The sequence below is a fragment of the Streptomyces celluloflavus genome (assembly GCA_000720995.1).
GTDB lineage: Bacteria > Actinomycetota > Actinomycetes > Streptomycetales > Streptomycetaceae > Streptomyces > Streptomyces celluloflavus.
In genome coordinates, this window is the sequence record JOEL01000008.1 from 1 (window position 1) to 56,674 (window position 56,674).

The window sequence follows — 56,674 nt, forward strand, 5'->3', positions numbered from 1 at the left end:
GCACCGCATCAGCGTGCTGTTCGCGATGCTCCGCGACGGCACCTTCTACGAACACCGAGCACCCCGCCTCGCTTGACGAAGGACATAGAGGCACCCCCCCGCTCCCTCCTTCCGCCCCTCTCCCCTCTCTTCCAGGAGGTCCCGTTGACAGTCATCGCCGGTCCCGCCGAATCCGTACTCCGCTCGTACCGCATACCCGCCGACGGCCTGTACGAGGGCCCGCGCGTCCTGCGCCGGACCCCCGACGGCTGGGAGGACCGGCCGTACGAACTGTTCGAGGTCGTACCGCAGGCCGCCACCATCGGGGCCGAGATCCGCGGTCTCGACCTGTCCCGCCCGGTGTCGGCGGCCCTGCGGGCGGAGCTGAACCGGGCGCTGCTGGAGTGGAAGGTGCTGTTCTTCCGCGGCCAGCATCTGACGTCCGGCGCGCAGCGCGAATTCGCGCGCAATTGGGGTGAGCTGGAGACCAATCCGTTGCTGGCGGCCGCCGACGCGGACGATGTCGTGCGTTTCGACAAGGCGGCGGGCGGAGTGCCCACGTTCGAGAATGTCTGGCATACGGATGTGACGTTCCGCGAACGCCCGGCACTGGGCGCGGTGTTGCAGCTGCGCGAGGTGCCGCCGGCCGGCGGGGACACGATGTGGGCCGATATGGCGGCGGCATACGACAATCTGGCGCCGGAAATCAAGGAGCGCATCGACGGGGCTCGCGCCGTGCACGACTATCTGCCGGGCTTCGCGCGCTTCTACTCCACCGCTCAACTAGCGCCATTTCAGGGGGAGTTACCGCCGGTGGAACATCCGGTGGTGCGGCGTCACCCGGAGACCGGGCGCCGGATGCTGTTCGTCAATGCCTCGTTCACGACCCGGATCGTGGGGATGGCGGAGGCCGAGAGCGACCGGCTGTTGCGGCTGTTGTACCAGCAGGCACAGGTGCCGGAGTTCCAGGTGCGGTTCCGGTGGCGGGCCGGGGACATCGCGTTCTGGGACAACCGCGCCACCCAGCACTACGCGGTGAACGACTACGCACCGCACCGCCGCGTCGCCGAGCGGGTCGCCATCGCGGGCGACCGCCCGTACTGATCGCCGTGCCGGTCACCGTGCCGGTCCCCGTACTGGCCGCTGGCCGCCGATCCCCGCACTGGCCGGCCTGCGGCTCGCCACTGGACTGATCGGTGGCCGCCGGCCGCTGCGCCGATCGGTGGCCGGCGCGCCGATCACTGACCGCGCGTACCGCCCGATGCCCGTCCGTAACGGGGACGCCCCCTCTGCCGTCCGCGCCGATCGTGCCCGCCCAGCCGCCTGCCCTTGGGCGCGCCCCGTCACCCCAGCCGCTCGTACGCCGCCGCTCCCGCTCCCGCCTCGGCCTCCGCCGGGTGGGCGCCGCGCAGCAGGGCCCGGCCCAGCGGGGTGAGCGTGTGCAGCACGGCATTGCCCTGGCGGAGGGTGAGCAGCAGACCGGCGTCGCGCAGTACGGTCGCGTGCTGGCTGGCGGAGGCCAGGGAGACATCGACGCGGCGGGCGAGTTCGCTGGTGGTGCAGCCGACGCCGATGCCCTGGAGGATCGCGGAGCGGGTCTGGCCGACGAGCCGGCCCAGCGAGCGCTCCGGCGGGGCGGGCGGCACGGCTCTGAGGGCCTGATGCTCGACGGGGTAGACGAGGACGGGCGTCAGGTCGGGGTCACGGTAGGTGACCGGCGTGCGGCGGCAGAAGTACGAGGGCAGGAGCAGCAGCCCCCGGCCGCGCAGATGGAGGTCGCGCTCCACCGGATAGTCGGCCTCCAGGACCGGTGGCCGCCAGCGCATCATCGGCGGGAGCGAGGCGAGCAGCCGGTCCGCGCCACCGTCCAGGAGGGCCCGGCCGCGGGCGGCGCGGTCGGCCTCGATACGGCCCTGGACGCGCGGCCAGTACGGGCCGACGGCCGCCTCGTAGTAGTGCCGGAGCGTGCCCGCGAGCCGGCCGAGCGGGCGGGTGTCGCCGTCGCCCATGGCCCGTAGCCAGGACGGGAGCGGGCGGGCGAGCGAGAGCCGGGCGAGGTCGCCGTGGAGCCGGGCGGCGGGCGTCTCGCGCAGGGCGGACAACGCGTCGTCCAACCCGAGGTGACCTTCAGGTGGCGTCAAGAAATCGGGAAAATACCCGCGCGTGGGAACGAGGGGTGCCAGCAGTCGCGTTTCGCCATTCAACTTACCGCGTGTTTCCGAACGCCATTTTCCGAACGCCGTATCGTCACGCCGATCGCGTAGTCGGTGAAAACTTAGGACCGTCTCCCAGAGCACATCGGGGCGCGTGGCGATACGCACACGGGCCAGATCGAGTCCACTGAAATGGACGCGTAACACCGAACCCCCACCCATGTTTTCCTCGGTCGACCCCCGGCATGCCTGAGTATGCACGCCAACACGGGTGGTCACCACGCCCTTTTGGCCAGACTTGAAAAGGGTCGCGCCACCGGGTGGGCGGCAGGAATGCTGTACTCAATTCGACGGCGATGCGAACGGAACGGATTGCTCGATCCCGTGGGGGGTGATGAGCAAATAACCGACCGCTCAGCATTTCCGTGGAAGGCCGCCTTCCCTCGCCGACGGGGGTGGCGGCAGCTCCCGAGGGGGGAGTTCGGAGAAAAGCGAGGGCGGCACCTCCGCACGGGTGCCGCCCTCGCCCGCGTTCACCTGCGGGGCAGCCCGCCCGGCGGGCGCAGGGCCGTTCGGCCCACACGATCACACGACAGGGGCGCCACACGCCCCGGCCGATCCCGGCAGCACGGCGCCGCCCTGCCCCGCCGCACCCCGCCCCGATCCGGGCCTGCGCACCGATCGAGCACAGTCCGTCACCGAACGACGGCGCCCACCGCCCGCCCATCCGGCGATATGCCCCATACAACACTTTTGCTTTCTTTTAAGGTGATAGAGAATGGTATGCACAGCGCTGGAGCCCTGCGAATGAGGGCACGCTGCCTTCGATGAAGGTGGGTGTGATGACCGACTCCGACGACGATTTCTACTCCCGTGACCGGCCGGCTGACGCCCGGCTCCCCGAGGACCGGCCCCGCGGCGGCGGCACCGACAACCCCGAAGGCGGTTTCCGCTTCCTCTGGGTGACCGTCCTCGTCATCTTCATCCTCGTCGCCATCTTCGCGGTGTTCATGCTTCCGTGACCTGGGCGGCGGACGCCGACGCGCGGGTGGCGGGCGCCGACCCGGGCGGCGGACGAGGCCCATGGCGATCGGATGGCGGATACGGGCGGCTTCGGCATGCCCGGAGAAGGCTCCGAATGCCCACGCAGTCCCGACCGCGCCCGCGGCCCGTCCCCAGGCGAACGGCAAAACCGAGGGCGGCACCTCCGCACAGGTGCCGCCCTCGTGGGGTGCCGTAGCCGGCGGCGAGGCTGAGGGATGGGGGCCTGGCCGGCGGCTCCGGGGGTTTTCGGGGTGGTGCGGGCGCCGGGCGCGCCCGCGGGCCCCGCGGTGGGTCAGCGGCTGTCGCTCCCCTTGGACTCGGCGGCGGCGCGGCCCGCCTCCAGGCGGGCGACCGGGATGCGGAACGGCGAGCAGGAGACGTAGTCCAGGCCCACCTCGTGGAAGAAGTGCACCGACTCCGGGTCGCCGCCGTGCTCACCGCAGACGCCGAGCTTGAGGTCGGGGCGGGTGGCCCGGCCCGCGGCGGCGGCGCTGCGTACCAGTGAGCCCACGCCGTCCTTGTCGATGGTCTCGAACGGGCTGACGCCGAAGATGCCCTTCTCCAGGTACGCGGTGAAGAAGCTGGCCTCCACGTCGTCCCGGGAGAAGCCCCACACCGTCTGGGTGAGGTCGTTGGTGCCGAAGGAGAAGAAGTCGGCGGACTCGGCGATCTGACCGGCCGTCAGGGCGGCCCGGGGCAGTTCGATCATCGTGCCGAGGGTGAGCTTGAGGCTGATACCGCGGGACCTTTCGACCTCGGCGATGACCCGCTCGGCCTCGTCCCGGACGATCTCCAGCTCCTGGACGGTGCCCACCAGCGGAATCATGATCTCCGCGCGCGGGTCGCCCTTGGCGTTCTTGCGCTCGGCGGCGGCCTCGGCGATGGCCCGGACCTGCATCGCGAACAGGCCGGGGATGACCAGGCCGAGACGGACGCCGCGCAGTCCGAGCATCGGGTTCTGCTCGTGCAGCTTGTGCACGGCCTGGAGCAGCCGGAGATCGTTCTCGTTGGGGTCCTTGCGGGACTCGGCGAGCGCGACCCGTACCGACAACTCGGTGATGTCGGGCAGGAATTCGTGCAGCGGCGGGTCCAGCAGCCGTACCGTCACCGGCAGTCCGTCCATCGCCTCGAACAGCTCGATGAAGTCCGCCTTCTGGAGCGGCAGCAGATCGCCGAGGGCGGCCTCCCGGTCGGCGTCGGTGTGGGCCAGGATGAGCCGCTCGACCATCTCGCGGCGTTCGCCGAGGAACATGTGCTCGGTGCGGCACAGACCGATGCCCTGGGCACCGAACCGGCGGGCGCGCGCGGCGTCCTCGGCGTTGTCGGCGTTGGCCCGCACCCGCAGCCGGCGCACCCGGTCCGCGTACGCCATGATGCGGTGGACGGCCTTGACCAGTTCGTCCGCGTCGTCGGCGCCGGCGTGCATCCGGCCCTCGAAGTACTCGACGACGGGGGACGGCACGACCGGCACCTCACCGGCGTAGACCTTCCCGGAGGAGCCGTCGATGGAGACGACGTCGCCCTCCTCGATGACGGTCCCGTCCGATGTGGTCAGCCGGCGCCGCTTGGTGTCGACCTCCAGTTCCTCGGCGCCGCAGACGCAGGTCTTGCCCATGCCGCGGGCGACGACGGCGGCGTGCGAGGTCTTACCGCCGCGGGAGGTGAGGATGCCCTCGGCGGCGATCATGCCGTTCAGGTCGTCCGGGTTGGTCTCCCGGCGGATGAGGATGACCTTCTCGCCGGACCGGGACCATTTGACGGCGGTGTACGAGTCGAAGACGGCCTTGCCGACCGCCGCGCCCGGGGAGGCGGCGATGCCGCGCCCGATCATCTCGGCCTTCGCGTCCAGGTCGAAGCGGGGGAACATCAGCTGCGCCAACTGTGCGCCGTTGACCCGTTGCAGGGCCTCCGCCTCGTCGATCAGGCCCTGGTCGACGAGCTGGGTGGCGATCCGGAAGGCGGCGCCCGCGGTGCGCTTGCCAACCCGGGTCTGGAGCATCCAGAGCTTGCCGCGCTCGATGGTGAACTCGATGTCGCACAGGTCCCGGTAGTGCGTTTCGAGCGTCTCCATGATCCGCATCAGCTCGTCGTACGCCGGTTTGTCGATGCCTTCGAGATCGGCGAGCGGCACGGTGTTGCGGATGCCGGCGACGACGTCCTCGCCCTGCGCGTTCTGCAAGTAGTCGCCGTAGACGCCCTGCTGGCCGCTGGCCGGGTCGCGGGTGAAGGCGACACCGGTGCCGCCGCCCAGGGACGTCGCGGTGGGGCCGAGGTTGCCGAAGACCATCGAGCAGATGTTGACCGCGGTACCGAGGTCGCCGGGGATGCGCTCCTGGCGGCGGTAGAGCTTGGCGCGGTCGGTGTGCCACGAGTCGAAGACCGCGCGCACGGCGAGGTCCATCTGCACGCGCGGGTCCTGCGGGAAGTCCCGGCCGGTCTCCTTGGCGACGATGTCCTTGAACACACCGACCAGCGCCCGCAGATCGGCCGCGTCCAGTTCGACGTCGACGCTGACGCCCTTGGCCCGCTTGGCCTCCTCCAGCGCCTCCTCGAAGAGCTCGCCGTCCACGTCCAGCACGGTCTTGCCGAACATCTGGATGAGGCGGCGGTAGGAGTCCCAGGCGAACCGCTCGTCGCCGGCCTGCGCCGCGAGACCCACGACCGACGCGTCGGAGAGGCCGATGTTCAGGACGGTGTCCATCATGCCGGGCATCGAGAACTTCGCGCCCGAGCGGACCGATACGAGCAGCGGGTCGTCGGCCTGGCCGAGCTTCTTGCCCATCCTGTTCTCAAGGGCGTCGAGGTGCTCCGAGACCTCGGCACGCAGTGCCGCGGGTTCCGTTCCGGTGTCGAGGTAGACCTTGCACGCTTCAGTGGTGATCGTGAAGCCGGGCGGGACGGGAAGCCCCAGGTTGGTCATCTCGGCGAGGTTGGCGCCTTTGCCGCCGAGGAGGTCCTTGAGGTCCTTGTTGCCCTCGGTGAAGTCGTAGACGAACTTCGCGGGCGCAGGCTGGGTGACGTGGGGATCTTGGGTTTCCGGCACGGGACCGACTCCTCGTTGGGGGTACCCCCGGACGGCGTTGGGGGAGGCTGCCCTGACGGCGAGGAACATACCCAGATCGAAGGCGTCTGGGTACGTCCACTTGGTCGACATGCGTGCGTAACCGGCTATCCGCCAGCAGATCGAAAATGCCGTCCCGTTGATCAGTGCATTCACTACCCGAACACACCACGCGGGACGGCAGCCGGAACGGGCCCAATGTGCTACTTACCGCTACCAAACGTCACTGTATGCAGTGAATGACTTGATCAGTCGAACAAACAGCAGATGGCACCCAGTGCCATCGTTGGAGAGGTGGAGCCCTTCAATGAATGCTCATCTGAGCGCACCCCTTATCAAGGGTGGCGAGAATCACGCGCTCGGGAGGCGTCCGATCCCGCCATCCGGACGGTCGCCGGGGCTGCCGGACGCGGGCGATAACGGTGGCGCGGCCGCCGCGCACCTGCTCTCCTCCGCCGTGCGCCCCGGCACCGTCGCCTCCCGACCCGGCGCCGTAGTCTCACACCTCGGCGACCCGGTCGAGGAACGCGTCCACCAGGGCGCGCGCCCGTTCCCGTACCGCCGGCAGCTCGGCGCGCAGCTCGGCGACGAGGCGGTCCGGGTCCGCGGCTACCTCGGCCGGTATCACGGCACCGGCCTGGTCGAACCAGGTCCGCAGCACCTCGGGCGTCAGCTCCGGATGGAACTGCACGCCAAGTGAGCGGCCCAGGACGAACGCCTGCGAGGCGACCTCGTTGCGGGCCAGCTCCCGGGCGCCCCGTGGCAGCCGCCAGCGATCGCCGTGGAACTGGAACCACGGCCCCGGGCCCACCAGTTCCGGCTCGTCGGCCTCGATACGGCTCCAGCCCAGCTCGAAGCGCGGCGCCCGCTCCGTGCGGCCACCGAGCGCCGTGGCCAGCGCCTGACCGCCGAAACAGATGCCCAGTACGGGTATGCCGGCCTCGTGCGCGGTGCGCAGCAGCGCCAGTTCCGCGCGCATCCAGCCGGTTGTCCGGGTCAGCGACCACGGAGCGCCGAGGGTCAGAATCAAGCCATAGTTCGTGGGCGGCGGGAACACCACGTCCACGTCCGGGGTCGTGTACCGCTCGGCGGGCACCACGAGCAGTTCGTCGAGCGCGTAGCCCCGCTCGGCCAGCCGCTCGCCGACGCGGCCCGTGGTGGACATGTGGTCATGGACGATGACCAGGGCGCGCACGGCCATCACTCCCCTCCCGATCACGCGAACCGGGGCCGCCCCCGGCCGCACATCGATCACCTGTGCGCCCTGCGGACGCGGCCCTCAGCATCGCCGATCCCGCCCCGGCGCGCAGCAGACTTCCGCCGAGGAGACCTCCGGCGCCCGTCGGGGAGAGCGGGGCACCGCCGGCCGTCAGCCGCCCGACGTGTCCAGCTCCGCGTCCGCGCCCACGCCCGCGCAGTCGTACGGGTCGTCCAGCCAGCCGTCCGGGAGGACCACCCGGTCGCGGCCCGAGGTGCGCCCGCGCGGGCCGTCCGCGCCCACCGGCCACGGCTGGTCGAGGTCCAGCTCCGACAGCAGAGCGTCCAGCTGGTCGAGCGAAGAGGTGATCGCGAGGTTCCGGCGCATCTCGGAACCGATCGAGAAGCCCTTGGTGTACCAGGCGACGTGCTTACGGAAGTCGATCACGCCGCGCGCCTCGTCCCCCAGCCACTCCCCCAGCAGCGTCGCATGCCGCAGCATCACGGCCGCGACCTCCTTGAACGTCGGCTGTGCGGCGGTGCCGGTGCCCTCGAAGGCGGCCACCAGATCGCCGAAGAGCCACGGCCGGCCCAGGCAGCCGCGCCCCACGACCACGCCGTCGCAGCCGGTCTCGCGCATCATCCGCACCGCATCGTCGGCCGACCAGATGTCGCCGTTGCCGAGCACCGGGAGCTCCGGGACGTGCTCCTTCAACCGGGCGATGGCGTCCCAGTCGGCGGTGCCGCTGTAGTGCTGGGCCGCCGTCCGCCCGTGCAGCGCGATGGCGCTCACGCCTTCCTCGGCCGCGATCCGGCCCGCGTCGAGGTAGGTGAGGTGGCCGTCGTCGATGCCCTTGCGCATCTTCATCGTGACCGGCAGCGCACCCGCGTTCGCCACCGCCTCGCGCAGGATCGCGCGCAGCAGGTTCCGCTTGTAGGGCAGCGCGGAGCCGCCGCCCTTCCGGGTCACCTTGGGGACCGGGCAGCCGAAGTTCAGGTCGATGTGATCGGCCAGGTCCTCGTCCGCGATCATGCGGACGGCCTTGCCGACGGTGTCCGGATCGACGCCGTACAGCTGGATCGAGCGCGGCTTCTCGGTCGCGTCGAAGTGGATCAGCTGCATGGTCTTCTCGTTCCGCTCGACCAGCGCCCGCGTCGTGATCATCTCGCTGACGAACAGGCCCTTGCCGCCGCTGAACTCCCGGCAGAGCGTCCGGAACGGAGCGTTGGTGATCCCGGCCATCGGCGCGAGCACCACGGGCGGCTGCACCGTGTGCGGACCGATCTGGAGCAGAGTCATGGGAGGCGGATTCCTTCGACGGGCGGATGAGCGGACGGGGCCGGCGGGCCGGACTCGGCCGGGCGGCGCGGCGGGGGCGGAGCCCCGGGGCGCACGACCGGCCCGACCCCCCATTGTCCCGCACGGCGCGACCGGATCCGCCGGGGCCCGTGGTCCCGGATCGTTGTAGCGTTCATCCATGCCTGAGCTCAGCCGCCGACGGCGTCTGCTCGTGCTGGCGATCTGCTGCATGAGCCTGCTGATCGTCAGCCTCGACAACACCGTCCTCAACGTCGCCCTGCCGTCGATCCAGAAGGAACTGCACGCCTCGGTCTCCGGCCTGCAATGGACGATCGACGCCTACACGCTGGTCCTGGCGTCGCTGCTGATGCTGTCCGGCTCGACCGCCGACCGGCTCGGCCGGCGCCGGGTCTTCATGGTCGGCCTGATCGTCTTCTCGCTCGGCTCGCTGCTGTGCAGCCTCGCGCCCAGCCTGGAGTGGCTGGTGATCTTCCGGATGATGCAGGCGGTCGGCGGCTCGATGCTCAACCCCGTCGCGATGTCGATCATCACCAACACCTTCACCGATCCCCGCGCACGGGCCCGCGCCATCGGGGTGTGGGGCGGTGTGGTCGGCATCAGCATGGCGGCCGGGCCGATCGTCGGCGGGCTGCTGGTGCAGACCATCGGTTGGCGGTCGATCTTCTGGATCAACGTCCCGATCGGCGCCCTCGCGCTCTTCCTGACGCTGCGCTACGTCCCGGAGTCGCGCGCCCCCAAGCCGCGTCGCGTCGACCCGGTCGGGCAGCTGCTGGTCATAGGGCTGCTCGGCACGGTGACGTACGCGATCATCGAGGCGCCGGACGCCGGTCTGGACTCGCCCGTGATCATCACCGTCGCGCTGCTCGCGGCGGTCTGTCTGGCCTGCCTGATCCGGTACGAGCGCCGGCGCACGGAACCCCTGATCGATCTGCGCTTCTTCCACAGCGCGCCGTTCAGCGGCGCCACCGTCGTCGCGGTCGCCGCCTTCGCCTCGCTCGGCGGCTTCCTCTTCATGAACACCCTCTACCTGCAGAACGTCCGCGGGCTGTCCGCCCTGGGCGCCGGGCTCTACATGATCCCCATGGCCGGGATGACGCTGATCTTCGCGCCGGTGTCCGGGCGGCTGGTCGCCGGCGGCGGTCCGCGCCTGCCGCTGGTACTCGCGGGGGCCACGATGGGGATCAGCGGGGTGCTCTTCGCCGTGTTCGACGCCCAGGAGACCAACACCCTGCTGTTCACCGGCTACGTCCTGTTCGGCGTTGGCTTCGGCCTGGTCAACACGCCGATCACGAACACCGCGGTGTCGGGGATGCCCCTCGCCCAGGCCGGGGTGGCCGCCGCCGTCGCCTCCACCAGCCGGCAGGTCGGGCAGTCCCTGGGCGTCGCGGTGATCGGCGCGGTGCTGGCCAGCGGGATGGGCGCCGCCGCGACCGGCGGCGACTTCCTCAGGGCCGGCCGCCCCGCCTGGTGGATCATCACCGGCTGCGGCGGGCTCATCCTGCTGCTGGGCTTCCTGACCACCGGCCGCTGGGCCCGCGCCACGGCCCACCGCACGGCGGGCCTGTTCGACCAGGAGCCGCCGCACGGCCATACGCCGCAGAACGTGCGGTCCTGAGCGCTGCGGAGGACGGGCGCACCTGAGCGCCGCCGGGGTCGTACGGTTCCGGGGCCGTACGGCTCTCAGCGCTTACGGGTCCGTGCGGCCGTGAGCGCGGCGTACCCGTCACACCCCGGCGAGTGGCCGCTCTCCCTGCCGGGTCCGCGGCGGCTGCTCCGGCCCGGCCGTGTCCAGCTCCGCCAGCCGCACCAGCCGCTGCCGGGACTCCTCGTCGACCGGAGTGTAGGAGAGCAGCCTGGGGCCGGGGTTGGGGCCCGTCCAGAAGTTGGTGGCGACGAGCTGGAGGGTGCCCACCTGCGCATTGCGGAAGATCTTGGTCTTGCTCACCGACCGGACGACCTCGTGCCGTGCCCAGATCTCCCGGAACTCCGGCGACGCCTCCGTCAGCCGCGCGACCAGCGCCTTCCAGGCGGGCTCGGCAACATGCTCGGCCATCGACGCCCGGAACTTGGCGGCCATCACCCGCACCGTGGCATCCCGGTCGACCAGGCTCGCCCGCCACCCGGGGTGGGTGAACGCGAGCCACAGGCAGTTGCGGTCCTCCTCGGGCAGCGCGTCGAGATCGCAGAGCAGCCGCCCGTACGGCCGGTTGTAGGCGAGGATGTCGAACCGGCCGTTCTGTACGGCGGCGGGGAACGGTGAGAGCTGGTCCAGCACCTGCCGCATCGCGTGCGGCACACCGGTGCACTCGGTGTCCGGCAGCGGATCGGCCACCCCGGCCAGCACGAAGAGGTGATTGCGCTCGGCGCGGTCCATCAGCAGCGCGCGGGCGACCGCGTCCAGGACCTGCGGCGATACCTGGATATCGCGTGCCTGCTCGATCCACGTGTACCAGGTGACACCGACCGCCGCGAGATGCGCGACCTCCTCGCGGCGCAGCCCGGGGGTGCGCCGACGGCCGCCGCGTACCAGCCCGACCTGCTCGGGCGTGATCCGCTCCCGCCGGCTGCGCAGGAAGGCTGCGAGTTCGGCCCGCCGGACGGCGGCGTCGGCGGCGGCGCCGTCGCGGGCACCGGTACGTGGAGCAGCCGTGCGGGGAACATCGGTCCGCGGAGTCCCGGCAGGCCGGGCGTCGGCACGTGGCGCGTCGGTGGGCGGGGCCTCGGTACGGGGTCCGTGGCCCGGGGGCCGGTCCGCGGTGGGCACCTGCGTCATCCTTGCGTCCACGGTCATGCGCTCCAGGATGCCAAAGGCCCCATCCGGTTGCCAGGTAGCACGGGTACCAGGATAAGGAGACTCTGGTACCCCTCTGCGCGGCGGACGATCGTCGTCCCCGTGAGCGACAACCGCATTCCGACCCTCTCCCCGACCGCAGTGGCCACACCGGGCACACCTGCCGCGCCGCCCGCGCCGGTCGCGCCTGCCCCCGTCCGTTCCGCCACCGCCGTACTGACTCCGCTCGGCCTGCTGACCGTCCTGCTCGGCGCCGCGCTGCCCATGATCGACTTCTTTATCGTCAATGTGGCGCTGCCGACCATCGGCAGCGATCTGCACGCGGGCGCCGCCACCCTGGAGATGGTGGTGGCCGGTTACGGCGTCGCGTACGCCATGCTGCTCGTCCTCGGCGGCCGGCTCGGCGACATGGTCGGGCGCCGCCGCCTGTTCCTGTGGGGCCTGGCCGCCTTCGGTATCACCTCGCTCGCCTGCGGACTGGCGCCGGACGCCTGGACGCTGGTGGCCGCCCGGGTGGCCCAGGGCGCCGCGGCCGCGCTGCTGCTGCCGCAGGCGCTGGCCACCATCCAGGCCACGACCAGCGGCCGGCGCCGCGCGAAGGCGGTGAGCCTGTACGGCGGCACGGCCGGTATCTCCAGCGCCCTCGGCCAGGTACTCGGCGGGCTGCTGGTCTCGGCCGATCTGGCGGGCACCGGCTGGCGCGCGGTCTTCCTGGTGAACGTCCCGATCGCCGCCGCGGCCTGGCTGCTGGCCGCCCGTACGGTCCCCGAGACCCGCTCCCCGCACCCCACGCGGGTGGACGGCCCCGGCACCGTGCTGCTCGCCGCCACGCTGATCACCCTGCTACTGCCGCTGACCGAGGGCCGGGCGGCGGGCTGGCCGCTGTGGTCCTGGCTGCTGCTCGCCGCCTTCCCGTTCGCGGCCGCCGCGTTCGCCGTCGTCGAGCGGCGGGCCGAACGCGCGGGCCGGACGCCGCTGCTCCCACCGTCCCTGCTGCGCATCCCGTCCGTGTACAGCGGCCTGTCCGTGATCGTGCCGTTCTCGGTGGGCTTCGGCGGCTTCATGTTCGTGGTGGCCGTCGCCCTGCAAACCGGCCTCCACTACGGCCCGTTCGCCGCCGGGCTGGCGCTGCTGCCGCTCTGCCTGACGTTCTTCCTCGCCTCGCTGGCCGGCCCGCGGCTGGTGCAGCGCTTCGGGCGGCGGGTGGTGACGGCCGGTTCGCTGATCCAGGCGGCCGGACTGGCCGGGCTGGCACTCACCGTTCACGCGGGCTGGCCCGGTGTGTCGGTGGCCGGTCTCGCGCCGAGCATGGCGGTGCTGGGCCTGGGCCAGGGCATGGTGCTGCCGGTGCTGCTGCGCATCGTGCTCAGTGAGTTGCCGGTGGCGCAGGCCGGGGTGGGCGGCGGCGTCATGGTCACCACCCAGCAGTCCGGTCTCGCCCTCGGTGTGGCCACCCTCGGCACCCTCTTCCTCTCCCTCCTGCCGACCCTGGGCACCCGCGACGCGCTGCTCGCGGCCCTGCTGACGCAACTGGCCCTGGTCCTGGGCACCACGGCGCTCACCTTCCGCCTGCCGCGCACCTTGCGCTGACGAGGAGCGGGGGACGGGAGCGGGCGGTCGGGTCGAGTCGGATCGGATCGGTCCCGCCGGTCACGACATGACGACTGACAGATATTGAAATCTGTCAGTCGTCATGTCATGCTGAATGCACGCCACCACGCGCCTTCCTTTCCCCCTTCCTTCCTTGAGGAGCACCCCGTGCAGACCCGCACCCTCGGCACCACCGGCCCGCAGACCTCCGTCCTCGGTCTCGGCTGCATGGGCATGTCCGCCCTGTACGGCGACACCGACCGCGCCGAATCCATCGCCACCCTCCACGCCGCCCTCGAAGCGGGCGTCACCCTCCTCGACACCGGCGACTTCTACGGCATGGGCCATAACGAGCTGCTGATCGGCGAGGCCCTGCGCGGTGTCCCCGCCGCCACCCGCGAAAAGGCCCTGATCAGCGTCAAGTTCGGCGCGCTGCGCACCGTCGAAGGCGCCTTCTCCGGCTATGACGGCCGCCCCGAAGCCGTCAAGAACTTCGCCGCGTACTCCCTCCAGCGCCTGGGCACCGACCACATCGACATCTACCGCATCGCCCGTCTCGACCCGGCGGTGCCGATCGAGGAGACGGTCGGCGCCATCGCCGAGCTGGTCGAGGCCGGCCATGTCCGGCACATCGGCCTCTCCGAGGTCGGCGCCGACTCGCTGCGCCGGGCGGCGGCCGTCGCCCCGATCTCCGACCTCCAGATCGAGTACTCCCTCATCTCCCGCGGTATCGAGGACGAGATCCTGCCCACCGCCCGCGAGCTGGGCATCGGCATCACCGCGTACGGCGTCCTCGCCCGCGGCCTGATCAGCGGCCACTGGCAGCGCGGCCGCACGCTCGCCGCGAACGACTTCCGCGGGATGTCCCCGCGCTTCCAGGGCGAGAATCTCGACCACAACCTCGACCTGGTGGACGCGCTGCGCGAGATCGCCGAGCAGAAGGGCGTCTCGGTCGCCCAGACCTCCATCGCCTGGGTGCTCTCCCGCGGCGAGGACATCGTCCCGCTGATCGGCGCCCGCCGCCGCGACCGCCTGGCCGAGGCGCTCGGCGCCATGGAGATCACGCTGGACGCCGACGACCTGGCCGCGATCGAGCGCGCGGTACCGGCCGGTGCCGCCGCCGGCGACCGCTATCCGGCCGAGCAGATGGCCCGCCTGGACAGCGAGCGCTGACCCCCGGGGCGCGCGTCGGGCCCGCCGGGTACGGTCCCTACGTACCTGGCGTACGTCCGCCCGGGTGACCCGCCCGGCGCCCCGCCCGCTCCTCCCCGAAAGGCCGGCCCGTCCCATGCCCCCCGAGACCCTGACCCCCGAGCGCATCCTCGAAGCCACCGAGGAGGTGCTGCGCCGCTACGGCCCGGCCAAGGCCACGGTCGTCGATGTGGCGCGCGCCCTGGGCGTCAGTCACGGCAGCGTCTACCGCCACTTCCGCACGAAGGCGGCGCTGCGGGATGCGGTCACGGAGCGCTGGCTGGACCGTACGAGCGAGCAGCTGAAGACCATCGTCGCGGAGGACGGCCCGGCCCCGGAGCGGCTGGACCGCTGGCTCACCGCCCTCTTCGAGGCCAAACGCCACAAGGCGGGCGACGACCCCGAGCTGTTCGCCACGTACATGACCCTGATCGGCGAGAGCGGCGGCGTGGTGGACCGGCATGTCTCCGATCTGGAGGCCCAGCTCACCACCCTCATCGAGGCCGGTGTCACCCAGGGCGCCTTCACCGCCCCCTCCCCCGCCACCACGGCCCGAGCCGTCTTCGACGCCACCGGCCGTTTCCACGATCCGGGGTACGCCCCCGAATGGTCCCGTCCCGGGATCACCGCCGACTTCGACGCCGTCCGCGACCTGATCCTCCGCGGCCTGCACGCCTGACGGTCCCGCCCGCCACAACCACCCACCGCCCACGACCACCGTCACAGCCGCCCCAGCCACCCACCGCCGCCACGACCGGACCGCGCCATGCCGAGCCTCGGGGCCGCTGTGCCACCCGACCGCCCGGCCGCCCTGCCACCCGGCCGCCGTGCCACCCGGCCGCCGTGCCACCCGACCGCCGTGCGGCGCGGTCTCAGCCGCCGACGCCCAGGAAGTGGAGCACGGCCAGCACCCGCCGGTGGTCGGCGTCGGCCTTCGGCAGGTCCAGTTTGGCGAGGATGCTGTTGATGTGCTTGGCCACCGCGCTCTCGCTGACGACCAGTTGGGCGGCGATGCCCGCGTTGGACCGGCCCTCCGCCATGAGGGCCAGGACCTCCCGCTCGCGTCCGGTCAGCCGCTCCAGCGGGTCGCTCGCCCGCCGCACCAGCAACTGCGCGACCACCTGCGGGTCCAGCGCCGTACCGCCGGCCGCGACCCGGCGCAGCGCCTCGATGAACTCCTCGACGTCCGCGACCCGTTGCTTGAGCAGGTAGCCCACGCCGCCGGTGTTCGCCGCCAGCAGATCGGCCGCGTACCGCTCCTCGACGTACTGGGACAGCAGCAGCACCGCCGTCGCCGGCCACTCCCGCCGGATCGCCAGCGCCGCCCGCACCCCCTCGTCCGTGAAGTCGGGCGGCATCCGGACGTCCACCACCGCGACGTCCGGCCGGTGCGCCGCGACCGCCGTCAACAGCCCCTGCGCGTCCCCCGCTTCGGCCGCCACCTCGAAGCCGGCCATCTCCACCACCTTGACCAGCCCGATCCGCAGCAGCACGGAGTCCTCCGCGATCACGGCACGCTTCACATCGGGCACGGCAGCTCCACGCTCATCATCGTCGGACCCCCCACAGGGCTGCTCATCCAGAACGTTCCGTCCACCGACCGGACCCGCTGGACGAGGCCCCGCAGACCGGTCCCCCGGGCCGGATCGGCGCCGCCCATTCCGTCGTCGGCAATCACCACCCGCAGTATCCCGCCCAGCCGGGTGACCGTCACGTCGGCCCGGGTCGCCTCCCGCGCGTGCTTGGCGACATTCGTCAGCGCCTCCGAGACGACGAAGTACGCGACCCCCTCGACGGCCGTCCCCGCCCGCTCCGGCAGATCGACCCGGAGCCGCACGGGCAGCGGCGCGCGGGCCGCGAGCCCTGACAGCGCCGCGTCCAGACCGAGTTCGTCCAGGACCGCCGGGTGCAGACCGCGCACGAGGCTGTTCAGCTCCTCGATCGCCTCCTTCGCCTCGCGGTGCGCCGCCTCGATGGCCTCCCGGGCCGCCGGCGACAGATCGGTGAGGGTGGCCTTGGCCAGCCCCAGGTTCAGCGCGAGGGAGACCAGCCGCTGCTGCGCGCCGTCGTGCAGATCGCGCTCGATGCGGCGGCGCTCCGCGTCCGCCGCGTCCACCGCACCGGCCCGGCTCTCGGTGAGGTCCTCGACCCGCTGCGCCAGTTCATCGGCCCAGCTGACGCCGAGCACCGCCCGGCCGACGATGTTCTCCAGCCGTACCAGCCCGGCGGCCAGCGCGGGCACCGCGGCCAGCGCCGCCAGCCCCAGCAGGGTGACGAGCGTGGCCCGGGTCGCGTAGCCGGGATGCTCGATCCGCCACTGCCACGGAATCGCCCAGATCCACACCAGTATCAGCACCGCCGCCAGCCCCGCCGCCGCCAGTGCGAGCAGCAGGGCTTCGAGCACCCCGAGCAGCGGGCCGACCAGCCAGTTGTAGCCGAACTGCCGCTTTTTCTCGGTGAACCGCAGCCGCGGCAGATCCACCCCGCACAGCGCCCGGAACCGCCATCGCTGCGTCTCGGTCAGCCCGTACCCGGCGACGACCAGCAGCGCCAGGGGGGCGGGCAGTATCGCCGGGGCGTTGGACGAGGTGGCCGCCAGCGTCCTGGCCAGCAAGATCCCCGCCCAGGTGAACAGCAGTGGTGAGACGAGGTGCAGCGGCACCCCGGCGGCGATGAAGAGGATGTCGCGCCGCAGCCGGGCGAGGGCACGGCGCAGCCGGGGTGGAATGGTCATGATCAGACGATAGGCGGCGGTGCGCCGGGGCCACCATGAAGCCAGTGTCCGCACCGGGGGTGTAGCCAGTGCCACCCCAAGTCGGACAACCGCGTTACCGACTTCGGCGGCCCGGATCGGGAGGGTGGTGACGAGCCCGAAAGCCGGGTTCACCCCAGCCGGAAGAGACCCGCGCCATGAGCCTCATCACCCTCACCTCGCCTTGTTCCAGCCGCAGTTACCCCTCGGCCGGCGCCGCCCGCCGGTGGCAGGGACGGCTCCTGACGGGTGCCGGACTGGCCCTGCTGCCGTGGCTTGGCTACCTCGCCGCGACCCTCCCGGCCCGGGAGGCGGTGGCCTGGGTGGCCCTGGACGTGGCGGAGGCGGTCTGCCTGCTGACCGCCGGCACCCGCCTCGTACGCGCCGATCCCCGGCACCGCGCGCCGGCCGCCGCGGCGGCCCTCCTCCTGGTCGCCGACGCCTGCGCCGATGTGGCGCTGGCGGCCCCGGGCCAGGAACTGGCCGGTGCGCTCGCCATGGCCCTCGCCACCGAACTCCCCCTGGCGGCCCTGTGCGGAACGCTCGCCGCGCGGACGGCCGCGCGGCTCTCCGGCTGACCCGGCGGGCGCCCCGGGCCCCGTACACACAGCGCCGGCCGGGCCCGAATCATCGGGCCCGGCCGGCGCTCGTCGTCATACCGGGTGGCGCGTCGCGTGGCCTGTCCGCCGCGCCCCGCGGGGAACTAGCAGCCGAGCAGCCGCGAGCCCAGGTACGCCTGGATCTGGTCCAGGCTGACCCGCTCCTGCTTCATCGTGTCGCGCTCGCGCACCGTGACGGCGTTGTCGTCGAGGGTGTCGAAGTCGACCGTGACGCAGAACGGGGTACCGATCTCGTCCTGGCGGCGGTAGCGGCGGCCGATGGCGCCCGCGTCGTCGAACTCGATGTTCCAGTTCTTGCGCAGGTCCGTCGCCAGGCCCTTCGCCTTCGGCGACAGCTGCGGGTTGCGGGAGAGCGGCAGCACCGCGACCTTGACCGGCGCCAGGCGCGGGTCGAGCCGCATGACCACGCGCTTCTCCATCTTGCCCTTGGCGTTGGGCGCCTCGTCCTCGATGTACGCGTCGAGCATGAAGGCGAGCATCGCGCGGTTCACACCGGCCGCCGGCTCGATGACGTACGGAGTCCAGCGCTCGCCGGCCTCCTGGTCGAAGTAGGAGAGGTCCTGGCCGGACGCCTTGGCGTGCGCGGACAGGTCGTAGTCCGTGCGGTTGGCCACGCCCTCCAGCTCGGAGAACTCGGTGCCGCCGAAGTTGAAGCGGTACTCGATGTCAGCGGTGCGCTTGGAGTAGTGCGAGAGCTTCTCGGCGGGGTGGTCGTACCAGCGGATGTTCTCCTCGCGGATGCCGAGGTCGAGGTACCAGTTCCACCTCTGCTCCATCCAGTACTCCTGCCACTGCTCGTCCTCGCCCGGCTTGACGAAGAACTCCATCTCCATCTGCTCGAACTCACGGGTCCGGAAGATGAAGTTGCCCGGAGTGATCTCGTTCCGGAAGGACTTGCCCATCTGCGCGATACCGAACGGCGGCTTCTTGCGCGAGGTCTGCTGCACCTGGGCGAAGTTGGTGAAGATGCCCTGCGCCGTCTCGGGGCGCAGGTAGGCGACCGAGGCGGTGTCCTGGGACGGGCCGAGGTGGGTGGAGAGCAGGCCGGAGAACTGCTTGGGCTCGGTGAAGGCGCCCTTGTTGCCGCAGTGCGGGCAGTTGAGGTCGGCGAGGCCGTTCGCCGGCAGCTTGCCGTGCTTGGCCTCGTACGCCTCTTCCAGGTGGTCCGCGCGGAAGCGCTTGTGGCAGGAGGTGCACTCGGTGAGCGGGTCGGTGAAGGTGGCGACGTGGCCGGATGCCTGCCACACCTCGGGGGCCAGGATCACCGACGAATCGAGACCGACGACGTCGTCGCGCGAGGTGACCATGGAGCGCCACCACTGGCGCTTGAGGTTCTCCTTGAGCTCCACGCCGAGGGGACCGTAATCCCAGGCGGCACGGGAGCCGCCGTAGATCTCACTGCAGGGGAATACGAAGCCACGGCGCTTGCTCAGGCTGACGATGGTATCGATCTTGTCGGCGGCCACGGTGCTCTCTTCATTACGACGACGAACAGCGAATGGCCCAGGGTACCGGCGGTCGCACCCCCGGGATCAAATCGGTTCCGCACCCGCTCGCCGCGGGCCCCGCGGCCGACCCCCGCCAATATGCTTAGTTGACAATCGTTTCCATCTTTGTTGAAAATGACTGTCATGAACGTACGCCGTCGCATATCCACCGCAGCCCTCGCCGGAGCCTCGATGCTCGGCCTGCTGGCCCTCTCCGCCTGCTCCACCTCCGACGCCAACGGAAGCGGGGGCGGTACCGGGAGCGGCGGCAAGCTCAAGGTGACGGCGTCCTTCTATCCCATGGAGTTCCTCGCCGAGCAGATCGGCGGATCGCATGTCGAGGTGTCCGACCTCACCAAGCCGGGCGTCGAACCGCACGACCTGGACCTCACCCCGAAGCAGATCGCCCAGCTCGGCGAGTCCGACGCGATCGTCTACCTCAAGGGGCTCCAGCCCGCCGTGGACAGCGCCGTCAAGCAGTCCGGCGTGAAAAACATCGCCGACGCCGCCGCCCTGACCACGCTCGAAGAGCACGGCACCGAGGTCGACGGCCACCACCACACGACCGGCGACAACCACTCGCACTCCGAGTCCGAGGCCGGCAAGGACCCGCACATCTGGCTCGACCCGGTGAAGTACGCCGAGGTCGCCAAGGGCGTGAACGCCACCCTCGCCAAGGCCGCCCCGGAGCACAAGGCCGACTTCCAGAAGAACACCGACGCCCTGGTCAAGAAGCTGGACGGCCTGAACACGGCCTTCAAGGACGGTCTGAAGAACCGGACCTCCGACACCTTCGTCACCACCCACGCGGCCTTCGGGTACCTCGCCGAGCGCTACGGCCTCACCGAGGAGGCCATCAGCGGTATCGACCCCGAGTCCGAGCCCAGCGCCAACCGCGTCAAGGAACTGCACGACCTCGCCAAGGAGCACCACGTCTCCACGATCTTCTTCGAGACGATCGCCAACCCGGCCACCGCGAAGGCCCTGGCCGGCGACCTCAACCTCAAGACCGATGTCCTCGACCCGCTCGAAGGCATCACGGACAAGTCCCGCGGCAAGGACTACTTCGGTGTGATGCAGGCCAACCTCGCCGCCCTCCAGAAGGCGCTCGGCACCAAGTGAGCCGGCGCCCGCGGACACCCCACATGACGGAGGCCACCATGGATGAACCGGTCGTCGACCTGCGCGGCGCCACCGCCTCGCTGGGCTCCCGCCCGGTACTGCGCGGGGTCGATCTCACCGTGCACCGCGGCGAGGTCGTCGCCCTGCTCGGCGCCAACGGTTCCGGCAAGTCCACCGCCGTACGGTCGGTGATCGGCCAGGTCCCGCTCACCGGCGGTGCGCTGTCGCTGTTCGGCACGGAGTTCCGGCGCTTCCGGGACTGGGCCAGGATCGGCTACGTCCCGCAGCGCACCACCGCGGCCGGCGGCGTCCCGGCCACCGTCCGCGAGGTCGTCTCGTCCGGCCGGCTGGCCCGTACGAAGCTCGGGGTCCTGCGCAAGGCCGACCGCGCCGCCGTGCACCGCGCGCTGGAGCTGGTCGGGATGGCCGACCGCGCCCGGGACTCCGTCAACGCGCTCTCCGGCGGCCAGCACCAGCGGGTGCTGATAGCCCGCGCGCTGGCCGGCGAACCGGAACTGCTGATCATGGACGAGCCGATGGCCGGCGTCGACCTGGCCAGCCAGGAAGTGCTGGCGAGCGCGGTGCGCGAGCAGGTCGCCGGCGGCGTCACCGTGCTGCTGGTGCTGCACGAGCTGGGCGCGCTGGAGCCCCTCATCGACCGCGCGGTGGTGCTGCGGGACGGCTGCGTCGTCCACGACGGCCCGCCCCCCGAGGCCGTCGGCCAGCACGCGCTGCCCGGCCACGACCATGTCCACCCGCACGCCGACGCGGCCGCGGAACCGATGCGTACAGGACTGCTGACCTGATGGACATCCTGAACTATGCCTTCATGCAGCGGGCCCTGCTCGCCGCCCTGATCGTCGGCGTCACCGCCCCGGCCATCGGCATCTACCTCGTCCAGCGCCGGCAGGCGCTGATGGGCGACGGCATCGGCCATGTCGCGCTCACCGGTGTCGGCCTCGGCTTCCTGCTGAACTTCAGCCCGGTCTGGGTCGCCACCGCCGTCGCCATCGCGGGCTCGCTCGCCATGGAGCTGATCCGCTGGTACGGCAAGACCCGCGGCGACCTCGCGCTGGCGATGCTGTTCTACGGCGGTATGGCGGGCGGTGTGATGCTGATGAACCTCTCCGACGCCGGATCCAACGCCAACCTCAGCACCTATCTCTTCGGCTCGATCAGCACCGTCTCGGCGCAGGACATGACGATGATCTATGTGCTGGCCGCCCTGGTGCTGCTGATCACCATCGGCCTGCGCCGCCAGTTGTTCGCGGTCTGCCAGGACGAGGAGTTCGCCCGCGTCACCGGCCTGCCGGTCCGGCTGCTGAATCTGCTGATCGCGATCACCGCCGCGGTCACCGTCACGGTCGCCATGCGGGTCGTCGGCCTGCTGCTGGTCAGCGCCCTGATGGTGATCCCGGTCGCAACCGCCCAGCAGATCAGCCGCAGCTTCGCGGTGACCTTCGTCGTGTCCATCGCGGTCGGCGTCGCGGTCACCCTCACCGGCACCGCCACCTCGTACTACGTGGACGTGCCGTCCGGCGCGACCATCGTGCTCTTCGCCATCGCCCTGTTCGTCCTGTCCACCGTGCTCGCCGCACCGCTCGCGAGAAGGCGCGCCAAAGCCGCCGCGGGCGCTGCGGGCAGCGCGAAAGGGTGCACTCTGGAAGTACCGGGCAGCCGCACCCCGGCCGACGACGTGAGCGTGTGACCCTGCGGGCCCGGCGCTCCGCGGGGAACCGGGGCGCGGGCCCGGCCCCGGACACGGGAGATAGATGTACCGGTAAGCGTCCCACCCGGTTTCCGGCCATCACCTGGCACAATGGCCGAACGCCCGTCCAGGGGGAAGAAGTCCTGAGGTCTTAGGGAGGCAACGGTGGCGACGAGCGCGGGATCTCCGGTACGCGGCCGGTCGACGCGGCAGCGGACCGCCGTTTCGGCCGCCCTCGACGAGGTCGACGAGTTCCGCAGTGCCCAGGAACTCCACGACATGCTCAAGCACCGGGGCGACTCGGTCGGGCTGACCACCGTCTACCGGACGCTGCAGTCCCTCGCCGACGCGGGCGAGGTCGATGTGCTGCGCACCAGCGACGGCGAGGCGGTCTACCGCCGGTGCAGCTCCGGCGATCACCACCACCATCTGGTGTGCCGGGCCTGCGGCAAGGCCGTCGAGGTCGAGGGCCCCGCGGTCGAGAAGTGGGCCGACCAGATCGCCGCCGAGCACGGCTTCAAGGACGTCGCGCACACCATCGAGATCTTCGGCACCTGCGGCGACTGCGCGGAGTCGGCCGCCGGGGTCTGACCCGGGCCCGTCTGCCGCCCGGCGGGCCCGCACACCGCGGGCCGCCCGCCGGGCGAGACGCCGCGTGCCCGACGCCGCCAGCCGTGCCTCCTGCCCGTGGCGGGCCCATACGTTCACCGTCTCCGGACCCCACCGTTCACCGGCCCGGCGCGCCCCGGCCGGTCCGGAGGTGCGCGCGCTCCGCCGCCGTGGCGCTCGGCTCGACGGACCCGACTCCGGCGGCACCGCCATCGGGACCGCGCCCCGTCCGGCCCCACAACGCCCGGAACGGGACCCACCGGCTCCCCGAGCCGGCCGGCCCCGCTCCGGTGCCCGCACTCCCCCGCCCGCTTCGTGCGTCCGTACGCGTACGGACGCACCCGGCTGTCATACGTGTGCCGTATGCGCATGTCGTATGCGCACCGCGTATGCGTCATGGCGCACGCGTATCCCCTCCTACGCATCGCGCCTGACGCATCGCGGCGTACGGCTGCCGCGGATCGGCTAGTTCCGCGTGGGCTCCGCGTCCGGCGCGGCGCCGAACCTGCGGTCCCGCCTGGCGTATTCGAGGCAGGCGTCCCAGAGATTCCGCCGGTCGAAATCCGGCCACAGAATGTCCTGGAAAACCATCTCGGCGTAGGCGCTCTGCCAGATCAGGTAATTCGACGTGCGCTGCTCACCGGACGGCCGGACGAAGAGATCGACATCCGGCATGTCCGGGTAGTACAGGTATTTCGCGACGGTCTTCTCACTGACCTTCGACGGGTCCAGCTTTCCGGCCCGTACATCCGCCGCGATCGCCGCCGCCGCGTCCGCGATCTCCGCGCGCCCGCCGTAATTGACGCAGAAGTACAGCGTCATCGCGTCGTTGTCCTTGGTCTGCTCCTGCGCGACCTGGAGTTCCTGCACCACGGACTTCCACAGCTTGGGCATCCGGCCGACCCAGCGGATCCGGATTCCCAGTGCGTCCATCTCGTCCCGCCGGCGCCGGATGACATCGCGGTTGAAGTTCATCAGGAAACGCACCTCGTCGGGCGAGCGCTTCCAGTTCTCGGTCGAGAAGGCGTACAGCGAGAGATTCTTCACGCCCATCTCGATACAGCCCTTGAGGACGTCCAGGACGACGCCCTCGCCGACCTTGTGGCCCTCGGTGCGCGGCAGTCCGCGCTCCTTGGCCCACCGGCCGTTGCCGTCCATGACGATCGCCACATGGCCCGGGACCAGCTCACCGGGGATCTTCGGCGGGCGCGCACCGGAAGGGTGCGGCTCGGGCGCCTCGTACTCCCGCCGGTTGCGGCCCAGAATCCCGCGTCGTGCCATCCGCCCACGTCTCCCAATGTCTCTGTCTCGGCCGAGCCGAATGTCCACAGCTATTTCTCTACGTACCGGAGGGAGCGCAGGCCCCGCTCCAGATGCCAGTGCAGATACGCCGCGACGAGCCCGCTGCCCTCCCGGACATGCCGCGCCGCGCAGGCGTCCGCCGCCGCCCAGTCCCCGGTGAGCAGTGCCCCCAGGAGCCCGATGGCTTCAGAGGAGGGTACGACGCTTCCGGGCACCCGGCAGTCACCGCAGACGACACCGCCGGACGCCACCGAGAAGAACCGGTTGGGGCCGGGCAGCCCGCACTTCGCGCAGCTGTCGAAACTCGGCGCGTAGCCGTTCACGGCGAGCGAGCGCAGCAGGAACGCGTCCAGCACCAGATGCGGTGCGTGCTCACCGCGGGCGAGCGTCCGCAGCCCGCCGACCAGCAGCAGATACTGCTGTACGGCGGGCTCGCCCTCATGATCGGTGAACCGCTCGGCGGTCTCCAGCATCGCGGTGCCCGCGGTGTAGCGCGCGTAGTCCGTGACGATCCCGCTGCCGTACGCCGCGATCGTCTCGCTCTGCGTGCACAGCGGCAGAGTGCGCCCGACCAGCTCGGCGCCGCGCGCGAAGAACTGCACGTCGACATGGGAGAACGGCTCCAGCCGCGCCCCGAACTTCGATTTCGTCCGGCGCACCCCGCGGGCCACGGCACGGACCCGCCCGTGGTTCCGGGTGAGCAGCGTGATGATCCGGTCCGCCTCACCCAGCTTCTGGGTGCGCAGCACGATGCCGTCGTCGCGGAACAGACTCATGCGGTCCATTCTTCCGTATGCCCGCGGGCGGGCCGCCCGCAGGCCGACGCACCGCCCGCCCGGGCGCGGACCGCTCCGCAATTTCCCCGCCGCGCCCGCCACTTCCCCGATCCGCCGCCGCGGTCCATTCCTTGCCGCCCGCACGTTCCGCGCGGGCATTCCTCCCCCGTGAGGGTTTTCACCGTTCGTATGCGGAGCGTGACACTGCGGAAGTGATCCGGCGGGGGAATCCGGCTCCGCAATTACCGGACGGACAAAGGAACGGGCCGCTGTCCGGCGCGGCGCGACAGGCCGCCCGATAAGGCGGCCGCGGCGATCAGAATGGCCGGAGCGTACGCCTCCATGGCCGGAACGACGGCGTTGACGCCCTACCCGGGCACGCCACCAACTGCCTGTGTGACGGACGCATTTTCGGGCGGCCGGGCGGCCGCTCCGGCGCTGGCGAAGCGGGCCCGGGAAGCCTACGATCCGCTCAGGACCGCCGCACAGTCGCCGGCGGCGGCCCGCAGCCCTGATCACCTCGGCGGCGGAGGACCACAGGCGATGCGCGCGTACGACCCGAGCACACCCCCGGCACTCCCGGCCGGTGACCCGTCGGTGTGCATAGCCGTTGTCAACGGCGTCTCCTGCCAGGCTCCCTGACCTCCGCCCACTCGGCTCGCGGCCCCGCCACCCGCTCCGGGAGGCGGGGCCGCTTCGCACTTTCGCCCCTCACTCGACGTGCCGCCCCGGTAGCATCCCGTGACATTCGTCGGCATGACACCGTGCCGGCCGGTCGGCTGCTCCCCCTCACCCCCCACGAGGATCTCGATGACACCCATACCGCTAGGGCTGTTGTGGTGCCTGAGCGCTGGTACGGCCGCCGCCCTGATCCTGGCGGCGTCCTTGGTCCGCGTCCGCAGGCAGCGCGCCGGGCTGCGCGCGCGGCTCACCCTGTGCGAAGAGCAGAACACCGCCTCGCTCCACGGCAACACCGAGCTGACGGCCCGGCTGCGTGCGACCGAGGCCGAGATCCGGCACCTGGCCGGGGCCCGGCTGCCCGATCTGGCGATGGCGCTCGCCCATCCGCACGTCCCCGTACGCGGGCTGCTGGACGCGCGGTTCGCCGGCTCGGAGACGGATCACGCGCTGACCGCCGTGCTGGAGCAGGTCAGTGTGGCCGTCGCCAAGGAGCGGCGGCGGGTGGACGCGGCGGCGCAGTCCACGCTGCGGGGCGCGACCACCACCATCCAGGCGCTGCTGTACCAGCTCCAGACGGCGCTCCAGGACATGCAGCACCGCTACGACGACCCGAACGTGGCCCATGACCTGCTGGCCGCGGACTTCCTCAACGAGCAGGCGCTGCGCCGCATCCAGGCCACCGGCGTGGTGTGCGGCGGCTGGCCGGGGCTGACCCGCGAGGACTCCTACCTCGCCGAGCTGGTCGTCGGCGCCGCCTCCCGGCTGCGCGGCTACGAGCGCGTACAGGTCAGCAACCAGCTGCGCGACCCGGTGGCCGTCGTCGCCCGCGCCGTCGAGCCGGTCGCCATCTCGGTCGCCGAACTGCTCGCCAACGGGCTGCACCACTCGCACCACGAACTGCCGGTCACCGTCACGCTCCAGCAGGGCAACCGCGGCGTCTCGGTCATCATCGACGACTACGGCGTGGGCATGCACGGCGACGAACTCAAGCTCGCGAAGCGGCTGCTGTCCGGCGACGAGGACGTGCTGCTCACCGAGCTCGGCGACCCGCCGCGCTCCGGCTTCGCCGCGACCGGTCAGCTGGTGCGGCAGTACGGCTTCGGTGTGCATGTCGAGCCGTCTCCGTACGGCGGGGTGCGGGCCATCGTCTACATCCCGGGCGACCCCCTCCTGACCGTCCTCGACGAGAGCCGAAAACCTATGTCCGTGATGGCTCCGCTGCCGCGCCGCTCCTCCGGTACGCAGGACCGGTCGTCCACGGCGCTGCCGACCCGCCCCACGACGCCCGCCCAGGAGGCGGTACCGGCCGCGGAGACCGTACACGGCACCTCGCCGCCCCCCGCGGTGGCCGCCGCCCCGGTGGAGCAGACCGACACGCCCGACCGCGCCGGGCTCCCGCGCCGGCGGCGCCGTGAGCCCACGACGGAGTTCGAGCAGCGCCCCCCGCACACCGCGCAGGTTCCCCCGCGCTCCCCGGAGGAGTCCGCCTCGCGCTGGGCCGCGCTCCAGCAAGGCACCGAATCCGGGCGGGCCGCGGCCCATTCAGATCCCCCTCGCAGCACCGAAGGGAACCCCCTCTCATGAACAGCACCACTCGCCGCCGTGTCACCGAGGACAAGTCCTGGGTGCTGACCCCTCTCCTGGACCTGCCGCACGTCCACCACGCGGCCGTCATCTCCGGCGACGGCTTCATCGAGGGCTCCTCGCCCGGTCTGAAGCGGGAGTCCGCCGAGGGGGTCGCCGCCATGATGTCCGCGCTCCAGGGGGCCGGCCGCGCGGTCACGGCGGCGTTCTCCGGTCTGCCGGACGCCACCCTGCGGCAGACCGTCATCGAGTCCGAGGAGGGCTGGGTCTTCGCGATCCCCGCGGGCGAGAACACCTGTCTCGCCGTCTTCGCCGGGCCGGAGGTGAATATGGGCGTCGTCGCGCACCACATGCAGATCCAGGTGACGACGCTGGGCACCAAGGTCATGAACAGCCCGGCCCGGGACCTCGGTAACCCGGCATGACCCCGCGCCAGGGCAACAGGCGCCTCGTACCGGCCTATTTGGCGACCGGCGGACGCGCCCGACCCAGCCGCAACACGTTCGACCGGCTCTCCCTGCTCCAGCACGCGGGGATGCCGGTCACCAGCGATGTACGCCCGGAAGAGCACCGCATCCTGGAGCTGTTGCGGCCCGGGGCACTGTCTCTGGCCGAGGTCGCAGCCCACCTCCATCTGCCCGTCAGTGTGGTGAATGTGCTGGTGGCCGACCTGGTCGACGCCGGCCTCCTGCACGCCCGTGTCCCCATTCCCGAAGCCGAGCAACTCGACCGGCACATCCTGGAGAGGGTTCTCGATGGACTCCGCTCTCTCAAGTCCTAATACCCGTACGCCTATCGACGCCGGCCGCCCGCTTCCCGACACCGGTTCACCGCCCGGCTCCGGCGCACATCCCGACACCCACGCCATCTATCTCTCCGGCACCGACCAGACCCTGGTCAAACTCCTGGTCGCGGGGCCGTTCGGGGTCGGCAAGACCACCCTCATCCGAGCCCTGTCGGAGACCCCACCGCTGCACACCGAGGAGGTCATGACGCAGAGCGGGGCGTTCGTCGACGATCTCGCCGGCGTCCGGGAGAAGACCACGACCACCGTCGCCATGGACTTCGGCCGCCTCACGCTCCCCGGGGACCTGGTGCTGTATCTGTTCGGCACCCCGGGGCAGAAGCGGTTCCGGCCCCTGTGGCACGACATCGCCTGCGGGGCGCTGGGCGCCCTGGTCCTCGCGGACACCCGCCGGCTGGCGGACTCCTTCGAGGTGATGGACATCATCGAGGAGGCGGGGCTGCGGTACGCCGTCGCGGTCAACACCTTCCCGGACGCGCCGCAGTACAACGTCGGCATGCTCCGCGACGCGCTCGATCTGCACGCCGAGACGCCGCTCGTCCTGTGCGACGCCCGCGACCGGGGCCAGTCCGTCGACGCCCTGATCGCGCTCGTCGGCCATGTCCTGGCCCATACGCCCCAGGAGACGCCGTGACCTTTCCGCAGCAGCCGGAGGGCACACCCCCGCCGGGCTGCCCGGCGCACGGCGCACCGCAGGCGGGCGCGTACACACCGACGGACGCGTACGCACCGTCCGTCGGTGTGTACGCGCCCGCCGACACCTACGCCCCCACCGACGCGTATCCCCCCGCCGACGGCTATACCGCCACCGACGGCTACCCCCCTGCCGACGCCTATGCCCCGCTGAAGCTCTACGGCCCGGACTTCGCCGCCGATCCGCACCGCTTCTACCAGCATCTGCGCCAGTACGGCGCGCTCGCGCCGGTCGAGATCGCACCGGGGGTGACCGCGATACTCGTCACCGACTACCGGGCGGCGCTCGACCTGTTGCACGACGACAGCACCTGGACGAAGGACTCCCGGGCCTGGATGCGGACCGTCCCGGCCGACTCCCCGATCCTGCCGATGCTGGGCTGGCGGCCGAACGTCTTCTTCAGCGAGGGCGAGGCGCACGACCGCTACCGCGAGGTCATCACCGACAGCTTCGACCTCGTCGAACCGCATGAACTCCGCGCCCGCGTCCGGCTCGCCGCGGACTCGCTGATCCGCCGCTTCGGCTCGGTCGGCGAGGTCGATCTGATCGCCGACTACGCCCGGCTGCTGCCGCTCCTGATGTTCAACGGCCTCTTCGGGCTGCCCGATTCCTACAGCGAACGGTTCATCAGCGCGCTCAGCGGAGTGCTGGAGGGCAACTCCCCCCAGGAGGCCGCCGCGGCCAACGCCGCGTACGAGAAGTACATCGTGGAACTGGTCGGCGCGAAGCGGGCGCAGCGCGGGCCGGATCTGACCTCGTGGTTCATGGACCACCCCCATGGGCTGACCGACGAGGAAGTGATCAACCAGATCATCCTGACGCTGGGCGCGGGCAACGAACCGCTCACCAACCTCATCGGCAACGCGCTCTCCCGCATGCTCTCCGACGACCGCTACTACAGCACCCTGTCGGGCGGCGCGCTGACCGCGCAGGACGCGATCAGCGAAGTGCTCTGGAACGACCCGCCGCTGACGAACTACTCCGCGCACTTCGCCCGCCGCGATGTCTTCTTCCACGGCACCTGGGTACGCGCGGGCCAGTTGGTGATGGTGTCGTACGCCGCCGCCAACACCCAGTTCGGCACCCCGACACTGGAACGGGCCCGGTCGGGCAGCGGTTCGCATCTGTCGTGGGCGGCGGGCCCGCACGGCTGCCCCGTACGGCGGCACGCGCTGCTGATCGCCACCACCGCGATCGAGCGGCTCACCGCCTGGCTCTCCGACATCGAACTCGCCGTCGGCCACGCCGAGCTGGTGTGGCGCAACGGCGCCTTCCACCGGGCCCTGGCGGCCCTGCCGGCCCGGTTCACCCCCATCACTCCCGACCAGGCAGGAGCCACACCATGGGACAGCGGTCCGTCGTCATCGATCCGGTCGGACACGATATCCACGGAGAGGCGGCCCGCCTCCGCGCGCTAGGCCCGGTGGTGCGGGTGGAGCTCCCCGGCGGGGTGGCGGCCTGGTCGGTCACCAGCCACGCCCTGCTCAAGGAGCTGCTGACCGACCCCCGCGTCTCGAAGAACCCGCGCGAGCACTGGCCGGCCTGGCGGCGGGGCGAGGTCCGCGACAGCTGGCTCCAGTCCTGGATCGGCGTGAACAACATGTTCACCGCGTACGGCGCCGACCACCGCAGGCTGCGCAAGCTGATCGCGCCGGCTTTCACGGCGCGCCGTACGGACGCCATGCTGCCGCGCGTCGCGCGCATCACCGCCGCACTCCTCGACGGTCTCGCCGCCCGCCCCGCGGACGCGCCGGTGGACCTCCGCGCGGCCTTCGCCCATCCGCTGCCCATGCAGGTCATCTGCGAACTGTTCGGCGTCCCGGAGGGCGCCGCGCGCGATGCGCTGGCGCGCCTCATGGGGGCGGTCATGGACACCACCGCCACCCCCGAGGAGGCCGCCGCCACCGGCGCCGCCCTGCACCAGGTCCTGACCTCCCTGGTCGCCCTCAAGCGCGCGGAGCCCGCCGACGATCTGACGAGTCTGCTGGTCTCGGCGCGGGACGACGAGGGGCGGCGGATGACCGAACAGGAGCTGCTGGACACCCTGATGCTCGTCATCGGCGCCGGCCACGAGACCACCGTCAACCTCATCGGCAACGCGGTGCACGCCCTGCTCACCCACCCCGGGCAGCTCGATCTGGTCCGGTCGGGCCGGTCGTCCTGGGACGACGTCATCGAGGAGACGCTGCGCTGGGCCCCGAGCATCGCGAGCCTCCCCCTCCGCTTCGCCGTCGAGGACATCGCCGTCCCGGACGGTCCCACCATCCGCAGGGGCGAGGCCATCCTCCCCTCGTACGCGGGCGCCGGCCGCGATCCCGAGCAGTACGGCGACACCGCCGCCCGGTACGACATCCGGCGCACCGGCCAGGAGCACCTCGCCTTCGGCCACGGTGTCCACCACTGCCTCGGTGCCCCGCTGGCCCGGATGGAGGCCCGGACCGCCCTGCCGGCCCTCTTCGCCCGCTTCCCCGGTATCCGGCTCGCCGTCCCCGCCGGGGAGTTGGAGCCCGCGGGCGGATTCATCGCGGGCGGTCTGCGCACCCTGCCCGTACGGCTGGACCGCGCCTGACGCACACGGGGTGACGGGCGGCGACAGGGTGTTCCCGCCCTGTTCGCCGCCCCGTTCCGCGTCCGTCGCCGTCCACATGCGGCCGCGCCCGGACCGTCTTACGGTGCTCTCAGGGGGAAGCCCGATGGCGCGCGAAAGGCGGTGCCCCATGGCGGGAAAGTTCGAGATGTACACCGACAAGGCAGGTAAGTACCGCTACCGGCTGAAGGCCGGCAACGGCGAGATCATCGCGGTCGGCGAGGCATACAACTCGAAGGCGTCGTGCGAAGCCGGAATCGACTCGGTGAAGCGCAACGCCCCGACGGCGCAGATCAAGGAAGTCCCGGAGATGAAGCACAAGTCCCCGCACTGATCCGCCGGGGAACGGGGTTGCGGACAGCGATCCGCACGCGGCAGTGGTCCGCACTTGCCGGCGGAGGGCGGGCCGCGGGCGGCGACGCCCGGCGGTCCGCGCCCTCAGGACGGTGTGCGGGCCGCCGCCAGCAGCCGGGCGGTATCGGCCGGGCGGAGCATCAGGGCCGCGCCGACGGTGGCCAGGACCTCGCGTTCGGCGGGGGTGTAGGAGCCGTCGGCCAGGGCGATACGGGCGGCCTGGAGGAGGAGGGATTCGCGGCCGGCCGGGGCCAGATGCGGGGCGAGGGGTTCGAGGGACTCGTGGAGCTCTATGGCCAGGGCGGTGCCGCAGGGGTCGAGGCCGTTGTGGCCGGCGTAGCCGCCGGTGACCACGTCGTACGTGGTGGTGAGGCGGCCGGTGTCGGCGGCGAGCGCGGCGAGGAGGGTGAGCAGCTGGTCCTCGGAGCAGTCCGCGAAGCCGGCCGCGCGGACCGTACGGACCGCGGTGTCGCGCACCGCGCGGGAGGAGGTGCCGCCGGCGGCCAGCACCGCGAGGGTGACGGTGTGGACGGCGTCCCGCAGCATCGCGGAGAAGCGGACGGTGGTGGGGTGGTCCAGGGCGTCCAGGCCGAAGTGGCCACGGCAGGCGGAGCATTCCAGGACCGGGCCCGCGGTGCCGCGGGAGAGCAGGGGGACGCCGAGGACGGTGAGCCGGCGGCGGCCGGTCCGGCGGAGGTAGTTGCGGTCGCCGCCGCAGTCGGGGCAGAAGAACTCGCCGTCGGCGACGGTACGCCAGGACGTGCGCACGCCCATCACACACATCTTGTGCATCACGTCAGCCCTCCGTAACACCGCGGCCACGTCGCCGCATTGACGTGATGTTAGCCACATCGTCGAGGCGGCGTCAGCACCTCGTACCGGACAACTGGCCGGATGGCGCGGAGCCCCACCCCTGGGGAGGGCGGGCGGCGGGGCCCGTTGACGCGCCGTGGCGGGCGGGCCTCGGGAGCCGTCGGTGCGGGCAGCGGCGGTGGATGAGGCGGATGGGAACGCCGCCCGCGTCGGCCGCCGGCGCGGCGGCGCCGGCCCTCGCGTGGCGCCGTCACTGCCGGTGGTGGCCAGGTCACCGCGGGGATTCCCAGGTACGGCGGCCGAGGGCGGCGCCGGGGAGAGCGCCGTGGCGGACGGCGAGGGGGACAGCGCCGGGCGCGTCGTGTCACCGGTGCCGCTGGTGGCCGGGGTGCTCGGGTGGGGCTTGGGGCGGCTGGGAATCCCGGGCCTGGAGGGGGCCGGGGGCTTGGCCGGAACGATGGGGGTGTGAACGGTGGGGGTGCGCAGGGCGGCGGGGCACGGGTCGCCGTGAGCGCGGTGCACGGCGCCCCCGCGGCTCGGTGTGAGCCGCGGGGGCGCCGGAAGAGCGGCCCGTGCGGGCCGGGAGGATCCGCCGGGGGTCAGCGGCCCGCGCGGTTGACCGCGGACACGACCGCCTTGATGGAGGCGCGGACGATGTTCGCGTCGACGCCGACGCCCCACAGCACCTTGTCGCCGATCGCGCACTCGATGTACGCGGCGGCCTGGGCGCCGGCGCCCTCGCTCAGGGTGTGCTCGCTGTAGTCCAGCAGCCGCACGTCCACGTCGATGGCGTGCAGGGCGGCGAAGAAGGCGGCCAGCGGGCCGTTGCCGGTGCCGGTCAGCACCGTGTCGGCGCCGTCCACCACGGCCTCGACGGTCAGCGCGTCGGTGCCCTCGGTCGTCGTCGAGGTCTGCGCGGAGCGCAGCGCGATACGGCCCCAGGCGTGGTCCGGGGTGGGCAGGTACTCGTCCTGGAAGACGGACCAGATGGCGGCCGGGGTGACCTCGCCGCCCTCGGCGTCGGTCTTCTCCTGGATGATCCGGGAGAACTCGATCTGCATCCGGCGCGGCAGGTCCAGCTTGTGGTCGTTCTTCAGGACGTAGGCGATACCGCCCTTGCCGGACTGCGAGTTGACGCGGATGACCGCCTCGTAGGACCGGCCGACGTCCTTGGGGTCGATCGGCAGGTACGGCACCGCCCACTCGATGTCGTCGACGGTCTTGCCGGCGGCGGTGGCCTCGGCCGCCATCGCGTCGAAGCCCTTCTTGATGGCGTCCTGGTGGGAGCCGGAGAAGGCGGTGTAGACCAGGTCGCCCGCGTAGGGGTGGCGCGGGTGGACCTCCATCTGGTTGCAGTACTCGGAGGTACGACGGATCTCGTCGATCTGCGAGAAGTCGATCTGCGGGTCCACGCCCTGCGAGAAGAGGTTCATGCCCAGCGTCACCAGGTCCACGTTGCCGGTGCGCTCGCCCTGCCCGAACAGGCAGCCCTCGACCCGGTCCGCCCCGGCCATGACCGCCAGCTCGGCGGCGGCCACCGCGGTGCCGCGGTCGTTGTGCGGGTGGGCGGACAGGCATACGTGCGCGCGCCGCGACAGGTTCCGCGACATCCACTCGAACCGGTCGGCGTACGTCGAGGGCGTCGAACGCTCCACCGTCGCCGGCAGGTTCAGGATGATCTCGCGGCCGGCCTCCGGCTGCCAGACGTCCATCACGCCTTCGCAGACCTCCAGCGCGAAGTCCAGCTCGGTGTCCGTGAAGATCTCCGGCGAGTACTGGTAGCCGAACGCCGTCTCGTCGCCCAGCAGCTTCTCCGCGTACTCCGCCACCAGCCGCGTACCGTCCACCGCGATCTGCTTGACCTGCTCGCGGCTGCCGCGGAACACCACCCGGCGGAACACCGGCGCGGTGGCGTTGTAGAGGTGCACGGTCGCCTTGTGCGCGCCCCGCAGCGACTCCACGGTGCGCTCGATCAGTTCCTCACGCGCCTGGGTGAGGACGGAGATCGTCACGTCCTCGGGGATCGCGCCCTCTTCGATGATGGAGCGTACGAAGTCGAAATCGGTGGCGCCCGACGAGGGGAAGCCGACCTCGATCTCCTTGTAGCCCATCCGTACCAGCAGGTCGAACATCTCCCGCTTGCGCGCGGGCGACATCGGGTCGATCAGCGCCTGGTTGCCGTCCCGCAGGTCCGTCGACAGCCAGCGCGGCGCCGCCGTGATCCGGTTCTCCGGCCAGGTGCGGTCGGGGATCCCGACCGTCTCGTAGCGGCCGTACTTGTGGATCGGCATCCCGGAGGTGCGCTGGAAGTGGGTCGCGTTGGTGATCGGGGTGGGGCGGCCGACGGCGTTCTCGGCAGGGCTCGACGGATTCGTCATGATGCGTGGGGCTCCTCGGGTGTCCGCTGCGGGGTCCCCGTGCTCCGTCGAGAGCTCGGGGAAGGCCGACGGGGCGATGGATCGCAGCACCGCACTCCGCGGGGAGGGGGTCGGCCTACGACTACAGGCCCTCGCCGCGGCAGCTAAGGAGAAGCAGCCCGAAACGCATGATGTCGATCAGCGTAGCCGAGGCGGGTGGGAAACGGACGTCCGTATCACTATGCGGGACCGGTGGTGCCGACCTGAGTGCGAGCAACCACACGTTCTCAGGAATATCCGCAGCAGGCGGTGACACCCGCATCACGCAATGCCACATTGCGTGCTATGGACGTCAACCGCACACCGGTCCAGCCGGTCACCCCTCAGATCGCCCCGGTTCCGCCGTTCCCCCCACCGCCCACCTCGGTCTTCTGCACGATCGTGCCTCCCCACGTCCTCGACAAGCTGGCGCAGTCCGAGGACCCCGCGCACCACGGACCCGCCCGCCTCACCCTGGAGCACGACGCCCTGCACCGCGCCCGGCGCAGCGACACCGCCGTCCGGGGTATCACCGGCCCCGCTCCCGAGACCGCCTCGGACAAGCCCCACCGGACCATCTACGACGCCGGCCACCAACAGGTCGTCCCCGGTACGAAGGTGCACAGCGAGTCCGACCCGCCCGCCAAGGACGCCTCCGTCAACCGCGCGCAGGCCGGTCTCGGCGCGACCTTCGAGCTCTACCTGAAGGTCTACGGACGGCATTCGATCGACGGCAAGGGCCTGCCGCTGGACGCGACCGTCCACTACGGCGAGAAGTACGACAACGCCTTCTGGGACGGCCGGCGGATGGTCTTCGGCGACGGCGACAACACCATCTTCCTGGACTTCACCATCCCGGTCGACGTCATCGGCCACGAGCTGACCCACGGCGTCACCCAGTACACCGCCAACCTCGAATACTCCGGCCAGTCCGGTGCCCTGAACGAGTCGGTCTCGGACGTCTTCGGCTCCCTGATCAAGCAGTACGCCCTCGGTCAGAGCGTCGGGCAGGCCGACTGGCTGATCGGCGAGGGTCTGCTCGCCCCGCAGGTCACCGGCAAGGCGCTGCGCTCCATGAAAGCGCCGGGGACCGCGTACGACGACAAGACCCTGGGCAAGGACCCGCAGCCCGCGACGATGAAGGGGTACGTCGAGACCGCGAGCGACAACGGCGGGGTGCACGTGAATTCCGGCATCCCCAACCACGCCTTCTATCTGGCCGCGACCGCGCTCGGCGGACACGCCTGGGAGCGGGCCGGGCAGATCTGGTACGACGTGCTGACCGGCGGGCATCTCGCCAAGAACGCCCAGTTCGCGGACTTCGCCGCCCTCACCGTCACCGCCGCCCGCGCCCGCTACGGCACCGGCGAGGAGGCCGAGGCGCTGCTCAAGGCGTGGTCCACGGTCGGGGTGACCGCCAAATGACCACCGGGTAGCGCCGCCCCGGAAGATTCCCGGCGCCCCATGGGGTAGGAAGCCCTCATGCGTATCGAGATCCGCCGTACGGGTGGCTTCACGGGCATCGAGCGCCGCGCCGAGGTCGACACCTCGGGGCGGCCCGATGCCGGCGACTGGCACACCCTGACCGAACAGGCCGTCGCCACCGCCCCCGGCACGCCGCCCGCCGGCGTCCCCGACGGCTTCCGCTACCAGATCACTGTCGAGGACCAAGGGCACAGCCGGACGGTGTACTGCGCCGATCCACGGCTGACCGACGAGCAGCGGGCGCTGATCACCCGGGTGCTGAAGGAGGGCGCCTAGCGCCGCCCGGGACCTGTCGCCGAAGCGATGCCCGGAGAGCCGGTGAGGCACTCAACTCCCCTTCCCTGCACACCTCTTGACACCTTTACTCGTGAGTCAGGAAGATCCGCCCCATGACCACGGTGCCGGCGTCCCCCCTCCCCCGCTTCCCCCGCGACTTCCTGTGGGGGGTGTCCACCTCGGCCCAGCAGATCGAGGGGGCGGTGGACGAGGACGGGCGGGGGCCCTCGGCGTGGGACGTGTTCACGGCGCGGCCGGGGCGGGTCAAGGACGGGTCCGACGCCCGGGTCGCGACCGGTCACTATCACCGCTACCGCGAGGACGTCGCCCTGCTCAAGGGGCTCGGTGTCGGCGCGTACCGGTTCTCGGTGGCCTGGCCGCGGGTGGTGCCGGCGGGCCGCGGGGCGGTCAACGGCGCCGGGCTCGACTTCTACGACCGGCTGGTGGACGAGCTGCTGGCGGCCGGGGTGCGGCCGGTGGCGACGCTGTTCCACTGGGACACCCCGCAGCCGCTGGAGGAGGCCGGCGGCTGGCTCCGGCGGGAGACCGCGGAGCACTTCGCGGCGTACGCGGAGGTGGTCGCGGCCCGGCTCGGGGACCGGGTGGCGCACTGGATCACCCTCAACGAACCGGCCGAACTGACCCTGCTCGGCTACGGTCTGGGGCAGCACGCGCCGGGCCGTGAACTGGTCTTCGACGCGCTGCCGGCCGCCCATCACCAGCTGCTGGGCCACGGCCTGGCCGTACAGGCGCTGCGCGCCCGGGGTGCCCGGAGCATCGGGATCGCCAATTCGCACGGGCCGACCTGGCCGGCCTCCGCCGCCGAGGCCGACACCGCCGCGGCCGACCTCTACGACCTGCTGCTCAACCGGCTGTTCGCGGATCCGGTCCTGCTCGGCCGCTACCCGGACGAGGACCTGGCGGCGCTGCTGCCGGGCCCGGTCGCCGACGATCTGCGGGTCATCTCCGAGCCGCTGGACTGGTACGGGATCAACTACTACCAGCCCACCCTGGTCGGCGCCCCGGACCCGGCGGCGACCGGCCCCGCCGACTTCGGGGGCATCGCGCTGCCGCCCGAACTCCCCTTCGCGCCCCGGGAGATCGAGGGCTACCCGCGGACCGACTTCGGCTGGCCGGTGGTCCCCGAGGCGCTGACCGAGCTGCTGCTGTCCTTCCGGGAGCGGTACGGCGCGAGCCTGCCGCCCGTCATGATCACGGAGAACGGCTGCGCGTACGAGGGCGTCGAGGACGGCGCGCGGATCGCTTTTCTCGACGGGCATCTGCGGGCGCTGCACGAGGCGATGGACGCCGGGGTCGATGTCCGGGGCTATTTCGTGTGGTCGCTGATGGACAACTTCGAGTGGGCGGAGGGGTACGCGCGGCGGTTCGGCCTGGTGCATATCGACTTCTCGACGCTGGTCCGGACCCCGAAAGCCTCCTACCGCTGGCTGCGGGACGCGTTGCGGGACCAGGCGCGGGGATGACCGCCGCCGCGGGGCCGCCGGCCCTGGCGGAGCCCGTCCGGCGGGTCGGGCGCGGCTGGACCGCCGCGCTGTCGCTGGCGAACGGCGCGATCTGGGTCGGCTGGTACGGGCCGCTGCAGATCCTGCTCGCCCTCCAGGCCGCCCAGCTGGCGCCGCCCGGCACCGCCAAGGAGTCCGTCCTGGCGTGGGTGACCGGTCTGGGCGCGGTGGTCTCGCTGGTCGCCAACCCGCTGTTCGGCGCCCTCTCGGACCGTACGACATCCCGCCACGGGCGCCGGGCGCCGTGGATCCTGGCCGGTGTACTGGGCGGCGCCGCGGCCCTGGTGCTGCTGGCCGGTGCCCGTACGGTCCCGGTGATGGCGCTGGGCTGGTGCCTGGTGCAGCTCACCCTCAACGCGGCGTTCGCGGCGGTCACCGCGGCCGTCCCCGACCAGGTCCCGCGCGGGCAGCGCGGCGCGGTCGGCGGCTGGCTGGGCGCCGCGCAGCTCCTCGGCGTCCTCGTCGGCACGGGGCTGGCGACGCTGGCCGGCGGGATCACCGCGGGCTATCTGGCCTGCGCGGGCTTCACGGTGCTCGCCACTCTGCCGTATCTGCTGCGCTACCCCGATCCGGTGCTGCCGGCCGGGCTGCGGCCGCCGTTCACCTGGTGGGCGTTCCTCGCCGGCTTCCGGTTCAGCCCGCGCCGCCATCCCGATCTGGGCTGGGCCTGGCTGACGCGTTTCCTGATCAACCTCGGCAACGCGCTGGCGCTGCTGTATCTCCTGTACTACCTGCGGGATGTGCTGCACCGCCCCGATCCGCAGGGCGGGGTGCTGATCCTGACCGCCGTCAACGGGGTGACCCTGCTCGGCACGGTCGTCGTCGGCGGGATCTGGTCGGACCGGAGCGGCCGCCGGCAGCCGTTCGTCCTGTGGGCGGGCGTGCTCATGACGGTGGCGACGGCGCTGCTGGCGGGCTGGCAGACCTGGACGGGGGCGCTGGTCGCGGCGGCGCTGCTGGGCGTCGGCTTCGGCGTCTTCACCTCCGTCGACTTCGCGCTGATGACGGATGTGCTGCCGGCCGCCGCGGACCGCGGCCGGGATCTCGGCGTCATCAACATCGCCAACTCGCTTCCGCAGGTGGCCGCCCCGGTACTGGCCGCACCGCTCGTCGGCCACCTCGGCGGCTACCGGACGCTGTTCCTCACCGCGGCCGCGACCGGGCTGCTGGGTGCGCTGCTGGTGCGGCGGATACGGGGCGTGGCGTAGCGGTCCGGGCCCGGCGCGGGGCGTCCGGTGCGCGCACCCGGCGGTCCGGCGGGTGCGCGCGTCCGTGCGCTAGAAGCCGAGCTTGCGCAGCTGCTTGGGGTCGCGCTGCCAGTCCTTGGCGACCTTGACGTGCAGGTCCAGGAAGACCGGTGTGCCGAGCAGCGCCTCGATGTGCTTGCGCGACTTCATGCCGACCTCCTTGAGCCGCTTGCCCTTCGGGCCGATGATGATGCCCTTCTGGCTGGGCCGCTCGATGTAGACATTGGCGTGGATGTCCAGCAGCGGCCGGTCGGCCGGGCGGTCCTCGCGCGGCAGCATCTCCTCGACGACGACGGCGATGGAGTGCGGCAGCTCGTCGCGTACGCCCTCCAGCGCGGCCTCGCGGATCAGCTCGGCGACCATGACCTGCTCGGGCTCGTCGGTGAGGTCGCCCTCGGGGTAGAGCGGCGGGCTCTCCGGGAGGAGCGGGACGAGCAGATCGGCGAGGAGCCCGACCTGACCGGCACCCCGCCGGTCACCGGCCGGGGCGTCCGCGCCGTTCTTCTTCGCGGCGCCGCGTTCGGCCTCCGAGTCGACGGCGGAGACCGGGATGATCTCGGCCCACTCGATACCGAGGTCGCGGCCGAGCTGGTCGATGGCGATCAGCTGGGCGGCCAGCGTCTTGGAGTCGACCAGGTCGGTCTTGGTGACGATGGCGACCTTGGGGGTCTTCTTGATGCCGGCCAGCTCGGTGGCGATGAAACGGTCGCCGGGGCCGAGCTTCTGGTCGGCGGGCAGGCAGAAGCCGATCACGTCGACCTCGGACCAGGTGGTCCGCACGATGTCGTTGAGCCGCTCGCCGAGCAGCGTGCGCGGCTTGTGCAGGCCGGGGGTGTCGACGAGGACCAGCTGCGCGTCGGGGCGGTGCACGATCCCGCGCACGGTGTGGCGGGTGGTCTGCGGCCGGTTGGAGGTGATGGCCACCTTTGTGCCGACGAGAGCGTTCGTGAGGGTGGACTTGCCCGCGTTCGGGCGGCCGACGAAGCACGCGAAGCCGGCGCGGTGCGGGGCGGGGGAGTCTGTACGAGCGCTCATGGCGCCCATTCTCCCCGATCGCCGGGGCCGCGCCGACCACCCGCCCCGTCCGGCCCGTACCACCGCACGCCCGGCGGGCCGGGCACGGCCGGGTCAGGGTTCCGGGCACCGCCGGGTCGGGGTGGGGACGGCCGTCGCCGACCGGTGCCGTCCCCGGGGCGGCCGGTGCCGCCGCCCGAGGGGCGACGCGAGAGTCCGGGCCTGCGCACGATCGACCCGGACGCCGAGCTGACCGCCCTTCCGGGCCGCTGCCGGGACCGGTCTGCGGTGTCGGTCGCCTGTCGGGGGCTGTCGGTCCGGTGTCGGCGGCTCGTCGGCGGGGTCCGGCACCTTTCCGGAGACGGCCGGCCGGAGCTCACCGGGCGGCCCCGATGCCGAGGAGCCACCATGCACACTCCCGTCACGATCATCGGCGCCGGACTCGGCGGCCTCACGCTCGCCCGCGTCCTGCACGTCCACGGCATCCCGGCCACCGTCTACGAGGCCGAACCCTCCCCGACGGCGCGTGCGCAGGGCGGGATGCTCGACATCCACGACTACAACGGGCAGCTCGCCCTTGAGGCGGCCGGTCTGCTGGACGAGTTCCACGCCATCGTCCTGGAGGGCCGCCAGACGATGCGGGTCCTCGACCGGGACGGGACCGTCCTGTTCGACAAGGCCGACGACGGCACGGGCGGACGCCCCGAGGTGCAGCGCGGCGAGCTGCGGCAGATCCTGCTCGACTCGCTCCCGGCCGGCACCGTCCGGTGGGGCCACAAAGCCGTCGGCGCCCGCACCCTCGGCGAGGGCCGCCACGAGGTGACCTTCGCCAACGGCACCACCGCCGTCACGAGCCTGCTGGTCGGCGCGGACGGCGCGTGGTCACGGGTCCGGCCGCTGCTCTCCACCGCCACACCCGGGTACGCCGGCACCTCGTTCGTCGAGACCTACCTGTTCGACGCCGACACCCGGCACCCGACCGCCGCGAAAGCGGTCGGCGGCGGGTCGATGATCGCGCCCGCGCCGGGCAAGGAGATCTTCGCTCACCGGGAGAGCGGCGACACCCTGCACACCTACGTGGTGCTCGCCAGGCCGCAGGACTGGTTCGCCGCCATCGACTTCACCGATGCCGCCGCGGCCACCGCGCGGATCTCGCAGGAGTTCGACGGCTGGGCACCGGAACTCACCGCGCTGATCACCGACGGCGACACCGCGCCCGTCCTGCGCCCCCACCACACGCTGCCGGCCGGACACCGCTGGGACCGGGTGCCGGGCGTGACCCTCCTCGGCGACGCCGCCCACCTCGCGGCCCCGAACGGCGAAGGCGCCAATCTGGCCATGCAGGACGGCGCCGAACTCGGCAAGGCCCTCGCCGCACACCCCGACGACATCGAGACCGCCCTCACCGAATACGAGCAGGCCATGTTCCCCCGCAGCACCGCAGCCGTCATTTTTGACGGTGCCGAGGTCCCCGGGATCGACTCCGACGACAACACGGGCCACAGGCTGATCGACATGCTCAACGGGCAGGGCAGTTGAGCCGCTCGAACCCCGAACCGATGCGCTCCCCGCCCGACCCGCACCGCTCGGGCGCCTCGGCTCCGCCGGGTGCCGGGAGATCTTCGCGGACAAGTAGCCCGGCGAGAACGCGCTCCGCCCGGAGCTGAGGGCGCCCACGCCTTCCTCGACGCCGGAGACACGCACGCCGGTCCCTTCGCTCGGCCGCTACGGCCGCGGGACCCGGGGACGCCGGGAGTACCGGGCGATATGCACGACGTGGTTCTCCCACTCGCCCGGTGCACGGTCATCGCCCGTGGACTCCCGGCTTCCCGGGGGCTCTCTCAGTGGCCCGTGGGGTTCCCGGCCCACACCGTGGGGGTCCGGCCCGACCACGGGCTCGCCTGTTCGAGTTGTCCGGCGAGGCGGAAGAGACGGTCTTCGAGCCCGTAACCGGCGGCGAACTGCATACCGATCGGGAGCCCCGTCCCGGCGTCGGCCGTCAGCGGCACGGACATGGCGGGCGTGCCCGCCACGTTGAACGCCGCGGAGAACGGCGAGCGGTCGAAGAGGCGGCGAAGCCAGCCGAGGCCGTCCAGCGCCTCTGCGCCCTCGGCGTAGGTGCCCAAGAGCACGGGAAGCTCCGGCAGGGTCGGGGTGAGCAGCATGTCGTGAGCGTCGAAGTACCGTGCCAGGCTTCGAGCGACCCGGTTCCGGATCGCGAGAGCGGTGACGAACTGCGCGCCACCGACCTGCTGCCCGTAGTGGTAGCTGGCGAGGATAGGCGGCTCCAGGGTTGAGGAGTTGATGGGCCGGTCGAAGGCGGCAGCCAGCTCGTCGACCGAGGCCGTGAGATTCGCCGTCCACAGACGGGCGTTGGCCAGGACGAACTCCTCCCAGTCGGCCCCGAGGTCGACCTTGACCTCCTCCACCTGGTGGCCGAGGGATTCGAGCAGACGCACAGTGCGGGAGAGAGCGTCGGCCACTGCTGTGGTGGTACGGCGTCCGCCCCATGCGTGGGTGAGGACGCCGATCCGCAGCGAGCCCGGGTGGCGGGTGACTTCCTCCGCGTACGGCCGGGACGGCTCCTGGGCGAAGTAGGGGTCACCCGGTTCCGGGCCGCGGATCCGGTCGAGCAGTGCCGCACTGTCGCGTACGGTGCGGCTGACGCTGCCGTGCACGGCCAGACCGTTGAAGATCTCATCGACGTCGGGGCCCACGGAGACCCGGCCACGGGTGGGCTTCAGTCCGAAGAGGCCGTTGCAGGCGGCGGGGATGCGGATCGAGCCGGCGGCGTCGGTGGCGTGGGCGATCGGGACCACTCCGGCAGCGACGGCCGCGCCCGCACCTCCGCTGGATCCGCCCGCGCTCCGCGCCAGGTCCCAGGGATTGCGGGTCGCGCCGTACAGCACCGGTTCCGTCGTGATGCTGTAGGCCATCTCCGGTGTCGCGGTACGCCCGAACGTCACGAGGCCGGCGCGGCGGAAGCGCCGCATCAGGGCGGAGTCGGCGCCGGCGACGTTGCCGACCGCGAGACGGCTGCCCAGCTCCATCCGCCTTCCGGCCATGGCGACCGCGATGTCCTTGATCAGGAAGGGGACCCCGGCCAGCGGTGTGCTGCCGGGGCCGGGCGCGTCATCGGCCGGCCAGGTCTCCACGATGGCGTTGAGCTGCGGATTGACCGTCTGCGCGGCCTCGCGTGCGGCCGCTTCCAGTTCGGCGGGGGTCACCTCGCCCTTGGCCACCAGCTCCGCGAGCCCGACCGCGTCGTAACTCACGTACTCGGAAATTCTCACTGTGCACTCCCAGCGGAACGAACGATACCGTCGAGCACCGAACGATACCCAACGGTATCGCCCGGGACGGACTGGTACCGTATCGGGAGGTGAAGGGCCCCACAACGGACCGGACGTCACGGAGCAGTCATGGCATCGACCGCCGGAAGGCCGAGCAGGGTGGCGAAACTGCCGCCTCGGGAGCGCATCCTCGACGCGGCGGAAGAGCTCTTCCAGCGCGAGGGGATCCGGCGGGTGGGCGTCCAGGCCATCGCCGAGCGGGCCGAGACCACCAAAATGGCGATCTACCGGCACTTCGAAACCAAGGACGCGCTGGTCGCGGAGTGGCTGCGGATCGTCGCCGCCGACTACCAGGCGGCCTTCGACCGGGTCGAGGCGGAATACCCGGGCCGTCCCAGGGAGCAGATCCTGGGCCTGGCCCGCTTCATCGCCGAGGGGCTGCCGGGGATCTCGCACCGGGGCTGCCCGTTCATCAACTCCATCGCCGAACTGCCCGACCGATCCCACCCCGCGCGGCAGGTGATCGAGAAGCACAAGGCCCACCAGACCCGCCGACTGGTCGGCATGTGCGCCGAGGCCGGGCTGCCCGACCCCGAGCAGGCCGCGGCCGAGATCACCTTCGTACTCGAAGGCGCGCAGGTCAGCACCCAGAACAGAAGCATCGATCAGACGGGGGAGCGCTTGCTGAGGATCGTCGAGGGGATCGTGGACCGGCACCGCTCCCCGCTCGGTGCGCCCCGGACGACCACCGGCTGACCGCCCCGCGTCTGCGTCCCCGCCAGCGCGAACCAGCCGCGCGTTCGCGCGCCACGGCCAACCCCGCGGCCGCGGCCGCTCGGCGTCTCCACGAGGAACCGCGCACCGGCGCGGTTCCCCGCCGACTCGAAGCCCCCCGCGGAGCAGGCGGACCCCGGCCGGACCGGTCTCACCGGGATGTCCGGTACCTCACCCGCTCATGCCCGGGGCCGAGGCGGGCGGCCCGGCAGGTGCGGGCCCCCGCTCCCGCGGTCAGCCCGCCGGGACGGTGGCGCGCAGGGTGCCGTCGGGGCCCGCGAGCAGGAGCGGAGTCGTGGGGCCGCCGAGGTCCCGGACGGCCGCCAGGTCCGCGTCGGCGGCGCGCTCGGCGTCGGTGACCACGGCCGCCGCCTCCAGGGACGTCGCCCCGCTGGCGACGGCCATCGCCACGGCCGTCCGCAACGCGCTGAGCTGCAACGAGTCCAGGGCGACGGTGCCGGCGACGTAGGTGCGGCCGGTCTCGTCGCGTACGGCGGCGCCCTCGGGCACGCCGTTACGGGCCCGCGCCGAGCGCGCGAGCGTGATGATCTTGCGGTCTTCCGGGTCCAGCGGTGCGGATTCGCTCATGCAGGCGAGCATATGCGGGGCCCGGTGGGGGGCTTCAAGAGGCGGGGACCGGTCAGTGTGCGGCCGGCCGCTCGTCCGCGCCGCGGACCGCGCCCGGTGTGCCGCGGACCGGTTCGCACAGCACCGTGATGATCCTGTTGCGGCGCCCCGCCGGTGACTCCGCGGTCAGCCGCAGGGCCGTCAGACCCGGGTCGGAGGCGTCGGAGGAGAGATCGACCTCGGCGGTGGCACCCGCGATCGGCACCCGGCCGAGCAGCTTGGCGAGGAGTCCGCCGACCGTTTCGACGTCCTCGTCGTCCAGCTCGGACAGGCCGTACAGCTCGCCGAGATCGCCGATGTCCAGCCGGGCGGTGACGCGGTAGCGGCCGTCGCCGAGGTCCGCGACGGGCGGCAGCTCGCGGTCGTACTCGTCGGTGATCTCGCCGACAATCTCCTCCAGGATGTCCTCGATCGTCACGATGCCGGCCGTACCGCCGTACTCGTCGATCACCACCGCGACGTGGTTGCGGTCCTGCTGCATCTCGCGCAGCAGATCACCGGCGTTCTTGGTGTCCGGTACGAAGACCGCCGGGCGCATCGCCGAGGAGACCAGCTCGGTCTCGGCGTCCCGGCTGATGTGCACCTTGCGGGCCAGGTCCTTGAGATAGACCATGCCGACGATGTCGTCCTCGTTCTCACCGGTCACCGGGATACGCGAGAAACCGGAGCGCAGCGCGAGGGTCAGCGCCTGGCGGATGGTCTTGTAGCGCTCGACGGCCACCAGGTCCGTCCGCGGCACCATGACCTCGCGCACGAGGGTGTCGCCGAGCTCGAAGACGGAGTGCACCATCCGGCGCTCCTCGTCCTCGATCAGCGACTCCTTCTCGGCGAGGTCGACCAGCGAGCGCAGCTCCGCCTCGGAGGCGAACGGGCCCTGGCGGAAGCCCTTCCCGGGCGTGAAGGCGTTGCCGAGCAGGATCAGCAGCCGCGGGACGGGGCCCATGACGCGGGCCAGCGGCAGCAGGACGTACGCGGCGGCGGTCGCGGTGTTGAGCGGGTGCTGGCGGCCGATGGTGCGCGGCGAGACGCCGACGGCGACATAGGAGACCAGCACCATCACGGCGATGGCCACGGTCAGCGCCTGCCAGGTCTTGTCGAAGGAGCGCAGGCAGGCGTAGGTGACGAGGACGCCGGCGGCCATCTCGCAGCCGACCCGCACCAGCAGCGCGACGTTCAGATAGCGGGTGGGGTCGGCGGCGACTGCGGCGAGCTTGGCGCCGCCGCGGCGGCCGGACCGGACGGCCGCCTCGGCGCGGAAGCTGGTCGTCCGGGCCAGCCCGGCCTCCGCGCAGGCGGCGAGCCAGGCGATCACGACGAGGAGGACCGCGACGGCGATCAGCTGAAAGGTCATGGCGGCGGCCCGGTCAGCTGACGGTGGGGGCCGGGGAGGGGCCGGTCAGGCCCCGCTCGGCACGCCAGCCGTCGATGATCGCCGCTTGCAGGCCGAACATCTCGGCCTTCTCGTCCGGCTCCTCGTGGTCGTAGCCGAGGAGGTGCAGCACGCCGTGGACGGTGAGCAGTTGCAGCTCCTCGTCCATGGAGTGCCCGGTCGGCGCCTCCTCGCCCTGCTTCTTGGCCACCTCGGGGCAGAGCACGATGTCACCGAGGAGCCCCTGCGGGGGCTCCTCGTCGTCCTTGGCCGGCGGGCGCAGTTCGTCCATCGGGAAGGACATGACATCGGTCGGACCGGGGAGGTCCATCCACTGGATGTGGAGCTGCTCCATGGCCTCGGCGTCCACGACGATGACGGACAGCTCGGAGAGCGGGTGGATGCGCATCCGGGCGACGGCGTAGCGGGCGACGTCCAGGACGGCCTGCTCGTCGATGTCCGTACCGGATTCGTTGTTGACGTCGATCGACATGGGGGGTGTGACTTCTCGCTTCTCTGGGCCGGTCCCGGGGCTTGCGGGCCCGGGGACATGCGGTGCCGGGGCCTACTGGCCGTTGCGGCTGTCGTACTGCTCGTATGCCTCGACGATACGGCCGACCAGCCGGTGGCGGACGACGTCCTGGCTGGTGAGGCGGGAGAAATGCACGTCCTCGACGCCCTCCAGGATGTCCTGGACCTGGCGCAGCCCGCTCTTGGTGCCGTTGGGGAGGTCGACCTGGGTGACGTCACCGGTGATGACGATCTTCGATTCGAAGCCGAGGCGGGTGAGGAACATCTTCATCTGCTCGGGGCTGGTGTTCTGCGCCTCGTCGAGAATGATGAACGCGTCGTTGAGCGTCCGGCCCCGCATGTACGCCAGCGGCGCGACCTCTATCGTGCCCGCGGCCATCAGGCGCGGGATGGAGTCGGGGTCGAGCATGTCGTGCAGCGCGTCGTAGAGCGGGCGCAGATACGGGTCGATCTTCTCGTAGAGGGTGCCGGGCAGGAAGCCCAGGCGCTCGCCGGCCTCGACCGCGGGGCGGGTCAGGATGATGCGGTTGATCTGCTTGGCCTGGAGGGCCTGTACCGCCTTGGCCATCGCCAGATAGGTCTTGCCGGTACCGGCCGGGCCGATGCCGAAGACGACGGTGTGCGCGTCGATGGCGTCGACATAGCGCTTCTGGTTGAGGGTCTTGGGGCGGATCGTGCGGCCGCGGTTGGAGAGGATGTTCTGGGTGAGCACCTCGGCGGGGGTGACGCCCACCGCCCCGTCGCCGTTCTCCGCCGAGCGCAGCATGGCGATGGAGCGTTCCACTGCGTCCTCCGTCATCGGTTGTCCGGTGCGGAGCACCAGCATCATCTCGTCGAACAGGCGCTGGATCAGGGCGACTTCCTGCGCATCGCCGACCGCGCTGACTTCGTTGCCCCGGACGTGGATGTCGGTTGCCGGGAAGGCTGTCTCGATCACGCGCAGGAGGCTGTCTCCGGATCCCAGGACCGTGACCATGGGGTGGCTGGCCGGGACGGTGAACTGGGCGCGTGCTTGCGGTCGCGTGGGTGTCTGAGTCATGGGCCGGCTCTGTGGCCTGCTCAACCCCCGTCCTTTGCTCGTATGAGGTGCCTGAAGAGAGGTGCCGGAAACACGGCCCCCTGGACTACCAAGAGTACGTCGGTGCACCGACAAGCCCGAGGGGTTTAACGCGCCCCGGACGACGCGCGGGCGCGGCACGGCGGAGCGCGGCGCGGGGCCCCCGCCCGGCCGCTCAGGCCGGCCGGCGGAAGCCGATCGTGGGGACGGCGCGGGCCAGCTGCGACGGCTGGTCGGCGGTGGGCAGGACGGTGTCCAGGAAGGCGTAGCGGTGGCGCAGCCGGGCCGCGGCGGCCGGTGTCGCCGGGGCGGCCGCGACGGCCGGGTCCTGGGCGCCGGGCAGCACCGAGGCCGCCGAGGTGGCCGGTCCCACCGGCAGCGGCGGGGCGGCGGGCGCCGCCGCCCCGCCGCCCGCCCGCCGCTCGAAGTCGCGTACCTGCTGCCACCAGCAGGCGATCTCGGCCCAGCCGGGTGCGGAGAGCGAGCCGCCGAACTCCTGGACGGACAGGGCGGCGGTCAGCCCCGCGAAGGACAGCCGGTCGGTGAGCGGCCAGCCGGCGAGGGTGCCGGTGATGAACCCGGCGACGAACACATCGCCCGCACCCGTCGGGTCCAGCTCCTCGACGGTGATGGCGGGCACCTCGGCGCTCTCGCCGGTCCTGCCGTCCACCGCGCAGGCGCCCTCCGCGCCCATGGTGACCACCGCGAGGGGCACCCGCTCCGCGAGCTTGCGGGCGGCCGCGCGCGGGCAGTCCGTGCGGGTGTAGCGCATCGCCTCCTCGGCGTTCGGCAGGAACGCCTCGCAGTGTTCGAGGCCGGCGAGATCGGCCGGATCCCAGCGGCCGGTGTCGTCCCAGCCGACGTCCGCGAAGATCCGGCTGCCGCGGCCGGCCGCGCAGCCCAGCCACTCCTCCCGGCGGCCGGGCACCAGCGAGGTGACGCAGGCGCGGGACGGCGGCGGGCAGCCCGGTGCGTGGCGGCTGTCGAAGGCGGCCTCGGACGGCGGCGCCTCATGGCCGTGCGAGACCATCGTGCGCTCGCCCTCGTACGCCATGGAGACGGTGACCGGGGAGTGCCAGCCGGGCACCGTACGCGACAGCGACAGGTCGATGCCCTCGCCCTGGGCGAGCGCGTCCCAGCAGTACTCGCCGTACATGTCGTCGCCGAACGCGGCGGCCAGCGAGGTGTGCAGGCCGAGCCTGGCCAGCGCGGTGGCCATGTTGGCGACGCCGCCGGGGCTGGAGCCCATCCCGCGGGCCCAGGACTCGGTGCCGCGGACCGGCGCGGTGTCCAGGCCGGTGAAGATGATGTCGAGGAAGACCGTGCCGGTGAGGAAGACGTCGGTGCGCGGATCGCCGTCGGCGCGCACCGCGGCCAGCGGGTCGAGCACCGGCGGCCCGGCACTCTGGCGCGTGGGCGGTGGTACGTCGCGTCTGCTCACCGTGCTGGCCCCTCTCGTTCCGGCCCGTGCCGCCAGTCTGCCCGATCTCTGCGATACGTTCCGCCCCATGAGGCTCACGATTCTCGGCGGTGGCGGATTCCGGGTGCCGCTGGTCTACCGCGCACTGCTGGACGACCCGGCACACTCCGTTTCCGAGGTGACGCTGTACGACACCGATCCGCTGCGGCTCAAGGTGATCACCGATGTCCTGGCCCGGCTGGCGCAGGACCACCCCGCGCCGGTGGCCGTACGGCTCGCGGACGATCTGGACACCGCGCTGACCGGTGCCGACTTCGTCTTCTCCGCGATCCGGGTGGGCGGCACCGCGGGGCGCGTCCGCGACGAGCGGATCCCGCTGTCCGAGGGCGTGCTCGGCCAGGAGACGGTGGGCGCCGGCGGTGTCCTGTACGGGCTGCGGACGATCCCGGTGGCGCGGCACCTCGCCGAGCGGGTCGCGGCCCGCGCGCCGGGGGCGTGGGTCATCAACTTCACCAACCCCGCGGGCATGGTCACCGAGGCGATGTCCCAGGTGCTGGGCGAGCGGGTCATCGGGATCTGCGATTCGCCGGTGGGGCTGGTGCGCCGGGCGGCCCGCGCGGCCGGCGCCGATCCGGCGGCCTTCGCGGACCCGCGGCGGCTGCGGTACGACTACGTGGGGCTCAACCATCTCGGCTGGCTGCGGTCGCTGACGGTGGACGGCACCGAACTGCTGCCGGGGCTGCTCGCGGACGACGCGGCGCTGGCCTCCTTCGAGGAGGGCCGGCTGTTCGGCGGGGAGTGGCTGCGCACGCTGGGCGCGCTGCCCAACGAGTATCTGCACTACTACTACTTCCGCCGGGAGACCCTGGACGCGCTGCGCGACACCGCGCGGACCCGGGGCGAGTTCCTCGACCGGCAGCAGGGCGGCTTCTTCGAACGGGCGGCGGCCGGTGACCCGGACGCGGCCCACGCGCTGTGGGAGCGGATCCGGCTGGAGCGCGAGGAGACGTACCTGGCGCACAGCCGGGAGGCGAGCGGGCGCTGGCAGCGCGACAGCGAGGATCTGGAGGGCGGCGGCTACGACCGGGTCGCGCTGGCCCTGATGCGGGCCCTCACGGACGGCCGGGGCACCCGGCTGATCCTGAACGTCCGCAACGGGACGACGGTGCCGCAGCTGGCGCCGGACGCGATCGTGGAGACGGTCTGCGAGGTGACCGCCGAGGGGGCCCGCCCGCTGCCGTGCGCACCGCTGCGCGAGGACCAGCTGGGGCTGATGCTGCAGATCAAGGCGGTCGAGCGGGCGACGGTGGCGGCGGCGACGGGGCAGGACCACACGGCGGCGCTGCGCGCGCTGGCGCTGCATCCGCTGGTGGACTCCCCCGCGGTGGCCGCCCGCATTCTGGCGCGGGCGGCCGCGGCGTAGCGGTCAGTGCCCGCGCCTGATCCATTCGTCCAGGTGCGGTGCCTCGTCGCCGATCGTCGTCGGATCGCCGTGGCCGGTGAGGACCTTCGTCTCCGGCGGCAGGGTCAGCAGCCGGTCGCGGATCGAGCCGACGATCGTCGGGAAGTCCGAGAAGGACCGGCCGGTGGCACCCGGGCCGCCCTGGAAGAGGGTGTCGCCGGTGAAGACCGCGCCGAGGGCGGGCGCGTGGAGGCAGACCGCGCCGGGCGCGTGGCCCGGGGTGTGCAGCACGGTCAGGTCCGTGCCGGCGATGGTCAGCACCTGCCCGTCGGCCAGCTCCGCGTCCGGTGCGGAGTCGGGGTGGGTCCGCTGCCACAGCGGCAGGTCGTCGGGGTGCAGGTGGATGGTGGCACCGGTACGGGCGGCCAGGGCCGGGGCGGCGTCGATGTGGTCGTTGTGCGCGTGGGTGCAGACGATCGCGCGCAGCCGCCGGCCGCCGAGGGCCGCGAGGATGGCCTCGGCGTCGTGGGCGGCGTCGATGACGATCGCGTCCTCGTCGTCGCCGACGATCCAGACGTTGTTGTCGACGTCCCAGGTGCCGCCGTCCAGCGAGAAGGTGCCGGAAGTGACGAGGCGGTCGATCCGGGCCGCCATCAGAGCTCCACCACCGAGCGCAGGACCTCGCCCGCGTGCATCCGCTCGAAGGCCCCCTCGACACCGTCGATGCCGATGGTCTCGGTGACGAACGCGCCGAGGTCGATCCGGCCCTGCTGGTGCAGGTCGATGAGCATCGGGAAGTCGCGGGACGGCAGGCAGTCGCCGTACCAGGAGGACTTGAGGGCGCCGCCGCGGCCGAAAACGTCCAGCAGCGGCAGCTCCAGGGTCATCTCCGGGGTCGGCACGCCGACGAGGACGACGGTGCCCGCCAGGTCGCGGGCGTAGAACGCCTGCTTGTACGTCTCCGGGCGGCCCACCGCGTCGATGACGACATCCGCGCCGAAGCCGCCGGTCAGCTCGCGGATCGCCTCGACGGCGTCGGTGGTGCGGGAGTTGACGGTGTGGGTGGCGCCCATCGTGCGGGCGGTCGTCAGCTTCCGGTCGTCGACGTCCACCGCGATGATCCTGGCCGCGCCGGCCAGCCGGGCGCCGACCACCGCCGCATCGCCCACCCCGCCGCAGCCGATGACCGCGACCGAGTCGCCACGGCCGACCGCGCCGGTGTTGATGGCGGCGCCGATGCCCGCCATCACACCGCAGCCCAGCAGCCCGGCGACGGCCGGCGAGACCTGCGGATCGACCTTGGTGCACTGGCCGGCGGCGACCAGCGTCTTGTCGGCGAAGGCGCCGATGCCGAGCGCCGGGCTCAGCTCCGTGCCGTCCGTCAGAGTCATCTTCTGCTTCGCGTTGTGCGTGTCGAAGCAGTACTGCGGGCGGCCGCGCAGACACGCCCGGCACTGCCCGCAGACCGCGCGCCAGTTGAGGACCACGAAGTCACCGGGGGCGACATCGGTGACCCCGGCGCCGACGGACTCCACGACACCGGCCGCCTCGTGCCCGAGCAGGAACGGGAAGTCGTCGTTGATGCCGCCCTGCTTGTAGTGCAGGTCGGTGTGGCACACCCCGCACGCCTGGATCTTCACCACGGCCTCGCCCGGACCCGGGTCCGGCACCAGGATCGTCTCCAGCCGGACCGGCTCGTTCTTCCCCGGCGCGATGACGCCGCGCACTTCCTGTGCCATGGGGACAGCCCCTCTCAAAGATCGCGTACGGGCCCCACTGTGGCGCACCGCCAGCAAACCGTGCCACACCGTACGCGTCCCGGGCGACACCGCCCGGGACCGCGGCCGCCCCCGGTCACGTCACCAGCGCGGCACGGCGGGGATGACCCAGCCGGGGTCGGCCACCCGCATGGCCGCGGCGTCGTCGCGGACGCGCTGGCCGCCGTCGTCGGCCAGCCAGCGGCGGTGCAGCGCGGCGAGCCGGTCGCGGTCGAGGGTGACGCCGAGGCCGGGGGCGTCGCTCACGTCCAGGTGTCCGTCGCGGAAGGCGAGCCGCTCGGTGAGGACGTCCTCGCGCTGCCAGGGGTAATGGGTGTCGCAGGCGTAGTCGAGGTGGGGGACGGTCGCGGCGACGTGCGTCATGGCGGCGAGGCTGATGCCCAGGTGGGTGTTGGAGTGCATGGACAGGCCGACGCCGAAGGTGCGGCAGACGGCGGCGAGTTCACGGGTGTTGCGCAGCCCGCCCCAGTAGTGGTGGTCGGCGAGGACTACCTGGACGGCGCCGCGGGTGAACGCCTCGGCGATCTCGTCGAAGGTGGTGACGCACATGTTGGTGGCCAGCGGCAGGTCCGTACCGGCGGCGACCTCGGCCATCCGCGCGGTGCCGCTCGCCGGGTCCTCCAGGTACTCCAGGACGTCCCGCAGCTCGTGCGCGACCTCCAGGGAGACCGGCACGCTCCAGGCGCCGTTGGGGTCCAGGCGCAGCGGCCGCCCGGGGAAGGCCGCCGCCAGCGCCCGGACCGCCGCGACCTCCCGCGCGGGCTCGTACACACCGCCCTTGAGCTTGAAGGACGTGAAACCGTAGGTGTCGGCGAAGCGGCGGGCCTGCGCGACGATGCCGGCCGGATCGAGCGCCGCGCCCCAGTCGTCGGGCTCCCCGCGGCCGCCCGGGTGCCGGGCCCAGCGGTAGAAGAGGTAGGCGCTGTACTCGACGCGGTCGCGGACCTTGCCGCCGAGCAGCGCGTGCACGGGCAGGCCGGTGGCGTGGCCCCAGGCGTCCAGGCAGGCGACCTCGAACCCGGAGAGCACCGAGAGCCGCAGCTTGTCGGCGGTGCGCACACCGCGCAGCCCGCCGGCGTCCACCGCGTCCGCGCCGGTGGCGGCCGGTGAGTCGCCGCAGACCCGGGCGGCGAGCGCGGGCAGTCCGTTCAGATCCGTGACCGGCCGGCCGATCATCGCCTCGGCCAGCGGGCGGGCCAGTTCGAGGTACTCGGTGTCGCCGTAGGTCTCGCCGAGGCCGGTGGCGCCGCCCGCGGTGACCACCTCGATGATCAGCCGGGGGGTCTGGGGCTGGTGGACGCCCTGGGTGTTCAGCAGGGGCGGGTCGGCGATGAGGACGGGGGTGAGCCGGACCTCGGTGAGGACGAGGTCCGCGGGGGCGGTGGGTGCGGCGGGGGTGGCACGGTCAGCCGTCATGGCGTCGCCTCATTCCTCATTCGTCCCGCTATGTAAATGGCGTCCACACATGGGAATGGAGGCTAGGGAGCGCGCGGCGCGCCCGTCAACACCCGCGACGGCACCGGCCGCCGCGCCCGGCCGCCAGCCTTTGCCAAGCGTTGAATCTGCGCGCGTAGATACCGATATGAGGCTCTGTTAAACCTACTTGGGTCCGTCTTTACCTCCCGAAGGAGCCGCATGCCCCTCCCCGCCCTCTCCCGACGTACCCGCCTCGGTGCCGCGGTGGTCACCGCCCTCGTCGCCGGTACGGCGGTGTTCGGCATCGGCCAGGCCACCGCGGAGCACTCCGTACCGCGCACCGACAAGGAGATCCCCAACCTGACCCTGGTGCAGGACCAGATCAAGGCGTACTACGGCGACAAGGTCACCGCCGACGGCGAGCACTACGCCTCGCCCGACAGCAACTACGGCCGCCAGGTCCGCGACATCGAGGCCAAGGCCCGTACCTACCTGACCAAGGCGCTCGCCAAGTACCGCGCACAGTCCGGCGCCCACAAGCCCGGCCACGGCGGCAAGCCCGTCAAGCCCGCCATCGTGCTCGACATGGACGACACCACCCTGCTCACCTACAACTACGAGCTCCAGGTCGGCTTCCACTTCACCGAGGCGAGCCAGGACAAGTACCTCGCCACCAAGGACATGGACGCGGTCTTCGGTATGGACCGGCTGGTCAACTGGGCGCACGACAAGGGCGCCGAGGTCTTCTTCCTCACCGGCCGCAAGGAGGCGCAGCGCGCCTGGAGCGTGCGCAACCTCAAGAACGTCGGCTACGACGTGCCGCTGGACCGCAAGCACGTCTACCTGAAGGACAAGGAGCACCCGCCCGCGTACCTGCCGTGCGGCGCCACCTGCTCGACGATCGGCTTCAAGTCGGGCACCCGCAAGCACATCGAGTCGCTCGGCTATGACATCGTCGCCAACTTCGGCGACCAGTACAGCGACCTCCAGGGCGGCGCCGGGGACCGGACGTTCAAGATGCCGAACCCGATGTACTACCTGCCGTAACGCGCGGGCCGGGCGCTCAGCGGCGCTTGGGCAGCGGCACGCGCATCAGGTCCTGGGCGATGGTGAGTTCGCCGGTGAAGCCCGCTGCGCGTGCCTGCCGCCCGAACTCCCCGGGGTCGTTGTAGCGCTGCGAGAAGTGCGTCAGCACGAGGTGCCGCACCCCCGCCCGCGCCGCCGCCTCAGCTGCCTGGCCGGCCGTCAGATGCCCGTGGTCCTCGGCGAGCCGGAGGTCCTCGTCCAGGAACGTCGACTCGATGACGAGCATGTCCGCCCCGTCCGCGAGGGCGTGCACCCCGTCGCAGAGCCGGGTGTCCATGACGAACGCGAACCGCTGGCCGGGCCGGAGCTCGCTCACCTCGTCGAGGCGGACACCGCGCAGTTCGCCCTCGCGCTGCAGCCGGCCGACGTCCGGGCCGGTGATCCCGCGCTCCGCCAGGAGGCCGGGCAGCATCCGCCGGGCGTCGGGCTCCACCAGGCGGTAGCCGTACGACTCGACGGGGTGCGAGAGCCGGTACGCCTCCAGGACGTAGGACGCCGTCCGGTCCAGCACGCTGTCGGCGGCGACCGGCCGCTGCGTCAGCCGGACCGTCTCGCGGTAGGCGGTGGAGTAGCGCAGCCGGTCGAAGAAGTGCTGTCCGCTCGCCGGATAGTGGGCGGTGACCGGATGCGGCACCCGGTCCAGGTTGATCCGCTGGATCACCCCGGCCAGGCCCAGCGAGTGGTCGCCGTGGAAGTGCGTGACGCAGATCCGGTTGAGGTCGTGCGCGGCGACCCCGGCGCGCAGCATCTGGCGCTGCGTCCCCTCGCCGGGGTCGAAGAGCAGCCCCTGGCCGTCCCAGCGCAGCAGATAGCCGTTGTGGTTGCGGTGCCGGGTGGGGACCTGACTCGCGGTGCCGAGGACGACCAGTTCGCGTACGGACAACTCGGCCCCGTCAGACCAGACGCTGGAGGTCGCGGCCGCCCAGCAGGTGCGCATGGGCGTGGAAGACGGTCTGCCCGGCGCCGGGCCCGGTGTTGAACACGATGCGGTACCCGGTCGTGTCGACCTTCTCCGCGGCGGCCACCACGCCCGCCTCGCGCAGCACGTCACCGGCGATGGCCGGTTCGGCGGCGGCCAGCTCCAGGGCGTTGGCGTAGTGGACCTTGGGGATCACCAGGATGTGGGTCGGCGCCTGGGGGTTGATGTCGCGGAAGGCGACGGTCGTCTCGGTCTCCCGGACGATGGTCGCCGGCACCTCCCCCGCCACGATCTTGCAGAACAGGCAGTCGGCCTGCGGTTCTCCCGCCACCGGTGGGCTCCTCCCGGGTCTTCGGCCGCCGCGTCGCGCCGGGCGGGCCGTATCGGACCGCGTCAGCGGCCGCGGCACGGATCGCGTCGGGGAGTACGCGGCATGCGCCGTACGCACCATGCGTACGGCCTCGGATGCTACCGGGCGCCCCCGGCCCGGCGCCGCGCGGACCGGTCCGCGAGCGGCGTACCGGGCCGAACCGGGTGGAACCGGACCGGCCGGTGGCCCCCGGTGACCCACCGCGCGGGTGGCCCGATCAGCCGGTCGCGGCGGCGCGGGGTCACTAAGCTGGGGCCCGCAGACCTCTTTCCGCCCACCACCAGGAGTTATGCACCATGGCAACCACGCGCACCGCCAAGACCCACTGGGAAGGCAACCTCATGGAGGGCAAGGGCACCGTCGCCCTGGAGTCCTCCAAGGTCGGTACGTACGACGTGAACTGGCCGGCCCGCGCGGAGCAGCCGAACGGCGTCACCAGCCCCGAGGAACTGATCGCCGCGGCCCACTCC

51 protein-coding genes (1 of these 51 cut by a window edge) are annotated in these 56,674 nt (G+C 72.0%); 27 read left to right on the forward strand and 24 right to left on the reverse strand.

Translation table 11 applies throughout. The features are described from left to right. Window positions 1-144: 144 nt before the first annotated feature. A complete protein-coding gene (locus IH09_RS09375; RefSeq protein WP_052855667.1) occupies window positions 145-1,083 on the forward strand; it encodes a TauD/TfdA dioxygenase family protein in 939 nt (312 codons plus the stop codon). Window positions 1,084-1,322: 239 nt separating this feature from the next. On the opposite strand, the gene IH09_RS09380 is transcribed toward IH09_RS09375, so the two are convergent. Then, window positions 1,323-2,183 carry an ArsR/SmtB family transcription factor gene (locus IH09_RS09380; protein WP_052855668.1) on the reverse strand — a complete coding sequence of 287 codons (861 nt, stop codon included), beginning with the start codon at window positions 2,181-2,183 and terminating at the stop codon, window positions 1,323-1,325. Between the two features lie 791 nt (window positions 2,184-2,974). On the opposite strand from IH09_RS09380, the gene IH09_RS09385 reads away from it, so the two are divergent. Continuing rightward, complete coding sequence (locus IH09_RS09385; protein WP_052855795.1) at window positions 2,975-3,154, forward strand: hypothetical protein; 180 nt, start codon at window positions 2,975-2,977, stop codon at window positions 3,152-3,154. Between the two features lie 314 nt (window positions 3,155-3,468). On the opposite strand, the gene ppdK is transcribed toward IH09_RS09385, so the two are convergent. The 3 genes from ppdK to dusB all read right to left on the reverse strand — a co-directional run bounded on the left by ppdK (window position 3,469) and on the right by dusB (window position 8,734). Next, window positions 3,469-6,219, reverse strand: coding sequence for a pyruvate, phosphate dikinase (ppdK, locus tag IH09_RS09390; RefSeq protein WP_052855669.1), 2,751 nt, complete (start codon window positions 6,217-6,219; stop codon window positions 3,469-3,471). Between the two features lie 517 nt (window positions 6,220-6,736). Next, window positions 6,737-7,438, reverse strand: coding sequence for a type 1 glutamine amidotransferase (locus IH09_RS09395; protein ID WP_240150883.1), 702 nt, complete (start codon window positions 7,436-7,438; stop codon window positions 6,737-6,739). Between the two features lie 168 nt (window positions 7,439-7,606). Further along, window positions 7,607-8,734 (reverse strand): tRNA dihydrouridine synthase DusB, encoded by a 1,128-nt coding sequence (gene dusB, locus IH09_RS09400; RefSeq protein WP_052855670.1) that lies wholly within the window; start codon window positions 8,732-8,734, stop codon window positions 7,607-7,609. Window positions 8,735-8,912: 178 nt separating this feature from the next. On the opposite strand from dusB, the gene IH09_RS09405 reads away from it, so the two are divergent. Further along, window positions 8,913-10,370, forward strand: a complete 1,458-nt coding sequence (locus IH09_RS09405) for an MFS transporter (RefSeq protein WP_052855671.1) — start codon at window positions 8,913-8,915, stop codon at window positions 10,368-10,370. Between the two features lie 108 nt (window positions 10,371-10,478). On the opposite strand, the gene IH09_RS09410 is transcribed toward IH09_RS09405, so the two are convergent. Continuing rightward, window positions 10,479-11,546: a helix-turn-helix transcriptional regulator gene (locus IH09_RS09410; RefSeq protein ID WP_240150884.1), complete on the reverse strand. Its 1,068-nt coding sequence runs from the start codon at window positions 11,544-11,546 to the stop codon at window positions 10,479-10,481. Window positions 11,547-11,648: 102 nt separating this feature from the next. On the opposite strand from IH09_RS09410, the gene IH09_RS09415 reads away from it, so the two are divergent. The 3 genes from IH09_RS09415 (at window position 11,649) to IH09_RS09425 (ending at window position 15,006) form a co-directional block, all read left to right on the forward strand. Beyond that, a complete protein-coding gene (locus IH09_RS09415; RefSeq protein ID WP_404827249.1) occupies window positions 11,649-13,136 on the forward strand; it encodes an MFS transporter in 1,488 nt (495 codons plus the stop codon). A 168-nt stretch (window positions 13,137-13,304) separates the two neighbouring features. After that, on the forward strand, window positions 13,305-14,309 hold the full coding sequence (locus tag IH09_RS09420) for an aldo/keto reductase (protein ID WP_052855672.1): 1,005 nt from the start codon (window positions 13,305-13,307) through the stop codon (window positions 14,307-14,309). A gap of 115 nt (window positions 14,310-14,424) precedes the next feature. Beyond that, complete coding sequence (locus IH09_RS09425; protein ID WP_052855673.1) at window positions 14,425-15,006, forward strand: TetR family transcriptional regulator; 582 nt, start codon at window positions 14,425-14,427, stop codon at window positions 15,004-15,006. 193 nt (window positions 15,007-15,199) lie between these two features. On the opposite strand, the gene IH09_RS09430 is transcribed toward IH09_RS09425, so the two are convergent. Continuing rightward, a complete protein-coding gene (locus IH09_RS09430) occupies window positions 15,200-15,838 on the reverse strand; it encodes a response regulator (RefSeq protein ID WP_052855799.1) in 639 nt (212 codons plus the stop codon). An 8-nt stretch (window positions 15,839-15,846) separates the two neighbouring features. Further along, window positions 15,847-17,061, reverse strand: a complete 1,215-nt coding sequence (locus IH09_RS09435; RefSeq protein WP_052855674.1) for a sensor histidine kinase — start codon at window positions 17,059-17,061, stop codon at window positions 15,847-15,849. 176 nt (window positions 17,062-17,237) lie between these two features. Here IH09_RS09435 and IH09_RS09440 point away from each other — a divergent pair, with 176 nt between their 5' ends. Further along, window positions 17,238-17,657, forward strand: a complete 420-nt coding sequence (locus tag IH09_RS09440) for a hypothetical protein (protein ID WP_052855675.1) — start codon at window positions 17,238-17,240, stop codon at window positions 17,655-17,657. A 125-nt stretch (window positions 17,658-17,782) separates the two neighbouring features. On the opposite strand, the gene IH09_RS09445 is transcribed toward IH09_RS09440, so the two are convergent. After that, a complete protein-coding gene (locus IH09_RS09445; protein WP_052855676.1) occupies window positions 17,783-19,165 on the reverse strand; it encodes a glycine--tRNA ligase in 1,383 nt (460 codons plus the stop codon). Window positions 19,166-19,330: 165 nt separating this feature from the next. On the opposite strand from IH09_RS09445, the gene IH09_RS09450 reads away from it, so the two are divergent. From IH09_RS09450 to IH09_RS09465, 4 genes are all read left to right on the forward strand, one after another. Next, a complete protein-coding gene (locus IH09_RS09450; protein ID WP_052855677.1) occupies window positions 19,331-20,308 on the forward strand; it encodes a metal ABC transporter substrate-binding protein in 978 nt (325 codons plus the stop codon). A gap of 38 nt (window positions 20,309-20,346) precedes the next feature. Beyond that, entirely contained in the window at window positions 20,347-21,114 is a 768-nt protein-coding gene (locus IH09_RS09455) for a metal ABC transporter ATP-binding protein (protein WP_240150885.1), read from the forward strand. Beyond that, on the forward strand, window positions 21,114-22,016 hold the full coding sequence (locus IH09_RS09460; RefSeq protein WP_094795062.1) for a metal ABC transporter permease: 903 nt from the start codon (window positions 21,114-21,116) through the stop codon (window positions 22,014-22,016). Before IH09_RS09455 ends, IH09_RS09460 begins: the two co-directional genes overlap by 1 nt. A 165-nt stretch (window positions 22,017-22,181) precedes the next feature. Then, window positions 22,182-22,607 carry a Fur family transcriptional regulator gene (locus tag IH09_RS09465; RefSeq protein ID WP_052855680.1) on the forward strand — a complete coding sequence of 142 codons (426 nt, stop codon included), beginning with the start codon at window positions 22,182-22,184 and terminating at the stop codon, window positions 22,605-22,607. A gap of 483 nt (window positions 22,608-23,090) precedes the next feature. Here IH09_RS09465 and IH09_RS09470 read toward each other — a convergent pair whose 3' ends face one another. Next, window positions 23,091-23,906: an isoprenyl transferase gene (locus IH09_RS09470; protein ID WP_052855681.1), complete on the reverse strand. Its 816-nt coding sequence runs from the start codon at window positions 23,904-23,906 to the stop codon at window positions 23,091-23,093. A gap of 50 nt (window positions 23,907-23,956) precedes the next feature. Then, window positions 23,957-24,703: a DNA repair protein RecO gene (gene recO / locus IH09_RS09475; protein ID WP_052855800.1), complete on the reverse strand. Its 747-nt coding sequence runs from the start codon at window positions 24,701-24,703 to the stop codon at window positions 23,957-23,959. 810 nt (window positions 24,704-25,513) lie between these two features. On the opposite strand from recO, the gene IH09_RS09480 reads away from it, so the two are divergent. The 7 genes from IH09_RS09480 (at window position 25,514) to IH09_RS09510 (ending at window position 31,388) form a co-directional block, all read left to right on the forward strand. Then, entirely contained in the window at window positions 25,514-26,968 is a 1,455-nt protein-coding gene (locus tag IH09_RS09480; RefSeq protein ID WP_052855682.1) for a sensor histidine kinase, read from the forward strand. Next, window positions 26,965-27,393, forward strand: a complete 429-nt coding sequence (locus IH09_RS09485) for a roadblock/LC7 domain-containing protein (protein ID WP_052855683.1) — start codon at window positions 26,965-26,967, stop codon at window positions 27,391-27,393. The genes IH09_RS09480 and IH09_RS09485 overlap by 4 nt, the downstream gene beginning before the upstream one ends. Further along, window positions 27,390-27,749, forward strand: coding sequence for a DUF742 domain-containing protein (locus IH09_RS09490; RefSeq protein WP_052855684.1), 360 nt, complete (start codon window positions 27,390-27,392; stop codon window positions 27,747-27,749). The genes IH09_RS09485 and IH09_RS09490 overlap by 4 nt, the downstream gene beginning before the upstream one ends. Before the next feature lie 85 nt (window positions 27,750-27,834). Beyond that, window positions 27,835-28,407, forward strand: a complete 573-nt coding sequence (locus IH09_RS09495; protein WP_052855801.1) for a GTP-binding protein — start codon at window positions 27,835-27,837, stop codon at window positions 28,405-28,407. Further along, entirely contained in the window at window positions 28,404-29,885 is a 1,482-nt protein-coding gene (locus IH09_RS09500; RefSeq protein WP_052855685.1) for a cytochrome P450, read from the forward strand. The genes IH09_RS09495 and IH09_RS09500 overlap by 4 nt, the downstream gene beginning before the upstream one ends. Then, window positions 29,810-31,036, forward strand: coding sequence for a cytochrome P450 family protein (locus IH09_RS09505; RefSeq protein WP_052855686.1), 1,227 nt, complete (start codon window positions 29,810-29,812; stop codon window positions 31,034-31,036). The genes IH09_RS09500 and IH09_RS09505 overlap by 76 nt, the downstream gene beginning before the upstream one ends. A gap of 148 nt (window positions 31,037-31,184) precedes the next feature. Beyond that, entirely contained in the window at window positions 31,185-31,388 is a 204-nt protein-coding gene (locus IH09_RS09510) for a YegP family protein (protein ID WP_052855687.1), read from the forward strand. A gap of 104 nt (window positions 31,389-31,492) precedes the next feature. On the opposite strand, the gene IH09_RS09515 is transcribed toward IH09_RS09510, so the two are convergent. Beyond that, window positions 31,493-32,200 (reverse strand): TerB family tellurite resistance protein, encoded by a 708-nt coding sequence (locus IH09_RS09515; protein ID WP_052855688.1) that lies wholly within the window; start codon window positions 32,198-32,200, stop codon window positions 31,493-31,495. A gap of 620 nt (window positions 32,201-32,820) precedes the next feature. Continuing rightward, window positions 32,821-34,599, reverse strand: a complete 1,779-nt coding sequence (gene leuA, locus IH09_RS09520) for a 2-isopropylmalate synthase (protein WP_052855689.1) — start codon at window positions 34,597-34,599, stop codon at window positions 32,821-32,823. Between the two features lie 324 nt (window positions 34,600-34,923). Between leuA and IH09_RS09525 the strand changes: the two genes are divergently transcribed. The 4 genes from IH09_RS09525 (at window position 34,924) to IH09_RS09540 (ending at window position 39,109) form a co-directional block, all read left to right on the forward strand. After that, window positions 34,924-36,042: a M4 family metallopeptidase gene (locus tag IH09_RS09525; RefSeq protein ID WP_094795057.1), complete on the forward strand. Its 1,119-nt coding sequence runs from the start codon at window positions 34,924-34,926 to the stop codon at window positions 36,040-36,042. 57 nt (window positions 36,043-36,099) lie between these two features. Next, on the forward strand, window positions 36,100-36,378 hold the full coding sequence (locus IH09_RS09530; RefSeq protein WP_052855690.1) for a protealysin inhibitor emfourin: 279 nt from the start codon (window positions 36,100-36,102) through the stop codon (window positions 36,376-36,378). A 113-nt stretch (window positions 36,379-36,491) separates the two neighbouring features. After that, window positions 36,492-37,862, forward strand: coding sequence for a GH1 family beta-glucosidase (locus IH09_RS09535; protein WP_052855691.1), 1,371 nt, complete (start codon window positions 36,492-36,494; stop codon window positions 37,860-37,862). Further along, window positions 37,859-39,109, forward strand: coding sequence for an MFS transporter (locus IH09_RS09540; RefSeq protein ID WP_052855692.1), 1,251 nt, complete (start codon window positions 37,859-37,861; stop codon window positions 39,107-39,109). Before IH09_RS09535 ends, IH09_RS09540 begins: the two co-directional genes overlap by 4 nt. A 69-nt stretch (window positions 39,110-39,178) precedes the next feature. Here the strand turns inward: IH09_RS09540 and IH09_RS09545 are convergent, their stop codons facing one another. After that, window positions 39,179-40,183, reverse strand: a complete 1,005-nt coding sequence (locus IH09_RS09545) for a GTPase Era (protein WP_052855693.1) — start codon at window positions 40,181-40,183, stop codon at window positions 39,179-39,181. A gap of 387 nt (window positions 40,184-40,570) precedes the next feature. On the opposite strand from IH09_RS09545, the gene IH09_RS09550 reads away from it, so the two are divergent. Beyond that, the gene (locus tag IH09_RS09550) at window positions 40,571-41,701 is read left to right on the forward strand and encodes an FAD-dependent oxidoreductase (protein ID WP_052855694.1); all 1,131 of its coding nucleotides are present in this window, start codon (window positions 40,571-40,573) and stop codon (window positions 41,699-41,701) included. Window positions 41,702-42,003: 302 nt separating this feature from the next. Here IH09_RS09550 and IH09_RS09555 read toward each other — a convergent pair whose 3' ends face one another. Further along, on the reverse strand, window positions 42,004-43,455 hold the full coding sequence (locus tag IH09_RS09555; protein WP_052855695.1) for an amidase family protein: 1,452 nt from the start codon (window positions 43,453-43,455) through the stop codon (window positions 42,004-42,006). A gap of 129 nt (window positions 43,456-43,584) precedes the next feature. Here IH09_RS09555 and IH09_RS09560 point away from each other — a divergent pair, with 129 nt between their 5' ends. Then, complete coding sequence (locus IH09_RS09560) at window positions 43,585-44,211, forward strand: TetR/AcrR family transcriptional regulator (protein ID WP_052855696.1); 627 nt, start codon at window positions 43,585-43,587, stop codon at window positions 44,209-44,211. Between the two features lie 252 nt (window positions 44,212-44,463). Here the strand turns inward: IH09_RS09560 and IH09_RS09565 are convergent, their stop codons facing one another. From IH09_RS09565 to IH09_RS09585, 5 genes are all read right to left on the reverse strand, one after another. Continuing rightward, complete coding sequence (locus IH09_RS09565) at window positions 44,464-44,817, reverse strand: cytidine/deoxycytidylate deaminase family protein (RefSeq protein ID WP_052855803.1); 354 nt, start codon at window positions 44,815-44,817, stop codon at window positions 44,464-44,466. Window positions 44,818-44,869: 52 nt separating this feature from the next. Then, on the reverse strand, window positions 44,870-46,207 hold the full coding sequence (locus IH09_RS09570; protein ID WP_052855697.1) for a hemolysin family protein: 1,338 nt from the start codon (window positions 46,205-46,207) through the stop codon (window positions 44,870-44,872). Window positions 46,208-46,220: 13 nt separating this feature from the next. Further along, window positions 46,221-46,718: an rRNA maturation RNase YbeY gene (ybeY, locus tag IH09_RS09575; protein ID WP_052855698.1), complete on the reverse strand. Its 498-nt coding sequence runs from the start codon at window positions 46,716-46,718 to the stop codon at window positions 46,221-46,223. A gap of 72 nt (window positions 46,719-46,790) precedes the next feature. Continuing rightward, the gene (locus tag IH09_RS09580; RefSeq protein ID WP_052855699.1) at window positions 46,791-47,795 is read right to left on the reverse strand and encodes a PhoH family protein; all 1,005 of its coding nucleotides are present in this window, start codon (window positions 47,793-47,795) and stop codon (window positions 46,791-46,793) included. 193 nt (window positions 47,796-47,988) lie between these two features. Beyond that, window positions 47,989-49,323: a carbohydrate kinase family protein gene (locus IH09_RS09585; protein WP_240150886.1), complete on the reverse strand. Its 1,335-nt coding sequence runs from the start codon at window positions 49,321-49,323 to the stop codon at window positions 47,989-47,991. On the opposite strand from IH09_RS09585, the gene IH09_RS09590 reads away from it, so the two are divergent. Then, window positions 49,322-50,656 carry a family 4 glycosyl hydrolase gene (locus tag IH09_RS09590; protein WP_052855804.1) on the forward strand — a complete coding sequence of 445 codons (1,335 nt, stop codon included), beginning with the start codon at window positions 49,322-49,324 and terminating at the stop codon, window positions 50,654-50,656. The two genes, IH09_RS09585 and IH09_RS09590, sit on opposite strands and share 2 nt — an antisense overlap. 3 nt (window positions 50,657-50,659) lie before the next feature. On the opposite strand, the gene IH09_RS09595 is transcribed toward IH09_RS09590, so the two are convergent. From IH09_RS09595 to IH09_RS09605, 3 genes are all read right to left on the reverse strand, one after another. After that, on the reverse strand, window positions 50,660-51,289 hold the full coding sequence (locus tag IH09_RS09595) for an MBL fold metallo-hydrolase (RefSeq protein ID WP_052855701.1): 630 nt from the start codon (window positions 51,287-51,289) through the stop codon (window positions 50,660-50,662). Then, complete coding sequence (locus IH09_RS09600; protein ID WP_052855702.1) at window positions 51,289-52,374, reverse strand: S-(hydroxymethyl)mycothiol dehydrogenase; 1,086 nt, start codon at window positions 52,372-52,374, stop codon at window positions 51,289-51,291. The genes IH09_RS09595 and IH09_RS09600 overlap by 1 nt, the downstream gene beginning before the upstream one ends. Window positions 52,375-52,494: 120 nt before the next feature. Then, entirely contained in the window at window positions 52,495-53,829 is a 1,335-nt protein-coding gene (locus IH09_RS09605) for an enolase C-terminal domain-like protein (RefSeq protein ID WP_052855703.1), read from the reverse strand. 219 nt (window positions 53,830-54,048) lie between these two features. Between IH09_RS09605 and IH09_RS09610 the strand changes: the two genes are divergently transcribed. Continuing rightward, window positions 54,049-54,876, forward strand: a complete 828-nt coding sequence (locus IH09_RS09610) for an HAD family acid phosphatase (RefSeq protein ID WP_052855704.1) — start codon at window positions 54,049-54,051, stop codon at window positions 54,874-54,876. A 16-nt stretch (window positions 54,877-54,892) separates the two neighbouring features. Here IH09_RS09610 and IH09_RS09615 read toward each other — a convergent pair whose 3' ends face one another. Together IH09_RS09615 and IH09_RS09620 are read right to left on the reverse strand one after the other, a co-directional pair. Beyond that, window positions 54,893-55,798, reverse strand: coding sequence for a ribonuclease Z (locus IH09_RS09615; protein ID WP_052855805.1), 906 nt, complete (start codon window positions 55,796-55,798; stop codon window positions 54,893-54,895). Window positions 55,799-55,808: 10 nt separating this feature from the next. After that, on the reverse strand, window positions 55,809-56,165 hold the full coding sequence (locus tag IH09_RS09620; protein ID WP_052855705.1) for a histidine triad nucleotide-binding protein: 357 nt from the start codon (window positions 56,163-56,165) through the stop codon (window positions 55,809-55,811). Window positions 56,166-56,500: 335 nt separating this feature from the next. Between IH09_RS09620 and IH09_RS09625 the strand changes: the two genes are divergently transcribed. After that, window positions 56,501-56,674 carry the beginning of an OsmC family peroxiredoxin gene (locus IH09_RS09625; protein ID WP_052855706.1) on the forward strand. The gene runs 255 nt beyond the window's last position, so only the first 174 of its 429 coding nucleotides appear in the window; the start codon lies at window positions 56,501-56,503; its stop codon lies beyond the right edge, outside the window.

Coding starts and splice junctions, on each gene's coding strand:
- IH09_RS09425 (WP_052855673.1), top strand. CDS start 14,425: ATGCCCCCCGAGACCCTGACCCCCGAGCGCATCCTCGAAGCCACCGAG.
- IH09_RS09600 (WP_052855702.1), bottom strand. CDS start 52,374: ATGGCACAGGAAGTGCGCGGCGTCATCGCGCCGGGGAAGAACGAGCCG.
- IH09_RS09525 (WP_094795057.1), top strand. CDS start 34,924: ATGGACGTCAACCGCACACCGGTCCAGCCGGTCACCCCTCAGATCGCC.
- IH09_RS09470 (WP_052855681.1), bottom strand. CDS start 23,906: ATGGCACGACGCGGGATTCTGGGCCGCAACCGGCGGGAGTACGAGGCG.
- IH09_RS09435 (WP_052855674.1), bottom strand. CDS start 17,061: ATGACCATTCCACCCCGGCTGCGCCGTGCCCTCGCCCGGCTGCGGCGC.
- IH09_RS09485 (WP_052855683.1), top strand. CDS start 26,965: ATGAACAGCACCACTCGCCGCCGTGTCACCGAGGACAAGTCCTGGGTG.
- IH09_RS09530 (WP_052855690.1), top strand. CDS start 36,100: ATGCGTATCGAGATCCGCCGTACGGGTGGCTTCACGGGCATCGAGCGC.
- IH09_RS09540 (WP_052855692.1), top strand. CDS start 37,859: ATGACCGCCGCCGCGGGGCCGCCGGCCCTGGCGGAGCCCGTCCGGCGG.
- ybeY (WP_052855698.1), bottom strand. CDS start 46,718: ATGTCGATCGACGTCAACAACGAATCCGGTACGGACATCGACGAGCAG.
- IH09_RS09410 (WP_240150884.1), bottom strand. CDS start 11,546: ATGACCGTGGACGCAAGGATGACGCAGGTGCCCACCGCGGACCGGCCC.
- IH09_RS09560 (WP_052855696.1), top strand. CDS start 43,585: ATGGCATCGACCGCCGGAAGGCCGAGCAGGGTGGCGAAACTGCCGCCT.
- IH09_RS09450 (WP_052855677.1), top strand. CDS start 19,331: ATGAACGTACGCCGTCGCATATCCACCGCAGCCCTCGCCGGAGCCTCG.
- IH09_RS09455 (WP_240150885.1), top strand. CDS start 20,347: ATGGATGAACCGGTCGTCGACCTGCGCGGCGCCACCGCCTCGCTGGGC.
- IH09_RS09550 (WP_052855694.1), top strand. CDS start 40,571: ATGCACACTCCCGTCACGATCATCGGCGCCGGACTCGGCGGCCTCACG.
- IH09_RS09515 (WP_052855688.1), bottom strand. CDS start 32,200: ATGCACAAGATGTGTGTGATGGGCGTGCGCACGTCCTGGCGTACCGTC.
- IH09_RS09505 (WP_052855686.1), top strand. CDS start 29,810: ATGGGACAGCGGTCCGTCGTCATCGATCCGGTCGGACACGATATCCAC.
- IH09_RS09405 (WP_052855671.1), top strand. CDS start 8,913: ATGCCTGAGCTCAGCCGCCGACGGCGTCTGCTCGTGCTGGCGATCTGC.
- IH09_RS09590 (WP_052855804.1), top strand. CDS start 49,322: ATGAGGCTCACGATTCTCGGCGGTGGCGGATTCCGGGTGCCGCTGGTC.
- IH09_RS09545 (WP_052855693.1), bottom strand. CDS start 40,183: ATGAGCGCTCGTACAGACTCCCCCGCCCCGCACCGCGCCGGCTTCGCG.
- IH09_RS09610 (WP_052855704.1), top strand. CDS start 54,049: ATGCCCCTCCCCGCCCTCTCCCGACGTACCCGCCTCGGTGCCGCGGTG.
- IH09_RS09565 (WP_052855803.1), bottom strand. CDS start 44,817: ATGAGCGAATCCGCACCGCTGGACCCGGAAGACCGCAAGATCATCACG.
- IH09_RS09385 (WP_052855795.1), top strand. CDS start 2,975: ATGACCGACTCCGACGACGATTTCTACTCCCGTGACCGGCCGGCTGAC.
- IH09_RS09510 (WP_052855687.1), top strand. CDS start 31,185: ATGGCGGGAAAGTTCGAGATGTACACCGACAAGGCAGGTAAGTACCGC.
- IH09_RS09535 (WP_052855691.1), top strand. CDS start 36,492: ATGACCACGGTGCCGGCGTCCCCCCTCCCCCGCTTCCCCCGCGACTTC.
- leuA (WP_052855689.1), bottom strand. CDS start 34,599: ATGACGAATCCGTCGAGCCCTGCCGAGAACGCCGTCGGCCGCCCCACC.
- dusB (WP_052855670.1), bottom strand. CDS start 8,734: ATGACTCTGCTCCAGATCGGTCCGCACACGGTGCAGCCGCCCGTGGTG.
- IH09_RS09480 (WP_052855682.1), top strand. CDS start 25,514: ATGACACCCATACCGCTAGGGCTGTTGTGGTGCCTGAGCGCTGGTACG.
- IH09_RS09395 (WP_240150883.1), bottom strand. CDS start 7,438: ATGGCCGTGCGCGCCCTGGTCATCGTCCATGACCACATGTCCACCACG.
- IH09_RS09570 (WP_052855697.1), bottom strand. CDS start 46,207: ATGACCTTTCAGCTGATCGCCGTCGCGGTCCTCCTCGTCGTGATCGCC.
- IH09_RS09490 (WP_052855684.1), top strand. CDS start 27,390: ATGACCCCGCGCCAGGGCAACAGGCGCCTCGTACCGGCCTATTTGGCG.
- IH09_RS09580 (WP_052855699.1), bottom strand. CDS start 47,795: ATGACTCAGACACCCACGCGACCGCAAGCACGCGCCCAGTTCACCGTC.
- recO (WP_052855800.1), bottom strand. CDS start 24,703: ATGAGTCTGTTCCGCGACGACGGCATCGTGCTGCGCACCCAGAAGCTG.
- IH09_RS09595 (WP_052855701.1), bottom strand. CDS start 51,289: ATGGCGGCCCGGATCGACCGCCTCGTCACTTCCGGCACCTTCTCGCTG.
- IH09_RS09440 (WP_052855675.1), top strand. CDS start 17,238: ATGAGCCTCATCACCCTCACCTCGCCTTGTTCCAGCCGCAGTTACCCC.
- IH09_RS09460 (WP_094795062.1), top strand. CDS start 21,114: ATGGACATCCTGAACTATGCCTTCATGCAGCGGGCCCTGCTCGCCGCC.
- IH09_RS09585 (WP_240150886.1), bottom strand. CDS start 49,323: ATGGGGCGGAACGTATCGCAGAGATCGGGCAGACTGGCGGCACGGGCC.
- IH09_RS09605 (WP_052855703.1), bottom strand. CDS start 53,829: ATGACGGCTGACCGTGCCACCCCCGCCGCACCCACCGCCCCCGCGGAC.